This window comes from uncultured Roseibium sp. (assembly GCF_947496995.1).
Taxonomy (GTDB): domain Bacteria; phylum Pseudomonadota; class Alphaproteobacteria; order Rhizobiales; family Stappiaceae; genus Roseibium.
Genome location: NZ_CANMFD010000002.1, coordinates 114,867 through 172,317, shown reverse-complemented (window position 1 = coordinate 172,317; position 57,451 = coordinate 114,867). Strand labels below are relative to the sequence as shown.

Sequence of the window (57,451 nt, the reverse complement as noted above, 5' to 3'; positions counted from 1 at the left end):
GCGATCTGATGCGCACTTATGCCTCCGGATACTGGCAGACGCTGATCAAGATGCGTTTGCCGATGGCCATGCCCTTCATTTTCAACGCTCTGAAGATCAACTCCACCCTTGCCATGATCGGCGCGATCGTGGCCGAATTCTTCGGCACACCGACCGTCGGCATGGGCTTTCGCATATCCACGGAGGTCGGCCGCATGAATGTCGACATGGTCTGGGCGGAAATTGCCGTCGCCGCTCTGGCCGGATCGCTCTTCTACGGCCTCATCGCACTCATTGAACGCGCCGTGACCTTCTGGCACCCGTCGGTCAGAGGATAGCTCTCCACGCTTGCCATGACCGAGCCCTATCGAGTACCCGTGTAGCGCCAGCAAAAACATCCAAGGCCTGCCCATGACCCCCAGTCGCGACATTTCCCGCCTCATCGAGATCATGGCGGCGCTCAGGACGCCCGTGAGCGGCTGCCCCTGGGATCTGGAGCAAACCTTTGCGACGATTGCGCCCTATACGCTTGAAGAAGCCTACGAAGTGGCCGACGCCATCGCCAAGAACGATCTTCTGGAACTGCGCGAGGAACTCGGCGACCTGCTGCTCCAGGTGGTCTATCACGCCCGCATGGCGCAGGAAGAAGAGCAATTCGATTTCGGCGATGTGGTTGAGGCTATTACGAAAAAGATGATCCGGCGGCATCCGCATGTTTTCGGCGATGAAAACGGCGACAAGCCGGAACTGGTCAAGGGGATCTGGGAGCGGATCAAGGCGGAAGAGCGCGCTGAAAAAAGGTCCGAACGGGAATCGCTGGGGCTGGCCGAACCGGAAAAAGGCTTTCTCGACGACGTGCCAAGCGCCTTCCCCGCCCTTCAGGAGGCAGACAAGCTGCAGAGGCGCGCCTCAAGGGTCGGCTTCGACTGGAACGACGCTCGCCTGGTTCTCGAAAAGATCCGCGAGGAAACTCACGAGCTTGACGAAGAGCTTGCCAAGAGCGACCCGGACAAGGACCGCATCACCGACGAACTCGGCGACACATTCTTTGCTCTCGCCAATCTTGCCCGGCATCTCGACATCGACCCGGAAGAGGCCCTGCGCCGGACAAACCGCAAGTTCCGCAAGCGCTTCGCCGCCATCGAAGACCACGCCGCGAAATCGGACACGACACTGGAGGCGATGACGCTCGACGAGATGGAGGCCGCCTGGCAGGCTGCCAAGGGGAAATAGGATTCCGGATAAAGTCTCTGATTTTTCCGGAATCCCGCCCTTATACCAACCGCAGTTGATATTAGTGGAACGAAGGATGCCTAATCAACGATATAGGCACCGAACGTATCGCGGAACGGCCCACGCTGCTTGTCGGTGACACGCACCTCGACTGTGACGAAATCCTCGGCATCGGTACGTTCCAGCACCTCCGCCATCTGGTAGAGCTTCGCCAGCAACGCCCCTTCGGCGACCGGGATTTTCAGCGACAGCATATCATCATGCTGCGCCATGAAGGCATCGATCCGGGTCAGGAGACTGTCAACGCCTTCTCCGGTCAGGGCAGACAGGGCGATCGGTCCTTCCTCGCCTGCATCCTCCAGCAATTTCTGCCGGTATGCGGGATCGAGACAGTCGATCTTGTTCCAGACCTCGACGACCGGTGCCCCGGTAATGGCGTCCACTCCCAGATCGCGCAGCGTCTTCTTGACGTCTTCTGCCTGTGCATCCGTGTCGGCGTGAGAGATGTCACGCACGTGCAGGATCAGATCTGCTTCCAGCACTTCTTCCAGCGTCGCCCGGAACGCTGCGACCAGATGGGTCGGCAGATCGGAGATGAACCCGACGGTATCCGAAACGATCACTTCCCTGCCATGTGGCAGAGAAACCTTGCGCAATGTCGGATCGAGCGTCGCAAACAACAGATCCTTGGCAAAGACATCGGCTTCCGTCAGCCGGTTGAAAAGCGTCGATTTGCCGGCGTTGGTATAGCCGACAAGCGCCACCACCGGCTGGGGTATCTTCTTGCGTTTCTTGCGGTGAAGATCACGGGTGCGGCGCACGCTCTGCAATTGTTTCTGCAGGGCAATGATGCGGTCCTGGATCTGCCGGCGGTCGGCCTCGATCTGGGTTTCACCGGGGCCACCCATGAAGCCGGCACCGCCGCGCTGGCGTTCCAGGTGGGTCCAGGATCGGACGAGACGGCTCTTTTGCCAGCTCAGATGAGCCAGATCGACCTGCAGACGGCCTTCCTTGGTACGCGCGCGGTCACCGAAAATTTCCAGAATGAGACCCGTGCGGTCGATCACCTTGGTTTTCAGGCGGCGTTCAAGGTTACGCTGCTGAACCGGCGAAAGAGGATGATCGATAACGACCAGATCCAGATCCTCGCTGGCAACAATGCCGGCGAATTCTGCAACCTTGCCTTCTCCGAACAAGGTCGCCGGTTTGGGATTGCTGATCCGCACGATGCCCGAGTGGACGATATTGAGATTGATGGCCGCGCTGAGGCCGATGGCTTCCTCGAGGCGCGCCTCGGGGCTCCTGTTGGACCGCAGATCATGCTGACTGCCTTCGCCGCGCAATTGCAGCACGGGCTCCAGTATCATGGCACGAAAAGGCTGAGGAAGCCGGTCTACTCCGGTTTCCTTAAGCCTTAGCGAGGTCTGTCCTGGTTCTTCGGAACCATTTGATTTTGAAAAATCGTCTGCGCGAGACTTGGGTTTCAATCAGCTTGCCTTTTCCGCGTTTTCCTCAGCCTGATCGAACAGTTGAACAGGTCCGTTTGGCATAATTGTGGAAATCGCGTGTTTATAAACAAGCTGAGAATGTCCGTCACGCCGGAGCAGGACACAAAAGTTATCAAACCAGGTCACGACACCCTGCAACTTGACGCCGTTGATGAGAAAAATCGTCAGGGGAGTTTTTTGTTTGCGAACGTGATTGAGGAAAGTGTCTTGAAGATTTTGTGCGCGCTCAGCCATCAGTCTTTTTATCCTGTTTCTCCCGGATGCGGCCGAGCATCCGGCGTTTACGCGGCTTACCGTCGAAAACCCTTCAAATTCAAACACTAAGGTTTAACGTGCCGCTCGCTTTTTGCATTGCCCACCAGATAGAACTGTCTGCCCCAGCTCTATATTGTAACTAAATTCTGCCCAACAAGCCCAGTCGAATCATACCATCTGGAAATCAGTAGCAGTATGGAACAGTTCGCGCAATCGGGTTGCAACCGTACCTGGATGGCCATTTCCGATCACCTTGTCGTCCACTCGCACGACCGGCATGACGATGCTCGTCGCCGCCGTAACGAATGCTTCCTTCGCATCAAATGCTTCTTCAAGGCTAAATGGCCTTTCTTCGAAAGTCAGCCCCTCCCGGCGAATAAGCTCAAGAACAACTGCACGGGTAATGCCCTTGAGGATCCCGCTCTCGGCCGGTCGCGTGACGAGCGTCCCCTCCTTCGTGACGATCCACGCATTCGTGGACCCGCCTTCGGTGACAAAGCCGGTTGTGTCCACATACCAGGCTTCCTTGCCGCCATGCTCCTTGGCATTCTGCTTCGCGAGCACGTTGGGCAGTAGCGCCACCGTCTTGATGTCGACCCTGGGCCAGCGGTTCTCGGGATAGCTGACCACCGCGATGCCTTCAGCCGCCTGGGCGCTCGCCGCTTCCAGATTGGTGGAGCGGGCGGTAACGACGATGGAAGGTGCCACGTCATCAGGCGGGAAAAAGTGATCGCGCCTGGAAACGCCCCGGGTGACCTGGATATAGACCAGCCCGTTGCGCACCATGTTGCGCCGTGCAACCTGGCGCACCACGAATTCAACCGCAGCCCTTGTCATCGGCCACCCGATGCGCAATTCGCTCAGGGATCTGTCGAGACGGTCCAGATGCCGCGGCATATCGACGATCTGGCCATGCCAGACCTCGCAGACCTCGTAAACGCCATCGGCGAACTGATAGCCCCGGTCTTCCACGTGCACTGCGGCATCCGCATGACGGACGTACTGACCGTTGACATAGGCAATCCGGCTCATGTTTCCTCCAAGGAAGGGCGGTTCTCTGCGAACCGATTGGTTTCTCGTGAAATTTGACCACAAGATGCGTCAAACGCAAGGTCAGAAAGTGAGCGAAACGCCTTAAAAGAAATCCAGGCTGACCCGGAACATCTGTTCGACCTGACGCACCCTGCTCGCAACCGCAAAAATAACGATCCGGTCCTGAGCCTGGATCTGAAGATCTCCGTTCGGCGTCAGAACTTCGCCGCCGCGGAAAACCGCCCCCACACGGATGCCGGAGGGCAGATCGATCTCCCGCAAGGGTTTTCCGACAAGCGGAGACGTATCCAGTGCCTCGGCCTCGACGATTTCCGCCGCGCCGTTCTGCAGGGAATGCACGCCCCTGATGCGGCCACGCCGCACATGCTGCAGAATGCGCGAAATCGTCACTGCACGGGGATTGATGAATGCATCGATACCCAGAGCATTGGCGAAAGCCGGATAGCTCGGGTTGTTCAAAAGGGACAAAGAGCGTTTGCAGCCGAGCTTTTTCGCCATCACAGACGAAAGAATGTTCACCTCGTCGTCGTTGGTCAAAGCCACCATCGTGTCGGCGTCGCCTGCGTCGGCCTCGTTGAGGATGGTCTGGTCCAGGGCGCTGCCATGCAGGATCACGGAGCGTTTGAGCTCGTCCGCCACTTCCATGGCCCGCTCGCGCGATGCCTCGATCAGCTTGATTTTCGTTCCCGACTGCCTCTGCTCCAGAGCTTTTGCGACATAAAGACCGATATTGCCGCCGCCGGCGATCACCACCTTGGCCGCTTCCGGCTCCTCATGGCCGAAAATGCTCAGCGTGCGGCGCACCTGGTCGCGCCGCGCAACCACATAGGCCAGATCGCCGGTCAGAATGGAATCGCTGCTCTTGGGTACGAAAAGCCGGTTGTTCCGGTAAATGCCGACGACAACGGCACCCAGATCCGGAAACAGTTCCGTCAACTGGCGCAACGGCGTGTCGACGACCGGGCAGTCTTCCTCGCAGATGATGCCGACAACCACCACATGATCGTCCGCAAAGCGGACGGTCTCGACCGCTCCCGGCAATGCCAGGCGGCGCAGCACCATTTCACCAACTTCAATTTCCGGCGAAATGATCACGTCGATCGGCATGTGATCGCGGGAAAAGAGGTTGCGCCACCGGCCCTGCAGATAGGATTGCGCACGGATACGGGCGACCTTGGTCGGCACGTTGAAGAGCGAATGCGCCACCTGACAGGCCACCATGTTGACTTCGTCGTACAATGTGACCGCAACGATCATGTCGGCTTCTTCAGCGCCGGCCTGGGCCAGAATATCCGGATGCGCCCCGTGCCCGACAAACCCGCGTACGTCGAGTTGGTCGCCGATCGCATTGATCAGTTGCGGAGAGGAATCGATCACCGACACATCGTTCTGCTCCGCGGCGAGGCGTTCGGCAATGCCGTAGCCCACCTGTCCGGCGCCGCAAATAACGATTTTCATGGGAGGGACCCTTTCCCGCTCTGCCGTCTATTCCTGAGGCTTCACGCCCCTCAGGTCATGCCCAGGGTTTTCAGTTTGCGGTGAAGCGCAGACCGTTCCATACCGACAAATTCAGCCGTCCGCGAGATGTTCCCGTCAAATCTTTTGATCTGAGCCTGCAGATATTCGCGTTCGAATATCTCGCGCGCCTCCCGCAAGGGGACGGACATCAGGTGCTCGCCGGTTCCCGAGGTCGGCAGATTCGGCAGGGTTTCGCCGATTTCGGCAGGCAGCAGGTCTGCCGTGATCGTACTGTCCGGATCGCCCCGGCTGAGGATCAGCAGGCGTTCGACGTTGTTGCGCAGCTGGCGCACATTTCCCGGCCAGTCGTGCGTCTGCAGAACCGCCATGGCATCGTCGCCGATCGGTCGGAGCGGAATGCCGGAAGCCGCCGAGATCTGTTCCATGAAGTGGTGGACGAGAACGGGAATATCCTCGCGCCGTTCCGCCAGGCCCGGTACGCGCAGGGGCACCACACTGAGACGGTGATAGAGATCCTGCCGGAAAAGTCCGGACCCGATGTGTTCTTCCAGGTTCTTCGACGTGGAAGACAGGATACGGATATCGACCTGAACCTTCTGCGTGCCGCCGACACGGGAAAAACTCTGCTCGACCAGCACCCTGAGGATCTTTCCCTGGGTCTCTGCCGGCATGTCGGCAACCTCGTCAAGATAGAGCGTGCCGCCATGAGCTTCCTCAAGTGCGCCGATCTTGCGCAGGCTGCCGGTTTCGTCCTCGATGCCGAACAGCTCTTCCTCCATGCGCGCCGGCGTGATGGTCGCTGCGTTGAGGACGACGAACGGGCTTTTCGCCCGCGGCGAAAGATCGTGGATCATCCGGGCCGCCCGCTCCTTGCCGGCCCCGGACGGGCCGATGATCAGGATGCGGCTGTTGGTGGCGGAGATCTTCTGGATTGTCTGTCGCAGGTTATGTGCGGCCGAAGAATTACCGACAATATCGCTGGTTTCACCGCTGCGCTGTTTCAGGTCGCGGATTTCGCGCTTCAGGCTCGAAGCTTCCAGGGCACGCTCGACAATATGCACAAGCCGATCTGCCTTGAACGGCTTTTCAATATAATCGTAGGCGCCTCGCTTGATCGCCGAAACGGCCGTCTCGATGTTGCCGTGGCCGGAAATGATCACCACCGGCAGGTCGGGATCGGATTCCTTCAGGACATCCAGAAGCGCCAGCCCGTCGAGCCGGCTGCCCTGCAGCCAGATATCCAGAATGACGAGGGAGGGCCTGCGTTCTTTCACAGCGGCCAGCGCGCGGTCGGAATCCGCTGCCGTCCGCGTTCCGTAGCCGTCATCGTCAAGGATACCGGCAATCATTTCCCGGATATCGGTTTCGTCGTCTACGACAAGAATATCATGCGCCATGGGCAGTCACTGCTTGATCTCTGTCCTCGGTCTCCGGTTCGCTTTCGGCATGTGCTGCCAATGTCAGGCGAACGAGAGTTCCCGTATCTTCAGGGTTGGATTTGGGAGCGTCGAGCAATTCGATACCGCCCCCATGGTCTTCAAGGATTTTCCTTACGATGGCAAGGCCGAGGCCCGTACCCTTTTCCCGCGTGGTCATGTAAGGCTCCAGCAGGCGGTTTCTGTTTTCTTCCGGCAAGCCGATGCCGTTGTCCGTCACGTCGATCACGATCCGTCCACCGTCTTCCGCGCGCAGCGACACCGTGACCCGCCCGTCCGGCAGATCCTCGCCCGTCCTGGCGCTGACCGCCTCGGTCGCGTTCTTCACCACGTTCGTAAGCGCCTGTCCCACGAGACGGGCATCGAAGACCGCCTCAACCGGTTTATCCGGCACGTCTGCTTTCACACTGATTTCCGGATTTGCCACCGACTGCATGAAGGCGGCGTCACGCACCGCCTCGCGAAGATCGCCCTTCGACTTGGTGGGCTTGCGCATGCGGGCGAAGGAGGAAAACTCATCGACCATCTGGCCGATGTCGCCAACTTGTCTGACAATTGTGTCGATACACTGATCGAAGACCTCCCGGTCTTCTTCAATGCGTTTTCCATAGCGCCTGCGGATACGTTCGGCGGACAGCTGGATCGGCGTCAGCGGGTTCTTGATTTCATGCGCGATCCTGCGGGCAACATCCGCCCAGGCGGAATTGCGCTGTGCTGAGACAAGATCGGTAATGTCGTCCAGCGTCACCACGAAGCCGTGTTCGCGGCGTGTCGACTGTTCGCTGGTGATACGCACGTTGATCGTGCGCAGCCGCCCGCCGCGGCCGATCTCGACCTGCGTTTCGGGAAGCCTGTCCCCCGGGCTTTGAAGCGCTTCCGAAATACAGTTCTTCAGCTCCGGCACAACCTCGATGAGAGACTTGTTGAGGATCTGCACTTCGTCCAGCATGAGAAGTTCCAGCGCGGATCTGTTGATCAGCATGATGGACGCCTCGTCATCGACACCGATCACGCCGGTCGAGACCCCCGACAACACGGCCTCGTTGAAGCGGCGGCGGCGGTCGATCTGTTCGTTGGCGGCAAGCAGTGCGTCGCGCTGACCGAGAAGCTGCCCGGTCATCTTGTTGAAGGTGGCCCCGAGGTTTGCAAGGTCGCCGGCGGATTTCTCGGTCCCGACCTTGACGGCAAGATTGCCCTTTGAAACCTCGTCAGCCGCGGAGATCAGGGCGCGGATCGGAGACACCAGCTGGTTCGCGAACCCGAAGCCGATCCAGATGGCCGACAGCAGCAACACGAGCGCCACCCCGAGATAGACAAGCGCAAAGGCGACCTGCACGCCGAAGCGGCTGCTCTCCATTTGCTGGTACTGGGACGCTCCGTCCTCGGCCAGACGAAGATATTCGACGACGCGCGGATCGATGGCCCGCACCGCATAAAGATAAAAATTGTCGTAGGCGGACAGCTTCATCACGCCGCCGACGATGTTGGAACTCCCCGGCGCGATCAGGATGGGATCGCCGGATTTGGCCTTGAAGAAACTGTCGGCGGGCGGCAGAGGAATATCCGCGTTGGGATCAAGGATAATCCGCGTCACCACATCCCCGTTTTCATTCAACATGAAAGCGCCGAGAATGCCGCGCAGCGAAACCTGAGTGGAAAAGAACTGGTCGAAACGCGAGGGCTCAAAGTCATAGACCGCCTTGGCCCGGTCTATGTCGTTGGTCATGGCGATCAGATCGCCGCGCAGCACTCTGGCGTGTTCCTGGAGATAAGCCTGTGCCACGGTCAGGGCGTTATCGATGATCTGCCGCGTGCGGTCCTCGAACCATCGGTCAAGACCGCGATCGAGCGTTATGGCAGCCAGTATCGCCATCAGAACGGCAGGAACGGCCGCGACCACGCTGAACAGGGCAACCACCCGCACGTGAAGCCTTGCAGCAGCCCGCCCCCGCCGCCGGGCCTGCCAGAGCTTCAGGATCTCGAAGGCGATGACACCAAGCAGAACGGCGGCCAGCGCGCCGTTGATCGTCATCGCCGTCTTGATGACGTCCTGGGTGGGATCGATCGACGTGAGGCCCATCAGAATGGCGAAAGTCACACCGATCGATATCAGTGCAACAACCATTATCGCCAGACCGGCGCGTCGCCAGATCCTGCCGGCAGCGCTCGACTGCGCAACGGATTTCTGTGCCGCTTCTAGTATCATTGAACCTCGAACAGATGCCGTCGGAAACGCGCGGCACAGGCTTCTAGACTGCTTGCGGCAAACTTATCACACAATGTTGCGAAATTGCGACAGGGTTGGTTGAAGGAAGAAAAAATGCGGTGGACGAACCGGCGCATGGAGCGTCAAAAGGCACACCGCTGTTTTTATCAATGACACCGCACGCAAGTTTTGATCCTGCGCGCGGCTCTTTTTTGACGTTTGCCAGCAGCCGTTCGGCCAAACATGGCTCAAGCGTTCTAACGGGTCGAGCGCATCACCTGGATGTCCAGATCCCGGATCTTCTTGCGCAAGGTGTTGCGGTTCACCCCGAGCAGTTCAGCGGCCTTGATCTGGTTGCCGCGGGTTGCGGCAAGTGCGGCGCTGATCAGGGGATATTCCACTTCGCGCAGAATTCGGTGGTAGAGGCCCGGAGGAGGAAGCGCCTCGCCGAAGGTGTCGAAATATCCGCCAAGGTAACGTTCGACGGAACCGCCAAGATTTACGGTCTCGTTCGACTCCTCTTCCATGGAGGAGACGGATGGCTGGCTCAGCTCGTGCTCAAGCAGGTTTTCGCTGATCACATCCTGCGGATAGAGCGCTGCAAGCCGCCGGACAAGATTTTCCAGCTCACGTACGTTGCCCGGCCAGCGGTATCGGCGCAGCAGATTGAGGGCGCTCTGGTCGATCTGTTTGGCGGGCAGGCCTTCCTTCTCCACGATTGCAAAGAAGTGCCGGACAAGATCGGGGATATCCTCAACCCGCTCGCGCAGCGGCGGCAGGCGTATCGGCACCACGTTCAGGCGGAAATACAGATCCTCGCGGAACAGTCCCTGATTGATCAGATGGCGCAGATCCTTGTTTGTCGCCGCGACAATCCTGACATCGGTCTTGATCGGCGTACGGCCACCGACAGTCGTGTATTCGCCCTGCTGCAGAACCCGCAAAAGCCGGGTCTGGGCTTCCATCGGCATGTCGCCGATCTCGTCCAGGAACAGCGTTCCGCCATCGGCCTGCTCGAAGCGGCCTGAACTGCGGTTCTGTGCACCGGTAAAGGCGCCCTTCTCGTGGCCGAACAATTCAGCCTCGATCAGATCCCTCGGGATCGCCGCCATGTTGATGGCAACGAAGGGTCCGTTGCGCCGCTTGCCGTAGTCATGCAGGGCGCGCGCCACCAGCTCCTTGCCGGTGCCCGACTCGCCGTTGATCATCACCGTAAGGTCGGTCTGCATCAGCCGGGCCAGAACCCGGTAGATTTCCTGCATCGCAGGCGAACGGCCAACCAGGGGCATGCCTTCGCCGGCGTCGTCCAGGTCAACCGCCGGACGCTTCTTCGGCTCTTCAAGCGCTCGTTGAACAATACTCGTCAACTCTTTGAGATCAAAGGGCTTGGGAAGATACTCGTAAGCCCCTTTCTCGGAGGCCTTGATGGCCGTCATGAAGGTGTTCTGCGCACTCATGACCAGAACCGGAAGGTCCGGCCGCATCTTTTTCATACGCGGCAGAACGTCGAAAATATTCTCGTCCGGCATGACGACGTCGGTAATGACCAGATCGCCGTCTCCCGAAGACACCCAACGCCACAATGTCGAGGCATTAGATGTCAATCGGACGGTATAGCCGGCCCGGGAAAGCGCCTGATTGAGTACGGTGCGGATAGCCGCGTCGTCATCTGCAACTAGGATCGTGCCTGTCGGCATGGTCAATCAGTTCCTCTGTTAGGCGTATCGGAATCAGGTATTCCATCGCCTGCAAATGCGGGCATCAGGATCCGGAAAACGGTTTTGTGCCGCTGGCTGTCGCATTCGATCACGCCGCCATGGTCGCCGATGATTTTGGCGACAAGCGCAAGTCCGAGCCCGGATCCGTTGGTTTTCGTAGTGATGAACGGCTCGAAGAGGTGCGGAAGCAGATCTTCCGGCACACCGGGGCCGTTGTCCTGAACACAGAATTCAAGCGGCAGTCCAACCTTCTCCGCCGTGCCCGGAACGGACAGCCGCACACCGGGCCGGAAGGCTGTCGAGATCCGGATCTCGCCGTCCGGGTCGTCGCCGATCGCTTCGCTTGCGTTCTTGATCAGGTTCAGGAACACTTGGATGAGCTGATCCTTGTTGGCAAACACCGGCGGCAGGGAAGGATCGTAGATCTCGTGGATCTTCTTGCCACGGGCAAAGCCGCTGTCGGACAGGCGTTTCACATGATCAAGCACCACGTGAATATTCACCGGTTCCCGCTCGATCGGCCGTTCGTCGGAGAAGACCTCCATCCGGTCGACAAGTTTAACGATCCGGTCCGTTTCATCCATGATAAGGCGTGTCAGAGCCCGGTCTTCACTTGGAACCGATTGCTCGATCAACTGCGCCGCGCCGCGGATGCCTGAAAGCGGGTTCTTGATCTCGTGAGCCAGCATGGCGGCCAGACCCGTAACAGTGCGCGCAGCGCCCCTTGAGGTGAGCTGGCGATCGATCTTTTCCGCCATCGTGCGCTCCTGAAACATCAGGACGACAGCACCGGGACGATCGGCGACGGGAGCGGCGTTTATGTCCACCACCCGCGGCGCACCAATGCGCGGAGTGCCGATATCCACCTTGTACTCGTTGACCGCCGCACCGCGTTCGCGCACCTGATCAATCAGGGTCAGGAGCGGACTGCCGAAGGGAACAAAATCACTGATGGGATGGCGTCTCAGGACAGACACGCTTGAACGCATGAAGATTTCCGCCGCCATGTTGGCCGATTCAATGACACCATCGGGCGCCACGAGAAGCACTGGATGCGGCAGGGCATCCAGGATGGTTGGCCCATCACTGGCGAGTGCGGCCGTCCGGCCTGTCGCAGACACAGTATCCGTCACGCAGCTGTCCGTTTGTTCGAGGAAGAAAACCAGTCGGCCGCTAGGCGTATCACCTGCTCCGGCTGACGGGATGTCATGAGCGTTTTCCGGACCGGTCCCGGACAGGTATCTCCGCCATCCGCCGCGTCCATGTACCAGCCGAGATGCTTGCGCGCGATGCGCAGCCCCTGCCCCTCGCCGTAGTGACTCAGGATGGCGTCGTAATGTTCGCTGACAAGCTCTGCCAATTCACTCCCGACCGGTTCCGGCAGTTGCTCTCCCGTCGCCAGGAAACGGCTGACATGACCGGGTAGCCAGGGCCGCCCGTAGGCACCGCGGCCGATCATCACGCCATCTGCCCGAGAAGCGGAGAGCATCCGCTCCGCGTCCTGAAAACTCTTGCAGTCGCCATTGGCGATCAGGGGCACGGAAATCGCGTCCCGGACTGCTGCGATCGCATTCCAATCCGCGCTTCCCTTGTAGAACTGGCAGCGCGTGCGCCCGTGCACCGTGATCAGTTGAACACCGGCCGCCTCGGCGCGCCGTGCCAGTTCCGGCGCATTGATGGATTGCTCGTCCCACCCGAGCCGCATTTTCAGCGTCACGGGAACATCGACGGCATTCACGGTCGCCTCTATCAGCGAAAGAGCATGATCGAGATCGCGCATCAGCGCGGAACCTGAATAGCCGGAGGTCACTTTCTTGGCGGGGCAGCCCATGTTGATATCGATGATGTCTGCGCCGAGACCGGCAATGACCTTCGCCGCCTCCCCCATCCAGTGCGCCTCACGGCCCGCAAGTTGCACAACGTGCAGCCCCTTCCCCTGCGACTCGGCACGCATCTGGGTTTCCGCGTCGCCTCTCAGAAAGGATTCGCTGGCGACCATTTCGCTGACCACCATGCCGGCACCATATCTTGCAGCCAGTCTGCGGAAAGGCAGGTCGGTGACACCGGACATTGGCGCAAGCACGGCCCTGCCCGGTATTACATGACGTCCAATCGAAATCGTTTTCATCAGTGGCGACACAAGGCTCTCTTTTTCTGCTCATTGCCTGTGCATTTTATGAATTGCCTATATTGTAGACAATTTCTGCAGCGCAACAAGTCAAAATTTGCAGTCGATACAAGTTCTTCGTTAAAGACGGTGCGTTGGTTTCGGAATGCCCCCTGCAAGGAGACCTTAAATGGCCAAAACGGCGGCAGCCCTCGTTGTTGCTGCTGGGCGTGGGTCACGCCTGGCGGATCCAAGAACTTCAGTGCCCAAGCAATACCGGCTTCTTGCCGGGCAACCGGTGGTGACCCATACACTGAACGCCTTGGGGAATCATCCCCGGATTTCACATATGGTGACCGTGATACATCCGGACGATACCGGCCTTTATGACGATGCCGTTTCGGCAGCTTCCAAAAACTGGTCGCACAAACTGAAGCAGGCTGTTTTCGGGGGCGACACCCGGCAAGTGTCCGTGCATGCAGGTCTCAAGGCTCTTGCGGATACCCATTGCGACTATGTCCTGATCCACGACGCCGCACGCCCGTTTCTGACTCATGACGTCATCGACAGACTGCTCGATGAACTCGACGCTGGGGCGGAGGGCGCGCTTGCCGCCACGCCGGTCGTCGATACTCTCAAAAAGCAGAAAGAGGCCGGCCAACCGCTGGAAACAATCGACCGCGAGAACCTCTGGGCAGCGCAGACGCCGCAGGCATTTCCGCTGTCGCGGATTTCCCGGGCTCACGAAAACGCCGCACAATCCACTCGCACGAACTTTCCCGACGACACCAGTCTGGCGGAGTGGGACGGGATGACGGTTGTTCTGAGCGCCGGAGACCCTTCAAATTTCAAGATCACGACCGCAGCCGATCTCAAGCGTGCGGCTCAACAGGCGAGTTTGCTGACCATGCCCGAGACCTCACACGCGGACCGCCCGCTTTCGGAACTGACCGATATACGCAACGGCATCGGTTACGATGTCCATGCTTTCGAAGACGGTGATGCGGTCATTCTCGGCGGCGTAAACATCCCCCATACACAAAAGCTCAAGGGCCATTCCGACGCCGATGTCGTTCTGCACGCCATTACCGATGCGACGCTCGGTGCAATCGGTGACGGGGATATCGGCCAGCATTTCCCGCCTGGAGATTCTCAATGGAAAGGCGCGTCCTCCGACAGGTTCCAGGAAGACGCCATGCGCCGGCTGTCGCAGATGGGTGGCAGGCTGGCCCATATCGACGTGACAATCGTCTGCGAGGAGCCGAAGATCGGGCCGCACCGTGACAGGATCCGCGCGTCGATTGCCGAAATCTGCCGCCTGCCGCTGTCCCGGGTTTCGGTCAAGGCTACAACTTCGGAAAGACTGGGCTTCACCGGCCGCAAGGAAGGTATCGCCGCCCTTGCCAGCGTGACGGTAAGATTGCCTTTTGAAGAAACTGAAGGAACCGCGCCATGACGGACAGGACACCGCTCAGTCTGGATGACCTCACCCCGCTTGCGCAGAGCGTTCTCGATGCCCTGATAGCCGCAGGCAAGATGGTGGCCACCGCGGAATCCTGCACCGGCGGCCTGATTTGCGGGACGCTTACCGAAGTTGCCGGTTCCTCAGCCGCCGTCGATCGGGGTTTCGTCACCTATTCCAATGAGGCCAAGACCGAGATGTTGGGTGTGCCCGCCGACATGATCGAAAAGGTCGGCGCCGTCAGCAAGGAAGTCGCCATCGCCATGGCGGAAGGCGCGCTTGCACGGTCCAACGCGGATGTCGCGGTTTCCGTTACGGGCATCGCCGGCCCGGGTGGCGGCAGTGAGGAAAAGCCGGTCGGCACGGTTCATATCGCTGTCGCGAGCAAGGGAAAACCGACCGGTCATGTTCACTGCTGGTTTGCGGATCGAGGCAGGAAGTCTATCCGACTTGAAACGGTACAGACTGCCTTAACATCTATTCTAAATGCGATTTCCTGAGTAAAATCTCATTAATGGTGCCAAAAGTTGTTTCTGGATTCCCCTCAAGACGGGCGTATAGTTGCATCATCTTGACCGTCGGAAATCCCGAAAGCAGCAATACATGAAGAGAATATCAGCGACACTTTTCGCAGTCGTATCGTTCGGCAGCACCGTGTTTGCAGGAACTGTTGCGCAACCGGGTGACTTCTATCTTATCTCACGGGACCGCGACGGATTCTTCGTCGGAAGCCACAAGCTGTTTGTGGATCCCTACAAGGGCTTGAACAAGGTTTCATACTGCAACCGCGACTATTTCGTGCGCAGCCATTCCGTCGCCTGGACGGAAGTTGAGAGCCGCCGCGGTCATGTGGTCCGCATCGAGTATAATTTCGGCCGTGGCTGGAGACCCATCTGCGAGGGGCCGGAAGATCAGGTCACCTTGATGGATATCGGGATTGCCATGAGCGCCGACGACGTTCTGGAGACCTCGGAAGAAGGCACCACCGGCCAAAGCCGTCTGTCCTCCATCGGAGCCATGTTCCAGACCGGCAAGTCGGGCCACACAGACAGCAGCTACCACACGCGCTGACCTGCCCTTTCTGCATAAGTCAATTTCCGCTCATCTTTTCAGGTTCCCGAATTTTCGAGAGCGTAAAGTTTTATTAAAAGCTCCATTCCTTGCGAAACAGCTTTTACAAAGACTTGCTGTAGCGGTGAGCCTTCAGGAACTGGGTTTCGATCGAAACGCGCTACGGGATAATTTGATGTCAATCCGAAATACGATGCTTGTCGCAAGCGTGCTTATCATGGCTGCTGCAGATGCCTTTGCGGAAAGCGACCTGCCGAAGGCCGGAGATACCTACATTATTTCCCGCGACGAATACCACGGTTTCCGCGGTTCCCATCGCATCTACGACAGGATGTCAGAAGGACTTGTGGAGGTCGAGTATTGCGGCCGGCCCTACTGGGTCCGCTTCGCAACTGTAGCCTGGACGCAGCTTGAGGTTGAACGGGAAAATGCCGTGCGCGTCGAGTTCAACCGGGGCAAAGGCTGGCAGCCGATTTGCGCGCACCCTGAAAGGCAGGTAACCTTGCTTGACCTTGGAGTTCAGGAAGATCCGCGGATCGTGGTTCAAAATGATGGCGTGCCTGTCCAACGCGTGAGCCGTTTTGCGGCCATACGCGATACGTTCCGGACAACAGTCGATGATGCGGCCAAGTCGTTTCATGGCCGCCAAAAAGACAAGTAAGGCTCAAGTAAGCCTGACATCGTATAATTCTGAAATAGCTGGGGTGAACTGAACACGCTGGATAAGGAATTTCAAAATGAAACGCTTGATAGCGTTGCTGGTCTTCGCGATTGCCACAAGCGGTTGTCTGACCGGGGCGGCGCTTGGCCAAAGTGATTTCTACATCCGATCCCACTATTCCAATGGCGGTTTCACGGGATCCCACGAGATTCTGAGGAAACCGAAAGAAGGTTATTACAAAGCGCGCTACTGCGATCTGACCTTCTGGGTCTCTTCAACCACCGTCGCCTGGACCGAGGAACAGGCCGCAGCAGGTCAAAGCCTGGTGGTGGAAGAGGACAACGGCGCAGTCTCCAGAGCCGGCCGAAAAATAGTCTGCGACAACTACCAGTCTTTCGCCACACTCGAAGATCTCGGGCTGAAGCCCGCGGAAATAGACGAGCTTCGTGGAACAGGCGCGTCCGTAGACATGAAATCGAGCCGTATCCGGACAATCCGTGACGCCTTCAAGCAATTCAAATAGGTGCTGAGCCGGAATGAAGAGCGGGTCTCATTAATGGAAGACCGGCCGTGACCGGACCATCAGGTCCCGTAAACTTCATCCGCCCGCGTTTCGAAGGCGCTGGAAAATTTGCGGAACGCCCTGTCGAACATGACGCCCATCAGGGAGCCGAGCGTCCGGCTGCGGAACTCGTAGGAAATATAGAAGCCGACGTTGCTGGCGCCCTCACCCAGGTCCTCGAAAGTCCAGGTATTTTCCAGATGCTTGAACGGCCCGTCAAGATATTCCACCAGGATAGTGCGCTCATCGGGACGCAATTCCACGCGGCTGGTGAAGGTTTCCTTGAAAAGCTTGTAGGCCACGGTCATGTCGGCGACCAGAACGGTGTTCCCGTTCTCGAGTTCCTTCCGCCCGCGAACCTGCAGATCCTGGCACAACGGCACGAACTGCGGATACTGTTCCACATCCGCGACCAGACGAAACATGTCGTCGGCGTTGTGAGCGACCTTGTGATTGGATGAATAACTGGGCATTCAGTTCGTCTGACCGTGTTGCAATCCGTATCTAGTGATCTCAGCGTCCGAGCCTGGCCATGCGGGCGGCGCGCAGATCCGCGAAATCCTCTCCGGCATGATGCGAGGAACGGGTCAGCGGGCTGGCGGAGACCTTCAGAAAGCCCTTGGCGTAGGCAATGCGCTCATAGCCCTTGAATTCTTCCGGTGTAACGAATGACAGAACCGGATGATGCTTCTTTGACGGCTGAAGATACTGACCGATGGTCAGGAAATCCACGTCTGCGGCGCGCAGATCGTCCATCAGCTGAAGGACTTCGTTACGCTCTTCTCCGAGGCCGACCATGATGCCGGACTTGGTGAACATTTCAGGATCCAGCTCCTTCGCCTTCTGAAGAATGCGGATCGAATGGAAATAGCGCGCGCCGGGACGAACTTTCAGATATTTCGACGGCACTGTTTCAAGATTGTGATTGAAGACATCGGGCTTCGCTTCGACCACGATCTCCAGCGCGCCCTCCTTGCGCAGGAAATCCGGGGTCAGCACTTCAACAGTCGTTGAAGGCGAGGTCTTGCGTATGGCGCCGATCACATCGGCAAAATGCCTGGCGCCGCCGTCGTCAAGGTCGTCCCGGTCCACGGATGTGACGACAACATGTTCCAGTCCCATGGCCGCCACGGCATCCGCAACGCCCTGAGCCTCATTGGTGTCAACGGGACCCGGCATGCCCGTGCGCACATTGCAGAAAGCGCAGGCGCGCGTGCAGGTGTCGCCCAGGATCATGAAACTGGCGTGTTTCTTGGACCAGCATTCGCCGATATTCGGGCAGCCTGCTTCTTCGCACACTGTCACAAGATTGTTTGCGCGAACCACCTCTTGGGTTTCGCGGTAGACCGGCGACGTCGGCGCCTTGACACGGATCCACTTGGGCTTGCGCTGCACCGGATTGTCCGGGCGGTGCGCCTTTTCCGGGTGGCGCGGACGCGCCTCGGACTTTTCCTGCGGGCGATTGAGCGTATCGACGATCGTAACCATGCAACTTACCTGTCGTTATTCCCTTGAAAGGTCAAGTCTCAAACCCAATTGCCAGCTATGTTCCAACTGCAGAACTCACAAGAGTTTCGAGCCGCTGCCTGGCTTTCTCGGACAGCGGTTGGGATTTGCGCGTTGCCTCATTCATCTGAACGGCCACCGTTACGGCCCGCGCGACAGGCACGCCGTCCTGAAACACGCACTGAAAGAGCCGGAACGAGCTGCGCCCGACTTCACTCACCGCCGTGCCGATTTCAACGTCTCCGGGCCAGTTGACCTCGGCCAGGAAATCCATTTCCAGGCGGGCAATCACAAAGGCAGCGCCCTCGTCCGCTAGAGCTTCCCGATAAAGAAGATCGACGCGGCCTGTCTCCAGAAAGGTGGAAAAAACCGCGTTGTTCACATGGCCCTGGCGGTCCGTATCCCGATAGCGAAGCTTGTCGCTCGTCCGGAGCGGAAAGGCTTCTATCCCGGCGTCGTTGGCACCCGCCGTTGTCACTTGAACATCTTCTTCCAGATGAACAGAAACAGGATGGCCCCCAGCACGGAAATGATCAGCCGGTCCAGGATCCCTCCGGTTACGTTCAAATTGAGGATGGAAGCAAGCTCACCCCCGATCAGCGCCCCGACGAGGCCGACAACGAGGCTTCCGAGGAAGCCTCCTCGGCTGTTGAGCACCCTGTGGGCAACTGCGCCTGCGATGAGGCCGATGATAACCGTGATGATCAATCCCATCGCAGCAGTCTCCGTAATCCAATCAGGCCAGCAGCCGCGCAATCAGCACGACGACAATCGCACCGATGGCAGCCACGACGATCTCAGTCACATAGGCGTTTCCGAGGTTCAGATTGATCCCCGCAATCCTGAAGAGGAAACCGCCGACGAATGCACCGATCAAACCAGTAATGAGGTAACGCACCAATCCGCCGCCGCCAACGACGACACTTGCCAGCCAGCCGGCCAGGATGCCGATAACGATCCAGATCAGAATTGATTTTACGTCCATGACTGAAACCTCCCGTTTGCCCGAAACGGACAGCTTCACGTTGCCGTAAATGCTGTCCGAATCTGTAGTTCCCTACCCCAAGTCCGATCCGCGGACATGCCTACATGTTCAGCACACGGCCATAGGCATCGAGTACGGATTCCTTCATCATTTCAGAAAGGGTCGGATGCGGGAACACCGTGTGCATCAGATCCTCTTCCGTCGTCTCCAGGTTCATGGCGACAACGTATCCCTGTATGAGTTCGGTCACTTCCGCGCCGACCATATGCGCCCCGAGCAACTGACCGGTCTTCGCGTCGAAGATTGTCTTGATCAGACCTTCCGGCTCACCCAGGGCAATCGCCTTGCCGTTGCCCATGAACGGAAAACGACCGACCTTGATGTCATATCCGGCTTCTTTCGCCTTCGGTTCCGTGAGGCCGACGGAAGCGACCTGCGGATTGCAATAGGTGCATCCCGGGATCATCGACTTGTCCATCGCGTGCACATCCTTGCCAGCGATCTTCTCGACACAGATCACGCCCTCATGCTCGGCCTTGTGAGCCAGCATCGGGGGCCCTGCCACGTCGCCGATCGCATAGATGCCCGGTACGTTGGTGCGGCCGAAGCCATCGATCACGACGCAGCCCCGATCGGTCTTGACGCCAAGATCCTCCAGACCAAGATTTTCGATGTTTCCGACGACCCCGACCGCGGAAATCAACTTTTCGGCCTTCAGGTCCTGTTTCTTGCCGTCCTTGGTCTCGACCGTGGCAGTCACGCCGCCGGAACCCTTCTTGACGGAGGAAACCTTGGCTTCGAGCAGGAACTTGATGCCCTGCTTTTCCATCATCTTCTTTGCCATAACGGAGATTTCCGGATCTTCGACCGGCATGATGTTCGCCATCATCTCGATGACCGTCACGTCCACACCCATGGTGCGGTAGAAGGAGGCGAACTCGATGCCGATGGCGCCGGAGCCCATGACGATCAGCGACTTCGGCATCGCCGGCGGCACCATGGCCTCGAAATAGGTCCAGATGTCCTTGCCGTCCGGCTCGATACCCGGAATGGCGCGCGGACGCGCACCGGTCGCCACGATGATATGCTTGGCCTTGTAGATGCCCTCCCCCTTGGTGCCTTTCGGTGCCGGGTGCTGAGGTTCCATGGCCTTCTTGGAAGTCTTGGAAACGGTGACTTCACCCGCCTTGGTGACCTTGCCTTCGCCCCACAGGATATCGACCTTGTTCTTCTTCATCAGAAAGCCGATGCCGCCGTTGAGCTGACCGGACACCCCGCGCGAACGCTTGACCACGGCACTCGCATCGAAAGAGATCTTCTCCGCCGACAGGCCGTAATCCTTGGCATTCTGCATGAAGTGGTAGATCTCGGCGGAACGAAGCAGCGCCTTGGTCGGTATGCAGCCCCAGTTGAGACAAATGCCGCCCATGTGCTCGCGTTCGACGATTGCGGTCTTGAAGCCCAGCTGGGCAGACCGTATCGCGGTCACGTAACCGCCCGGACCGGATCCGATGATGATCACATCGTAGTTGGTATCAGCCATGGTGTGTTCCCCGGCGAAAGAAGTCATCGTTGACAACGGCGCGGCAGGGTGCCGCGCCGGAGGGCTGCTTCAGACAAGCATGCTCATCGGATTTTCGATGTAGCCCCTGAACGCGCCAAGCACGGACGCCCCGAGCGCACCGTCCACGCAACGGTGGTCAGTGGAGAGCGTCACGCTCATGACGGTGGCCACGGCCAGTTCGCCGTCCTTGACCACGGCACGCTGTTCCCCTGCACCGATCGCCAGAATGGTGGCATGCGGCGGGTTCACCACGGCTGAGAAGTTCTTCACACCCATCATGCCCATGTTGGAAACAGCCGTCGTGCCGCCCTGGTATTCTTCCGGCTTCAGCTTGCGTTCCTTCGCCCGCTTGCCGAGGTCCTTCATCTCGTTGGAGATGACGGACAGCGACTTTTCTTCCGCGCGCCGGATGATCGGGGTAATGAGACCGCCCGGGATCGACACGGCAACACCGACATCGGCATGCTTGTGCATCACCATGTCGCTATCGGTCCAGGACACGTTTGCATCGGGCACGTCACGAAGCGACAGCGCCAGTGCCTTGATGATCATGTCGTTGACCGAAAGCTTGTAGGCAGGTTTGTCGTCCTTGTCCTTCGAAGCCGAGTCGTTCAGCTGCGCCCGCAGCGCCAGAAGCGCGTCCAGCTCACAATCCACGGTAACGTAGAAATGCGGGATGGTCTGTTTGGACTCCGTCAGACGCTTGGCGATGGTCTTGCGCATGCCGTCATGCTGCACGAGCTCGTAAGAGCCTTCCTCGAAAAGTTTCAGCACTTGATCGGCAGACTGACCTGCCGCCGGAGCCGCGGCCGCCTTGGGAGCTTCGGCCGCCGCCGGAGCCGCCTTGCCGGTACCTGCGGCAAGTGCCGCCTCGATATCGCGCTTGACGATCCGCCCATGCGGGCCGGAACCGGACAAGGCCTTCAGGTCGAGGCCATTCAACTGGGCCAGACGGCGCGCCAGAGGCGAGGAAAAAATCCGCTCTCCGCCCGAGGTCTTCGGTGCCGGAACCGGATCGCTCACAGCCTTGGCACCGACTTCTATCGCCGGCGCGCTGTTGGGAACCGCAGGAACTTTGTCGGCACTTGGTGCAGCGGCAGATGCACCGCCGCCACCGGACGTATCGATCGCGCCGGCATCCTCACCGTCTTCCAGAAGCACGGCGATCAACGCGTTGACCTTCACCCCGGCAGTGCCCTCGGGCACGACGATCTTGCCGACCGTGCCTTCGTCCACCGCTTCGACTTCCATCGTGGCCTTGTCGGTTTCTATCTCGGCGATGACATCGCCGGCGGAAACCTTGTCGCCTTCCTTGACCAGCCACTTGGCCAGGTTGCCCTCCTCCATGGTCGGAGAAAGGGCCGGCATGGTGATATTGATTGGCATGTCCGTCTCCCGCGCCTCAGGCTGTATAGGTTACGGCTTTGACCGCATCGATGACTTCACCGACATTCGGCAGCGCCAGCTTTTCCAGGTTTGCCGCATAAGGCATCGGAACGTCCTTGCCGGTCACGCGAGCAATCGGTGCATCGAGATAATCGAACGCTTTCTCCTGCACCTGGAAGGCGATTTCCGACGAGACCGAACACATCGGGAAAGCCTCTTCCACGGTGACGAGTCGGCCTGTCTTGCGCACCGAAGCCAGAACCGTGTCGATATCCAGCGGACGGATCGTGCGCAGATTGACGACTTCTGCCGAAATCCCCATTCCGGCCAGCTCTTCAGCAGCCTTCATGGCGTAGGTCATGCCTATGCCCCAGGACACCAGCGTGACGTCCGTTCCACCGCGCTCGATCTTCGCCTTGCCGATCGGCAGGACAAAATCGTCCATGTCCGGGATCTCGAAGGAATGCCCGTAGAGGATTTCATTTTCCAGGAAGATGACGGGATTCGGATCGCGAATTGCGGCTTTCAGCAGCCCCTTGGCGTCCGCTGCCGAGTAGGGCTGGACCACCTTGAGGCCTGGCACATGCGCAAACCAGGCGGCATAGTCTTGCGAGTGCTGCGCACCGACGCGGGCAGCCGCACCGTTCGGACCACGGAAGACGATCGGTGCGCCCATCTGGCCACCGGACATATACAGCGTCTTGGCGGCGGAGTTGATGATCTGGTCCATCGCCTGCATGGCAAAGTTGAAGGTCATGAATTCGACGATCGGCCGAAGACCCGCCATCGCCGCACCGACACCAAGACCGGCAAAGCCATGTTCGGTGATCGGTGTATCGATCACGCGCTTGTCGCTGAACTCGGCCAGAAGGCCCTGGGTGATCTTGTAGGCGCCCTGGTATTCGGCGACTTCCTCACCCATCACGAAGACATCCCCGTCCCGGCGCATCTCTTCCGCCATTGCGTCTCGCAAGGCTTCGCGCACGGTGGAGCTCTTCATCGAAGTGCCTGCCGGAACCTCCGGGTCTTCCGCCGTTTCCGGGGCAGGAGCTTGAGGCGTCGGTGCGGAGGCAACCGCCGGAGCACTCGCCGCTTCCTGTTTGGCCGGGGCTGCCTCGGCAGCCGGCGCGGAAGCTGCAGCGTCTATCGCGCTTGCATCTTCACCCTCGGCCAGAAGGATGGCGATCTTCTCGTTGACCTTGACCGCATCGGTGCCTTCGGCAACCAGGATCTTGCCGAGCGTGCCTTCATCGACCGCTTCGACTTCCATGGTGGCCTTGTCGGTTTCAATTTCGGCGATCACATCGCCTGCACTCACGGTATCGCCCTCTGACTTGAGCCATTTGGCGAGTTTACCTTCTTCCATTGTCGGCGAGAGAGCCGGCATCAAAATGTCGATCGGCATGATATACCCCCGCTTTAAATCAAGATATCGGTGTAAAGTTCAGACGCGTCCGGTTCCGGATCTGTCTGCGCGAATTCGGCCGCTTCCGCGACACGCGCCCGGACATCCTTGTCGATGCCCTTCAGATCGTCTTCGGACGCCCAATTCTTCTCGATAAGGCGCTTGCGCACCTGCTCGATCGGGTCATGCTCGGTACGCATCTTCTGAACTTCGTCCTTGGAGCGGTACTTCGCCGGGTCGGACATGGAATGACCGCGATAACGGTAGGTGATCATCTCGAGAATGTAGGGCCCCTTGCCGGAGCGGCACCATTCCAGCGCCTTCGCGCCCGCCGCACTGACGGCACGCACGTCCATGCCGTCAACCTGCTCGCCCGGAATACCGAAGGATTCGCCGCGCTTGGAGAGATCGGTCGTGGCCGAAGCACGGGCAACGCTGGTTCCCATGCCGTATTTGTTGTTCTCGATCACGTAAACGACCGGCAGCTTCCACAGCTCGGCCATGTTGAAGCTCTCGTACACCTGGCCCTGGTTGGAGGCACCGTCGCCGAAGAACGCCATAGCGACATTGCCGTTCTCACGGTACTTGTTGGCGAATCCGAGCCCCGTTCCAAGCGGCACCTGCGCCCCGACGATGCCGTGACCGCCGTAGAAGTGCTTTTCCTTGGAAAACATGTGCATCGAACCGCCCTTGCCTTTCGACAAGCCGCCACGGCGCCCGGTCAGCTCGGCCATGACGCCTTTCGGATCGAGGTCCATTGCCAGCATATGACCATGGTCGCGGTAACCGGTTATCATCTGGTCACCGTCCTTCTTGGCCATCTGCAGGCCAACGACGACGGCTTCCTGACCGATGTACAAATGACAAAATCCGCCGATGAGGCCCATGCCGTACAACTGTCCGGCTTTTTCCTCAAATCGGCGGATCAGAAGCATTTCTCGGTAAGCGTGAAGTTCCTGGTCCTTATCGAACTCGGCGATCGCAGGCTCGGCCTTCTTGGCGGAGCTACGGGTCCGGCTGGTGCTCTTGGAGCTAGCGGAGGTGGTCTTTGATGTTGCGGCCATTACCCTCATCTCGACGTGGCGTTTCCCCTAAGACGTGTAGCAGCAACTTATCCTGTTGCCGCTGTCAATCCAATCCATCTATCTCGCAATGCGAAATCCGGATACATTGTTGTATCCGTTACTGGAATTAATTTTTAACTGGATTTGAGTTAAGGGGAGATTATGAACTGAAATTCAGTTTATCTCGTAACGGTGACCGGGTCTCAGGACGACCAGTTCATTGCTGTGCACCACATTGAGATTGAGCCGGGCGCGTTCGTCCAGCATATCCGGATCGAGGCTCTCCGGACGCAGCAGGCTGACCCGTGCGTGAAGCTCCTGCCGTTCGGCGGCGAGTGCTGCAAGTTCGGTTTCCAGCTCGGAGACCTGCCGCTCGATCATGGCGCGACCGACCAGTCCCAATTCGCCATTCATGGCATGAAAACCGAAATAGCCGAGCGCTGCAATGGCGATTGCAGGCGTAATCAACCGGCGGAATACGGACTTTTTTCTCTGACGCGTGGCTGCTCGGGGCACTCTTGGACCTTAACGCTGAACTCGTGGCCTCTTTATCCGCTTACTATGCGGCCTTAGGTTTAATAGAGTCTTGCGAAAGCCGTTCAAATGCACGCAAATATTGTGACCGGCCTGGAGCACTGCCGTGAATTCGATGAAGTCCCAACGCAAGGAAATGGTGCTTCGGCAGCTTGAAGGCCGCGGCATCCGGGACGGGCGCGTCCTTGCCGCCATGCGCAAGGTTCCCCGGCACCTTTTCGTGCCCGCCGAACAGCAGGCCGCTTCATATAATGACGGCCCCTTGCCGATCGGTTTCGGCCAGACCATTTCCCAACCCTATATCGTTGCGCTGACATGCGAATTGCTGGACCTTTCCGGTGACGGCAAGGTGCTGGAGATCGGCGCGGGCTGCGGCTACGCAGCGGCCGTACTGGCGGAACTTGCCGAGGAGGTCTTCACGATAGAACGCATGCCGGAACTGGCTGAGCTCGCGAAAGAAAATCTCGTAAAAGCGGGCTATCCGGATGTTCGCGTGGTCTGCGCCGACGGCAGCCTGGGGTATCCCGACGAAGCCCCTTTCGATGCTATCGCCGTTGCGGCCGGCGCACCGGCCCCTCCCGACCACCTGAAGCAACAGCTCAAGATCGGCGGCCGGCTGGTTGTTCCGGTCGGCTCGAACAGCCGGTATCAGGAGCTTTTGAAAATAACACGCCTGTCAGACACCGACTACGAGACGATATCCCATGGAGAGGTCGCCTTCGTACCGTTGGTCGGCGCGGGAGGCTGGCCGGACGAAGGATACTGAGCAAAGTGGATTCGCTGTTAAAGTGAAGCCACCGCAATCCCTCCCCTAGGCCGCCGCCAGCCGCGCCAGCTTGGTCAGAACCGTCGCGGTTCCCTTCAGCCGGTCGTCCGTCTTCTCCCAATCCCTTGTCAGCACCACCTTCTGGTCCGGCCGGATCTTGGCGAGAATGCCCTGTTCGGCAATATAGGAGACCAGCCCGGCCGGATTGGCGAATTCGCTGTTGCGGAAGGTGATGACGATGCCTTTCGGCCCGGCGTCGACCTTTTCAACGTTCGATTTGCGGCAAAGCCCCTTGATATAGACAATCTTGAGAAGATGCTGGACCTCGTCCGGCAGCGGGCCGAACCGGTCGATCAGCTCCGCACCGAAGGAATCGATTTCTTCCGCTTCCGTTACATCCCCCAGGCGCCTGTAGAGCTGCAGGCGCAGCTGCAGATCGGCGACATAACTCTCCGGAATCAGGACAGGCGTGCCGATATTGATCTGCGGAGACCATTGCTCCTCACCGGCTTCGACACCGCCATCCTTCAGTTGGGCAACCGCTTCCTCCAGCATCTGCTGGTAAAGCTCGAAGCCGACTTCCTTGACATGGCCGGACTGCTCCTCGCCGAGCAGGTTCCCTGCCCCGCGGATGTCGAGGTCATGACTGGCGAGCTGGAAGCCCGCGCCAAGCGTTTCAAGCGACTGCAGCACCTTCAGCCTGCGCTCCGCCGTCGCCGTCAGCGTCTTGTTCGCCGGAACGGTAAACAGCGCATAGGCTCTGGTTTTGGACCGCCCGACCCGTCCGCGCAACTGATAGAGCTGCGACAGGCCGAACATGTCGGCCCGATGGACAATCAGCGTGTTCGCCGTGGGAATATCCAGACCGGACTCGACGATCGTGGTCGAGAGCAGAACATTGTACTTGCCTTCGTAGAAGGCATTCATCACGTCCTCAAGTTCCGTTGGCGGCATCTGGCCATGGGCGACCGCAACCTTGAGCTCCGGAACGTTTTCATTGAGGAATTCCAGCCGCTCCGCCAGATCGGCCAGCCGTGGACAGACATAAAAACTCTGGCCGCCCCGATAGTGCTCCCGCAGCAGGGCTTCGCGCACCACCAGCGGGTCGAAGGGCGAAACGAAGGTGCGCACGGCAAGCCGGTCCACCGGCGGCGTCGCGATCAGCGACAGTTCACGCACGCCTGTCAGCGCCAGCTGCAGGGTCCGCGGAATGGGCGTTGCAGACAGGGTCAACACATGGACGTCCGACTTCAGCTCCTTCAGCCGTTCCTTGTGCTTGACGCCGAAGTGCTGCTCCTCGTCGATGATCAGCAGGCTGAGATCGCGAAACTGGATCGATTTGCCGAGCAGAGCATGGGTACCGATCACGATATCGACGGAACCGTCCGCAAGACCTTTTTTGGTCTCAGTGAGCTGCTTTGCCGGGACGAGACGCGAGGCATGGGCGACGTTGATCGGCAGGCCGTGAAAACGTTCGGAAAACGTCTTGAAGTGCTGGCGCGCCAGGAGCGTCGTCGGCACGACCACCGCCACCTGCCGGCCGGACATCGCCGTGAGAAACGATGCGCGCAGCGCAACTTCGGTCTTGCCGAATCCCACATCGCCGCAGACCAGCCGATCCATCGGCCGGCCGGAGGCAAGGTCGTCGAAAACCGCGTCGATAGCGGAAAGCTGGTCGTCCGTTTCCTCATAAGGAAAGCGCGTTGAAAATTCGTCGTAGACCCCTTCCGGTGTCTCCACCACAGGCGCAGTTTTCAGCGCACGCGCGGCAGCAGTCTTGATAAGTCCGTCGGCGATTTCCAGAATGCGTTTCTTGAGTTTCGCCTTGCGCGCCTGCCAGGCGCCGCCGCCCAGCTTGTCGAGCTGGGCTTCCTGGTCTTCCGACCCGTAACGGGACAGAAGCTCGATATTTTCAACCGGCAGATACAGCTTGTCGCCGCCCGCGTACTGAAGTTCCAGACAGTCATGCGGTGCACCCACTGCCTCAATGGTCTTCAGCCCGATGAAACGGCCGATGCCGTGTTCGAGATGGACGACCAGGTCCCCTTCCGAAAGCCCCGTCGCCTCGGTGATGACATTGGCGCCCTTGGCTTTCCGGCGCGATTTGCGCACCAGCCGGTCACCCAGAATGTCTTGTTCACCGATGAAGGCGATGTCCTTGAGCTCGAACCCGTGTTCGATCCCCAGAATGCACAGGCCCGAGGTGTTTTTCGGAAGGGCTTCGACTTGCGTGAGGGTATCGACTTGCCTCACCGATCCAAGACCGTGATCGTCGAGGATCTGCCCAAGCCGGTCCCGGGAGCCTTCCGACCAGCAGGCAATGACGGTTTTCTTGCCTGTCTTCTGCAAGTCGCGCACATGAACGGTCAGCGCATCGAAGATGTTGATATCGCCGGCAGCACGCTCGGCGGCAAAACTGCGCCCCTGGCGGCCACCGAGTTCGATAACAGTCTTCCCGCTTCCTGGAGGCGGCGTGAACGGATCGAGGGAGGCACTGGCCCGGTCTGCAATTGCCGCCGTCCATTCCTTCTCGGTGATATAGAGACTGTCGGGCGCAACCGGCATGTAAGGCACGGTACCGGCGGCAGATCCCATTTCGCGGGCGTCCTGCCGGGCCTTGTAATATTCGTTGACCTGTTCGAAGCGTTCGTGCGCCGCGTCCGATGCATTGGCGTCGAGCACCAGGGGCGCATCGCCGATATAGTCGAACAGCGTTTCCAGCCTGTCGTGAAAAAGCGGCAGCCAGTGCTCCATCCCGGCATACCGGCGGCCTTCGCTGATTGACTGGTAGAGCACGTCTTCCCGGCTCGCTGCGCCGAAATTCGCCAGATAGGAGCGGCGGAAGCGGGAAATCGCCTCTTCCGACAAGACCACTTCGCTCATCGGCACCAGATCGAGCCGCTTCAACTGCCGGGACGTTCTCTGGGTTTCGGCATTGAAGGACCTGATCGACTCAAGCGTATCGCCGAAGAAATCCAGGCGAACCGGTTCTTCGGCTCCCGGCGCGAACAGGTCGACGATACCGCCGCGCACGGCATATTCGCCGGTCTCGCGCACCGTCGGCGTGCGTGAAAAGCCGTTCATCTCCAGCCAACTGGAAATGGCTGTCATGTCGATCTGGTTACCCGGAGCCATGGAGAAGGTCTGTTCGGCCATGAAGGACCGCTCGGGCATCCGCTGAGTGGCAGCATTCAACGTGGTCAGAAGGATCGTCTTTTTGCCGCCATCGATACCACGGGCAAGTTGCCCCAAAGCCAGAAGCCGTCGCGCACTGATGGCCGAATTGGGCGAGACCCGATCATAAGGCAGGCAGTCCCAGGCCGGAAGCTGCAGGATTTCGGCATCGGGATCGAAAAAACTCAGCGCTTCGCTGACCATCGCCATGCGGGTGGCGTCGCGGGCGACAAACACGAGCGCCAGCCCCTTGGCCCCGCTTTCAGCCAGAAGTCGCGCCAGTGCATAGCTTTCAGCCCCATCGGGCACGCCGGCCAGCGTGACGTTGGCCTGGTCTTTGAGCAGGCTGTCAAACACGGATGTCTGTCCTTGTTGGTATTATGTGACGTTTCCGGCAGCGCCGGAGATCTTGTGATAGGCAATGATCCGTCGGTAAAGCGGTCCGTCCCACTCCCCGGGCAAAGGCGTACGGCCGGTCATCCAGGCATAAAGATCCTGATCGTTGGCGGTCAGAAGATGCTCCAATTCGCGGATCTCGTCTTCCGTCAGCCTGTCGATCTCGGCATTGGCAAAGCCGCCGAGCAGAAGATCCATCTCCTTCATGCCCCGGTGCCAGCACCTGAACAGGATCTTCTTGAGCCTCGGGTCTCGTACCTGGGAGGACGTATCGGTGTTGCTGCCGGAGGGCTCGGACATGAAAAACCTAACTGGAACTGATGGGCGGCACTCAAAAGACAGTCTTCTTCTCGACAGGAGAGCCGGCCCGGGAGCGATCTTGCCGGATATATAACGCCAGTGTTCCGGCTTGTCAGCGTCCGAGTTCACAGAATGTTCCGATTGTTGCGCACCAAGGCGGCTTCATGGCAGAACTGTCCCCCGGCCATGTTTGCCGATCCTGCCTGCCTACATCCAGAGGTTTGACGCTGAACATGCGCCCGCCGGTCCTTGATCCCCTGTTTGCTCCCGTCTCGACGATTCCCGGGATCGGACCGAAAATCGCCAAACTGGTATCCGGACTGGTCGGAAGTCAGCCGGAGCGGGATGCGACCGTCGCCGATCTCCTGTTTCACTTGCCCCACAGCCTGATCGACCGGCGCCACACGCCCGGCATCGCCTATTCGGAAAACGGTGACATCGTCACTCTGGACGTCACCATCGGCCGGCACATGGCCCCGCCCCGCAATTCCCGGGCGCCTTACCGGATTTCCGCACACGACGAGACGGGTCAGATCACCTTCGTGTTTTTCCACTCGCGCCTGGACTGGCTGCAGAAAACCTTTCCCGAAGGCGAAAGACGGATCGTTTCCGGCAAGGTCGAATGGTTCAACGAGCGCCCGCAGATGGTTCATCCGGATTATTCGCTGAAGCCGGACGAAGCCGAGCAGATGCCGACGATCGAGCCGGTCTACCCGCTGACGGCGGGCCTGGCCGCCAAGACGATGCAAAAAGCCGTGAAAGCCGCGCTGGACAAGGTGCCCCAGCTTCCGGAGTGGATGAACGAGGCTTATCTGCACAAGACAGGGTGGCCGGATTTCGCAGACGCCCTGCGGACCGTCCACCTGCCCAAGGAGCGCAGCGACATCGAGCCTGCCTCCCCTTATGTGCAACGTCTTGCCTATGACGAACTGCTGGCGAGCCAGCTCGCCCTCGCGATGGTTCGGGCGCATATGCGCACGCTCGGCGGAATTGCCCGTTCACCAAGCGGGGCCATGCAGCAGGCGGTGATCGATGCCCTGCCGTTCCAGCTCACCGGCAGCCAGCAAACCGCTATCCGGGAAATCAACGAGGATCTCGCCACGCCGGTGCGCATGTTGCGACTGCTGCAGGGGGATGTCGGCTCCGGCAAGACCGTTGTCGCCCTCGCTGCCCTTGCACAGGTCATTGAAACAGGAGCCCAGGGCGCGCTGATGGCGCCGACTGAAATTCTCGCCCGCCAGCATTTCGCTTCCATGGCGCCGCTCTGCGAAAAAGCCGGCATTCGCCTCGCCCTGATGACTGGCAAGGACAGCCAGAAGGACAGGCGCCTTCGGCAGGCGCAGCTGGACGCCGGCGAGATCGACCTTGTGGTCGGCACCCATGCCCTGTTTCAGGGCCCCGTGACCTTCCGCAACCTCGGCCTGGTCGTCGTCGATGAGCAACACCGCTTCGGCGTCCACCAGCGTCTCGCGCTTTCCTCCAAGGGTCAGGGTGTCGACGTTCTCGTCATGACCGCCACCCCGATCCCGCGCACCCTGGTGCTGACCTGTTTCGGCGACATGGATGTCTCGAAACTGACCGACAAGCCCGCGGGCCGCAAACCCGTTGCGACCGTATCCGTGTCGCTGGACCGGCTGGACGAAATCATCACGCGGGTCGGTGCGGCCACCGCCGAGGGGCAAAAGATCTATTGGGTGTGCCCGCTCGTTGAGGAATCGGAAAAGATCGACCTGGCAGCCGTCGAAGAGCGCCACCGGGTTCTGGAACATATCCTGAGACAGCGGGTTGCCCTGGTTCACGGCCGGATGAGCGCGGACGAAAAGGACGCCGCCATGTCGGACTTCAAATCCGGCGCGTGCAAAATTCTCGTCGCGACCACGGTGATTGAAGTCGGGGTCGATGTGCCGGATGCAACCATTATCGTGATCGAACATGCGGAACGTTTTGGACTTGCCCAGCTTCACCAGTTGAGAGGCCGCGTCGGTCGCGGCGACAAACCGTCCTCCTGCGTGCTGCTTTACAAAGGCCCACTCGGCGAAACTGCGGGCGCGCGTCTCAACATCATGCGCCAGACAAACGATGGTTTCCTGATTGCAGAAGAAGACCTGAAGTTGCGCGGTGGCGGTGAAATCCTCGGCACGCGGCAATCGGGAACGCCCGGCTTCAGGATAGCCCGGGCGGAGGATCATGCCGACCTGATGGAAGTCGCCCGCGACGATGCCCGTCTGATCCTGGAAACCGATCCGGATCTCAATTCGGACCGAGGCAAGGCCCTTCGCTGCCTGCTCTATCTCTTTGGACGCGACGCCGCCATCCGCCTGTTGCGAGCCGGCTGATCAGGCGTCCTCGGACGTTCTCATCTTTTTCAGTTTCGAAGGATCGGCGATCGCGTCTTCGAGAATATCCGGGTATTTCGGACTGACGAGACCCGCCGAAATCACCAGCTTGGCGGCATCCTCGACGCTCATGTCGAGTTCGACAACATCTTCCTTGGGAACGAACAGCAGGAACCCGGAGGTCGGGTTCGGAGTGGTCGGCAGGAAAACCGAGACCGTATCCGCGGAATCTTTCAGGCGCCTTTCGACTTCTCCCTTGGTATCGGTGGAAATGAACACGATCGCCCATAGCCCTCGCCGGGGATACTCTATCAGCGCAGCCTTCGTAAAACTGCTACCCCTCTGATCAAGTACCGTCTCAAAGATCTGCTTCAAGCCGCTGTATATGTTACGAACAAGCGGCATGCGCCCGACGATGTTCTCACCGACCGAAATCAGGCTGCGGCCGAGAAAATTGGCTGCAAGAAAGCCGACGATGGTCAGAACGAAGAACGCGACGATCAATCCGAAGCCCGGAATGGGAAACGGCAGGTAGGTATCGGGATTGTAGATCTTCGGCACGAAGGGCTTCACCCAGCCGTCAACCCATTTGATGATCGTCCACGTCAGCCAAAGTGTAATTCCGATTGGGCCGGTGATCACCAGGCCGGTCAGGAAATAGTTGCGCAAACGCGTGGCCGCCCCGGGGCGATGGCCTTTTATCTGCGGTTCGTCTGATTTATGTTTGTTTCGGTTCATGGGTGAAACCCGCTCGAAGCCCTTTTGACGTTTGTCTTTTCACCAGACCGCACTTAGATAAGCATCTTAAGCCCGGCGCGGTATCCTTCGCATGATTTATTTTTCAGCGATTTAAGCGAAATTTGCCGGAATCGGAGGCAGACTTGCGGCGCACCACATTCAAAATCCTCGGAACCGGATTTGCGGGGATTGGAATTGCCGGTGCGTTTTTGCCGATCCTGCCGAGTACCATCTTTTTCATCCTGGCGGCAGCCTGTTTCGCACGCTCCTCACCTGAACTCGAAAAAAGACTGCTGAACCATCCTGTCTTCGGCCCGCCGGTGATCGCCTGGCGGGAGCATGGCGCGATCCCGGTCAAGATCAAGATGGTCGCGTTTGCCGGCATGGTCTTCGGCTATGCGGTGTTCTATCTGACCGTCAACCCCGGCCTGTGGCTGGCCTTGCTCGTCGCCGTCTTCATGACTGGATCGGCAATTTACGTTCTCAGCCGCCCGTCCGGGCCGGACAACGACGGATCTAATTGTCCGGAATGAGCCGTTTTCCGAGCGGGACCGCAGCTTCCTCGGCATATCCAAGCTGTTCGTAAAACCGCTTCACACCTTCGTTCCCCCGACGCACGAACAGGTTCACCTTGGGACAGCCGAGTCCGAGGAGAAAGTCTTCGCAGTGGGCCATGAGCATCTGCCCGAGGCCTCCGGTCTGATGTGCCGGATCAATGCTGAGATAATAGATCGAGCCGCGATGACCGTCATAACTGACCATTACCGATCCAATGACCTTCCCGTTCAGCAAGAGCACCGGAAAAGCGCCGTTGCGGTCCGTAAGCTTGCGGTCAATATCTTTGTCTGGGTCGTTCCAGGGCCGGGTCAGACCGCATTTCTCCCACAAGGCAATCACCTCTCCCCGAAACCGCTCCTCGAACGGGACGATCCTGGGACCTTCACCGTTTCCCACCGTTTATTCCACCGTGACCGACTTTGCCAGATTGCGCGGTTGATCGACGTCGGTCCCCATGAAGACGGCCGTATGATAGGCGATCATCTGCACGGGAAGCGCATAGATGATCGGCGCGACGATGTCGGACATCTCCGGCATGATAACGACATTCTGTGCCGCATTGCCGCTCTCCGACGCTCCGAGGGCATCCGTTATGAGAACGATCCGGCCACCGCGAGCCGCAACTTCCTGCATGTTGGAGACAGTTTTTTCGAAGATGGCGTCATGCGGTGCGATGACAAAAACCGGCATGTTTTCATCGATCAATGCAATCGGCCCGTGCTTGAGTTCACCAGCCGCATAGCCTTCCGCGTGAATGTAGGAAAGCTCCTTGAGCTTCAGGGCGCCTTCCAGCGCAAGGGGGTAGCTGGTCGACCGACCGAGGTAGAGCGCGTCGGAGGCTTTTGACAGGGGCAGCGCCAGCTTCTCGATGTCACTCTCTGCGGCAAGCGCCTTCAGGGCAAGGCTTGGCACTTCGGTGAGCTCGGCCACCAGTTCCCGTTCCCTTTCGGCCGAAAGCACACCGCGTTCCCGGCCCGCCTGCAGCGCGAGGGCGGCCAGAACGGCAAGCTGGCAGGTAAACGCCTTCGTAGAGGCGACGCCGATTTCCGGACCGGCGATCGTCGGAAAGACCATGTCGGATTCGCGCGCGATGGTGCTTTCCGGCACGTTGACGATCGCACCGATAGCCGCTCCGTTTTCCTTGCAATAGCGCAGCGACGCCAGCGTGTCGGCGGTTTCTCCGGACTGGGAAATGAACAGCGCCGTGTCCCTGCCGCTGACCGGCGTTTCGCGGTAGCGGAACTCGCTGGCGATATCGATCTCAACCGGAAGACGGGCGTATTTTTCGAACCAGTATTTTGAAACCAGCCCCGCCAGATAGGCCGTTCCGCATGCAGTGACGATCAGGCGTGACAGGTTCTTGAAGTTCAGTTGCTCCGCACCGGCCACCCTGGCCTGGTTCGTGCTGTAGTCGAAATAGCGCGACAGCGTGTGTCCGAGAACTTCCGGCTGTTCGTGGATTTCCTTGGCCATGAAGTGCTTGTAGTTGCCCTTGTCCATCAGGCTGGAGGTGACCGCCGACTTTGCTTCCGGACGCTCGACCGGCTGGTTGTTCTGATCGAATATCCTGACGCCGGACCGGGTAATCACCGCCCAGTCGCCCTCTTCCAGATAGGTGATGCGATCCGTGAAGGGAGACAGGGCAATCGCGTCCGATCCGAGGAACATTTCACCGTCGCCGTGGCCGATCGCAAGCGGGGACCCCTTGCGGGCGCCGATCAGAAGATCGTCCTCACCGGCAAAGAGCAATGCCAGCGCGAAAGCACCCTTCAGGCGCGGCAGAACCGCGGCGACCGCATCCTGGGCGGACAGGCCGTTCAACATCGCCAGATTGATCAGATGGGCCACGACTTCCGTGTCTGTGTCCGTATCCAGCACGGCCCCGGCTGCAACGATCTCCTCGCGAAGCTCAAGGAAGTTTTCAATGATCCCGTTGTGAACGACGGCCACAGAACCGGCCTGATGCGGATGCGCGTTGCAAACGGTTGGAGCACCATGGGTTGCCCATCGCGTATGGCCAATGCCGGAGTGCCCTTTCAGGGGTGTTTTTTCCAGCACCGCCTCAAGGTTTCGAAGTTTGCCCTCCGCACGGCGCCTGACGAGCGCCCCGTCGACGAGGGTCGCAACCCCAGCGGAATCATATCCCCGGTACTCAAGCCGTTTGAGGGAATCCACGATCCGCGGAGCGGCCTCGACCTTGCCTAGAACACCAATAATTCCACACATGCAGAAAACCTTTTCAAGAACAACCAATCGGCCGCAATGGCTTAGACGACAGCCCGGCGGATACTGAAATCAAACCCTGTTTCAGAACGTGACAGAGGACGGGGCTCCTCGAACCGTTTTCACGATTTTCCGTCTTTTTCCGCCTTGAGCCGCTTGCGCAGATCCTTGGCCTTGCCTTCCCGGACAACCTGTCGCGAGCGCCCGAACGCGAGGGCGTCTTGCGCCACGTCGTCGGTAATGACACTTCCGGCTGCCACGAACACGCCATCGCCAAGATTGACCGGGGCAACCAGCGTCGAGTTGGAGCCGACGAAACTGCCCTCACCGATCTCAGTTTTGTGCTTCAGGAACCCATCGTAATTGCAGGTGATCGTACCTGCGCCGATATTCGATTTGGCCCCGATACTGGCATCACCAATATAGCTGAGGTGATTGGCCTTGGCGCCTGCCCCGAATGTCGCGTTCTTGACTTCGACGAAATTCCCGACGCGAGTATCGGCCCCAAGAACTGCCCCGGGACGCAGACGGGCATAGGGTCCAACGATGCTTCCGGACCCGACAACCGCCCCTTCCAGGTGGCTGAAGGCGCGAATACGCGCCCCGCTTGCCACTTTCACACCGGCACCGAAAACGACATTCTGTTCAACGATCACATCCGCTTCCAGATGCGTATCGTGGGAGAAAAACACGGTCTGCGGCGCCAGGAGCGTGCAGCCGTTGTCCATCGCTGCCCGGCGCATCCTGTCCTGAAAATCAGCTTCGCAGGAAGCAAGCTGCGCCCGTGTGTTGATGCCCTGCGTTTCGGTCTGCGAGCCGATGACCGACACCACATTCAGCCCGCGCCCGTTCGCGATTTCGACGGCATCGGTGAGGTAGTATTCACCCTTGGCGTTATCGTTGCCGATCGCTTCCAGCAGGGAGAGCGCCTGCGACCCAGAAAATCCCATGATGCCGGAATTGCAGAATGTGATCCTGCGCTCTTCCTCCGTGGCATCCTTTTCCTCACGGATGGCCACGAGACAACCGTTTTCTGTCAACAGCCGTCCGTATCCGAACGGATTGCCGGTCTCGAACCCGAGAACCGCGAGATCGGCGCCGTCCGCCAGCGCCTGGCGAACCTTCGCAACCGTTTCAGGCGTCACCAGTGGCGTGTCACCGAAAAGCACGAGAACATCGTCGGCGTCGACTTCAAGCGACGGCTTCGCCGCAAGCACCGCATGTGCGGTGCCGAGCCGCTCATGTTGAACGTGGCAGCGTGCATCGGGGGCCTGTTTGGAAATGAAATCTTCCAATGCTGACGTTTCCGGCCCGATGACAACGCAAATGCGTTCCGAGCCTGCCGTCTTGAGCGCATTGAGAACGTGCCCAACCATCGGCAAGCCGGCGATTTCATGCATGACCTTCGGGAGATCGGACTTCATCCGCGTCCCCAAACCGGCGGCAAGAATGATCGAAAGGCAAGAACGGGCTGTCATGAAAGGTCCAGTGTCATAAATGCAGGCGCAGCAGGATCGATTTGCGCTCTATATGCCCCGATCCACAGAACATTGAAAGATCTGTCTGCCCGCGTACGCTGGTTTGCTTTTCGTTAACCATAATTAACGATTGTTACGCTAACCTTGCTCAGATTCGCCAACAGGATTCGGGAAACAGGCGTCTTGTACGAACCGCTGCCCAAATTGACGCTCCGGGAGATGATCCGGGAAACGATCACGCCTTCGCGTATCGGCCTTTTGTCATGGGCATTTGCGGCAGTAGTCATGGGAACCGTCGGTCTCGCCTCTTTCCAGTTCGGCGGCCAGGCAATGCTGTCGTCGTCCAAAAGAATGTTGACGGGCACCTTCACGCTGCCCCCTGGAGGAGATGTTTCGACGACAGCCTCGATCAGGTCCGTCGGTCCGTCGACGCCGGTAGAAATCATGCGGTTGCCGGGAAACCAGCCTTATGGCGATGCTTCTGGACTGACCCGCAGCCAGATTGAGGTGCTGCAGCGCGAAATCGTCGGCCTGCGCCGCCGCCTGAGCGCCCTGACGGAACAGAATCTGGCCTATTCCACCAGAATTGCCGCACTCGAACAGGAAGCAGCCCAGACCAGAGGTTCCGGGTCAGCGCTTTCCGATGCCGGCAACGACAAGCCCCCGGCCCAGCCCCGTCCGGGCGTGATCCTTACCAAAACTGCCCCGGACACAGGCCCTCTTCAAAGCGTTTCACGCCCGACAATCCCGGCGCCGATTCCAAAAACGGCGGCATCCCGGCGGGAGACCGCCGTTGAGACCGGATCCGTGCAGGCAGCGCCCGCAGAGCTGCAGACCTTGCGGACATCACCGGAGGCCATGCCGCGCCGGATCAGCATCTACCGCGCCCCGGAGCCGGCGGTACCTTTGCCCGGCATCGATATCGACACTCAAGAGCCTGTGCGGATAGTCACGTTGCCCGACGCGGGCGGCAATCCGCAGACAACCGGCTCCATCCCTCCGCAGGATGTGATGCCGCCTCCGGAAGCTTTCAACGCAACGCCCACAAGCCCTCAGCCTGCAGTCATTGCCCCGACCTACCCGGTGGACAAGTCAAAGAGCAGAGGAGGAAGCCAGGTCAAGCGCAGCGATTTTGGCGCGGTGATTGGTCATTTCGAAACAGAGGCGGCCGCAGCCGCGGCCTGGGCGAGATTCAAGGATCAGAACCGAGACCAGGTGCACAACATGCACCCTCTGCTCAGCAGACAATCGGACGGAAAAGGCGGAATTGCTCTCATCGTCGGTCCTTTCGCAAATGCTGCCGATGCTGCTGTCGCGTGCGTGCGTATGCTCGAAGTCACAGCCTTGTGCCGTCCGGCTCTATTCGCGGGTGAGACCCTTGTGACGGCAGCGGAATTCCCCAACACGGCATTCTGATCGCTTAAAGGCACGCAAGGCAGCCTGGTTCAGCCGGACCCAACCACTGAAAGATTATCCAAGCGTCTGCAGCGCGGGAAACGTCTCCAGCAGCCAGTACGACAGGACCGCGATCTGTCCGGTCAGGAACATAATCCCGGTCAGCACCAGGACTGCCCCCATCGCCTTTTCTACCGTTCCCATATGTCTGCGAAACCGCTTCATGAATTTCAGAAACGGGCCGGCAAAAAGCGCAGCCACCAGAAAGGGAATGCCGAGCCCGAGCGCATAGGCGCTCAAAAGCAGGGCTCCCTGCGAGACCGTTTCCTCGCTGCCCGCGACAAACAGGATTGCCGCCAGGACTGGACCGATGCACGGTGTCCAGCCAAATCCGAATGCCAGCCCGATGACATAGGCGCCCAGGGGACCGGCAGGCTTCCTGTCGACATGGATCCGCGCCTCCCGGTACAGGAATCCAATCCTGAAGACCCCCAGGAAATGCAGCCCCATGATGATGATCGCGGCCCCGGCGATATAGCCCAGATAATCCAGATAGGCGCGAATGACCTGACCGAACAAGCTGGCGGTCGCGCCTAGAAGCACGAACACCGTGGAGAATCCGAGCACGAAGACGAGCGCACTGAAAAAAGCTCGGCGCGAAGCGTTCCCGACCTCTTCATCCTCGCCCGTCAGCTCATCCAGCGACACCCCGGCCAGAAACCCCAGATAGGGAGGCACGAGAGGCAATACGCAGGGCGAGACAAAGGACAGGAGACCGGCAAAGGCAGCGCCGATGATTGTAACATCCTGGATCATGTGGAGGTCCGGCAGGTTCGAGATTTCATTAGGGGGAAAACAGCTTGCTCACGTTCCCGCTCGTTCAGGCACACTGGTCTAGTCCGAATTGCCTGAAGAGCAAAGACAATTGCCGCTCACCTTTTGGAGAGTGCCGACAGACTGGCATGTCGATGCTTGACCGGGCAGGAAGCCCGCTCAGCGCACGCTTCCTAACTGGGTTTCGCCATTTCCCATGCCATTTCATCTTGATTTATGAGTTTACGCCCTAGTCCTCCGCCGGCAGCAGGCCCTGATCCCTGTAAAACTTCAGTGCACCGGGATGAAGCGGAGCGGGCATGTCGTGAGAAACCATCTCCGCGACTTCAAGCCGGCTCAGGGCCGGATGCAGGCGTTTGAAACTGTCAAAATACTCAAAGACCGCCTTGACCACCGTATAGACCACGTCGTCAGGCATCCTTGCCGAGGTGATGAAAGTGGCGACCACTCCCAGAGATTCGACCGGTCCGGTAAGCCCGTAGAGTTCGGTGGGAATGATCGCGCCGGAGTAGTAGGGGAACTCGCGCACTAGGCTATCGATGACATCGTGGTCCAGGCCAAGTACCTGGATATCGCATTGTTCCTGGGTTTCCTCGATCAGGCTGGCAGGATGTCCGATCAACTCGAAATAGGCATCGATCTTTCCTGAGCAAAGAGCCTCCGCGAGTTCCGACGTCCTGAGGTTCGAAAGATTTCGCTGATCTTCCTGCGTCCAGCCCAGACCGCTGATAAGCGCGTTCCAGGACGCCGCGGATCCGGATCCCTGGCTGCCGATATTTATCTTTGCCGATTTCAGGTCGTCGAACTTCAGGAATCCGGCCCCTTCCCGGACAACGACAGTCGCCACTTCCGAATGAAGGGAGAAAACGGATCGAAGATCCTCAAACGGCTCCGCACCCAAAAAGACAGACGTTCCGAAATAGGCATGGTGTTGCCAGTCAGACTGGACGTACCCGAAGTCCAGTTCTCCTGACCGGATCAGCCTGATATTCGAAATCGATCCGAGTGTTGTTTCCACCGAGCAACGCACACCGTGTTCGGCTCGGCTCAGATTGACAATTTTGCAGGTCGCTCCGCCGGTCGGGAAATACACCCCCGTCACACCGGCCGTGCCAATCGTGATGAAATGCTGGTCCTGTGCAAGCGATGGCCCAACAAAAACTGGGAAGAAAACTAGGCATAACAACAGGTTATAAACCGCTTCAGCCAGCGAAAATCCGGCTCGGTTCAACGAAGATTTCCAATTCAATGGGACGTAATCGCGCTTCAGGCTCCTGGACAAGACTAAACTCTACCCTTTTCGGTCCGGATTGGAGCAATTCCCCTTACAAGGGATAACAAACCGGATTGGGTAAGACCAGCGATCCTTGCGTTCTGATTTTAATTTCGCCAACAAAAAAAGGCGCTGACGCGCCCGCACTCTCAAATGCCTTAAATCGGAATATGTTCCGGCCCCTCTGCCATAGCCGGTCATATCCGCATAGGTTCAGTTGTTGCGGCCTCCCAGAATGACCTCGAAAAGTTTGCCCTTCATCTCTTCTTCGTCATCCCCATCACGCAGGCCCTGGCGCCACTGATCCAGGATCAGACGCAAGCCCAGGGTTTCACGGCTGTGTGGAAGATTGCCGAGGAAAGCCGAGAAGAAGGAATCGAGATGCTCCCGGTCGATCAATCCCTGATCGATCAACCCGTGAATAAGCGTCATCGTCGCCGCGATATGACCCTTGACGAAATCGAACTCGATCGAGTTCGTTTCTGTGTCCGCTGTCGTAATCTGCATGTAACCTCTCTTGCACGCGATAACTTTACCTCAGCGAGCATATCCACGCCACCTGACAGTTTTTGCAGGAGAATGATCGTTATTTGCCTAAATTTGAATATTCTTGATCAACACTTGTGAAAATATCAGCACATTCACTCGTAATGATTACCATTAGGTATTCTATTAAACGTACATATACCGGAATAAATTGAGATTTCTCTGTCGGGCAACATGAAAACCCGGTCTAAAAACTGAGGTCTATCTGTTCTTTTCCAACCTGTTGAAAAAATTCAGTTTGCCTCTTGCAATGTCCCCTTTGTCAGCCTAAACACACGCCACCAACGCGGTCGCGCTGCAAACAAAGCGCCGGGGCCCGCACCGGAAATTTGGTGAGAGCCGATAGCTCAGCTGGTAGAGCAACTGACTTTTAATCAGTAGGTCCAGGGTTCGAACCCCTGTCGGCTCACCATTATTTCCCGGACTTGGCCTGAAACTTCCAGAACCTCGAAATCCACGCCGACGCAGCGCGCACAACTTAAGCGCTCTTGCGGCAGAACGCAGTCCGCCTGCTCCCGTCTGTCAAGATCAGTTCGTGTCAGCCCAGCCCGAAAGGCACGGATACGCTGTTTCCGCGCAGGCAGCTCCCCCTGCCCGCGCGCTGTCTCGATTATGGAAGTCACCAGGATCTACGTCGCCGTGTAACCGGTCCGAGAATAAAAACTCCGGCCTATCAGGTGGCCGGAGCCTCCTGTTTCTTCACCGGTTGTCCGCCCAGCCAGCCCTTGACCGTTTCACGAATTGTCTGCAGGCTGACATAGAGGATCGGGATCAAGAGAATGCCGATCGACGTGGCGAACAGCATGCCGCCGAAGACCGCAAAGCCGATGGCCTTCTGGCTGGCCGCGCCGGCGCTTGAGGCGGTCATGAGTGGCACGACCCCAAGCAGGAACGATAGCGCGGTCATCATGACGGCCCGGAAACGCAGATGTGCCGCTTCCACACCGGCCTCGAGGATCGACTTGCCGCCGTCCCTTTGTTCCATCGCGAACTCGACGATCAGAATGGCGTTTTTCGCGCCCATTCCGATCAGCATGATCATACCGATCTGTGTATAGAGATTGACGTCGCCTCCCGTCACGAACACCGCCACGAGCGCGCCGAGCAATGCAAAGGAAACCGACATCAGGATCGCAACCGGCATCGTCCAGCTTTCATACTGCGCCACCAGAAACAGATAGGTGAACAGGATAGAGAGCATCAGAATGAACATCACGATCTGCCCGGAGCCGAGCTGCTGGGCAGCCGTTCCCGTCCATTCATAGGAATATCCGGATGGAAGCGCCTGATTTGCAGCGGCATCGACTTCGTTGATCACCACGCCGGTGGAAGCTCCAGGCCCCGGATCCGCCATCACTGCGGCCGCGCGGAACATGTTGTAGCGGGTCAGGATCTGCGGTCCGAGGATTGTCTCGGTGGTCACGATACTTCGCATCGGCACCATCGTTCCGTCCGTTGCCCGCACATACAGGCGATCGATGTCCTCAACCCTGTCGCGGTATTCCCCCTCCGCCTGGATCATCACCCGGTAGACCCGGCCGAAAATGTTGAAATCGTTGATGTAATAAGAGCCGAGATAGGCCTGCAGCGTTACGAAGACATCCGCGATATCGATGCTGAGTGTCTTTGCCTTCTGCCGGTCCAGATCGACGAAGATCTGCGGCACGTTGGCCCGGAACGTTGAATAGGCCCGCGCGATCTCGGGGCTCTGGTTGGCCGAATAGACCATCGACCCGACGGCCGAGGCGAGGTCCTGCGGCGTGCCGCCTCCGGTCTGCTGCAGCATCATCTGGACGCCGCCGGTTGTGCCAAGTCCCGGAATGGGCGGCGGATTGAAGGCAATGATGCTTGCCCCCGGAATGGTCGAGAACTGCGCCCAGAACTTAGCAAGAATGGCGTTGATGCGCAGGTCCGGCTCCTGCCGCTGATCCCAGCCGGTCATCGTGGCGATCACCAGCGCAACGTTCGAGGACGATGCCCCATTGAGGATCGAGTAACCGTTGACGACGACCACATTGGCGACACCGGCCGTGTTCTCGACCAGATCGATAATGCGGTCCGTGACCTGTTCGGTCCGCCCCAGAGAAGCGCCGTCCGGCAACTGGACATCGACCATGAGATAACCCTGGTCTTCCGACGGCAGGAAACCTTGCGGCAGCGAGCTCCCCAGTGTGACGATCAGCGCCACGACCCCGGCCACGACCAAGAGACTGATGAAGGCAACCCTCACCAATCGCCGGATGATGGCGGTATACCCGTTTCGTACCGAGGTGATGCCCCTGTCGAAGACCCCCATGATGCCACGCGGCGGACCGGAGCGAGCCTTCAGGATCAGGCCGCACAGCGCCGGAGAGAGCGTCAGCGCATTGATGGAGGAAATCACCACGGAGACCGAAATGGTCACGGCGAACTGCGAGTACAGCCGGCCGGTAATACCCGGCATGAAGATTGTCGGGACAAAAACGGCGAGAAGCACCAGGGTCGTCGCGATCACCGGACTGGTGATCTGCCCCATTGCCTTGGCCGTTGCTTCCCTCGGTGGAAGCCCCTCGTCGGCAATGATCCGTTCCACGTTTTCGACGACCACGATCGCATCGTCCACCACGATCCCGATCGCCAGCACCAGCGCGAACAGCGAAATCGTGTTCAGCGACATGTCAAACGCCAGCAGGACGGCAAACGTCCCGATCAACGAAACGGGAATTGCAACCGCCGGGATAATAGTCGCACGCCAGTTGCCGAGGAAAACGAACACCACCGTGACGACCAGCATGAAGGTCAGAAACAGGGTGGTAATCACATCGTCAAGCGATTGCTGCACGAAGTCCGTGGTGTTGAAAGGTACGGCGTATTCCATGTCCGACGGAAAATTCTTCGACAGGTTTTCCATCTGCGCCAGAACGGCCGTTGAAACCTGAAGGGCGTTTGCACCCGGCGCCTGATAGACGGCGAGAACGGTCGCCGGTTTGCCGTTGAATTCACCCGACGCGCTGTAGCTCTGGGCACCGAGTTCCACACGGGCGATATCGCCAATGGTGACAACAGCGCCATCATTGCCGGTCCGCAGGATGATCTGTTCGAATTCCTCGACAGTCGAAAGCCGCCCTTCCGCGGTAACCGTATACTGGAACTGCTGACCGTCAGGCACAGGTGGCGCGCCGATCTGACCGGCCGCGACCTGAATGTTCTGGTCCTGGACCGCTGCGATGAAATCGCTCGGCGTCATGCCGAGACTGGTCAGCTTGTCGGGATCAAGCCAGATGCGCATGCCATAGGCGAAATCCGTCATCACATCCGCACGGCCAACGCCGGGAACACGGGCAAGAGTGTCCTTCAGGTTGATGGATGCGTAATTCGACAGAAAAACCGGATCGAAGGTCCCGTTGGGCGAATAGAGCGTCACCACCAGAAGCATGTTGGTGCTGGACTTCTGAACCGTCACTCCCTGCGCCGTCACATCGCTCGGCAACTGGCTGGTAGCCTGACTGACCCGGTTCTGCACATTGACCGTTGCGATATCGGGATCGGTGCCGACCGCGAAGGTGACGTCGAGCGAATAGGTGCCGCTGGCAGAGCTCGTCGACTGCATGTAGATCATGTCGTCGACGCCGTTCACCTGTCCCTCGATCGGCGCGGCAACAGTGTCTTCCAGGACTTCGGCGCTCGCACCGGTATAGGTCGCGGTCACGTTGACGACCGGCGGCGTAATGTCGGGAAACTGTTCAACCGGAAGCGACAGATATCCCAGCACGCCGGCAATCGTGATCACAATGGAAATGACCAGCGCGAATTTCGGCCGGTAGATAAAAAAGCTTGAAAACATCTAGCTTTTCTCCGCCGGTTTGGACGCAAGAACAGGGTCGACAACGACGCCCGGCCGCACTTTCTGCAGGCCTTCGACGATCACTTCATCCCCTTCTTTCAAACCCTTCGTCACGACAAAATTCGTGTCGATCTGCTGGGCCAGGTCGACATACTTCTGTTCGACTTTCTTGTCGGACGTGATTGCCAGTGCGAATGCGCCCTGCTGGTCGCGCTGAATGGCGGATTGAGGTACGACCAGAGCGGTTTCCGTATCAGGCGCTTCAAGGATCACCGTGACATAGGTACCTGCAAGCAGGCGCCTGTCCTTGTTTTCGAACTGCCCCCGGAACGAAATCGTGCCCGTGGTCGCATCCACCTCGTTGTTGATGAAGACGATCTTGCCTTTTTCTCCGTAGGTGGCGCCGTTCGGCAGGACAAGACTGATTGCCGGGGATTTTTCCGGAGAAATATCCGCCGGGTTGATCCCATGCGTTTTGACGGCGTTGAGGTACTCGGCTTCACTGACCGAAAAATTCACGTAGACCGGTGCGAGACTGACCAGCGTGGCAAGCGACTCCGTGCTTGGCCCGACCACTTCTCCGACACTGTAGGTGGTTTTTCCAAGCTGGCCGGCGAACGGCGCGGAAATATCGGTGTAGCCGAGGTCCAGCTCTGCCTGTTGCAATTCGGACTGGGCCGCGTCGACCGACGCATCGGACTGCTGCATCTGCGCCAGGGTCGCTTCATAGGCCGCTTCGGAAATATGGCCTTTTTCGAGAAGGTCCTTGTCGCGTTTTTCGTTGGCGGATTTGAGGGCCGCATCCGCCTTGGCACTTGCCAGATCCGCCTTTGCCTTCATCATGGCGGCTTCATACTGCGCCTTTTCAATGGTGAAGAGCAGTTCGTCCTTCTTCACCATGGATCCGTCGGCAACCGCTTTTTTCTCCAGAAAGCCGCTGACCCGGGCAACCAGGTTCACCTGATCCACTGCCGCGATCTGACCGACGAACTTTGCACTCTGTCTTATTTGCTGGTTGACGACCTTGGCCACCGTGACAGCCGGAGGCGGCGCGGCCGGCGCTGCTGCCTTCTTCGAGTCGTCGGAACATCCTGCAAGCAGAGCGGAAGCAAGTGCCGCAAATGCAAAGGAACGCGTGGAAATAGGAAAGTTCAAAAACGGCATTCGTTAAACTCCGCAGTCCGAACCTTGTGGCTCAGGCAATCGCATCGGGACGTACGACGGAGTTCACTATAAGAGGGCAGATTGATTCAACAAGACAATTTTGCCGTTCAAGTGCCCCCGGCCCCCGAAAAATTCCCTTGCGTTTTCAATCCAATTTGCCAGCAAAGCCTGGAACGGGTGTGCATCCGGACGTGACCGGCCGTTCTCACACGGATGGGGAAAGAATCAGTGTCAGGCCGAAGAGCTTGCTCGCCGGAATTATCCGTGCTTCTTCAAGGCCGGCACAGGAGATTTCGAGAGCAGCAATTTGTGGCAGGTCACCATCCAGGGCGCCAGCCGCATCTTCTCCCAGAAGACCACGATAGGCTCGGGGAGTCAGAACCGAGATTTTTCCGCGTGGCGTGACAAGTTCAAGACCCAGGCTCGTGGCCCGCATTTCCCGTTGGCCGGTAAAGCCGCCCAGAAATTCGTGATGATCGGAAGGATCTTCCGCCACGAGGTAAACCGCCTCGACGGATTGGGCGCCGTTATCGTGGCTCAGGAACGCGGGTTTCCAGAAATTCTCCGGAAATCTGTTGTGACAGGTAAAATATCCAATCCCCGGCGCAAGGGGATCGCGCAGGAAAGTTAGATCGAATCCAACCCGGGCGGTGGACCCGTCGGCAAGATTCGCGGTCCTCTCAAAAGAGAACGGCTCAAAAACTTCAAGCCCGGCTTTGACGAAGTCGTCGCGGTCCTGACCCGGATCCCGGCTTTCAAGAACCAGCATGCTGGCCCCTTCCCGCTTGACGAGAAAATCCCGGTTGAACGCTCCGAAAGAAAACGCCTGGCCTTCCGCTTCCTGAATCAGCTCCTGGTCGGCAACGCTCAGAACCTCGATGAAGAACCCGTCCAGCTGGATAAGACGATTGGCGGTTCCCCAGGCATGCCGGTTCACAGGTGTCATGGTGAAACCGAGCGCCGTCCAGGTCTGAAAGGCGGCGTCGAGATCCTTTACCGCGACGACCAGATGATCAAGCCCGCGCACCATGCGCTCTCCCCTGCCCTGTTGGCGAATTCCCGTCAGACCAGACGGCTCTGATGAACGGCGGCGGCGATGAAGGAAGCAAACAGTGGATGCGGTTCAAACGGCCGGGATTTCAGTTCCGGATGGTATTGAACCCCGATGAACCACGGATGATCCTCGATTTCGACCGTTTCCGGCAACACACCGTCCGGAGACGTTCCGGCAAAGATGAGCCCGCAGTTCTCCAGCTTTTCCCGGTAGCCTATATTGACTTCGTAGCGGTGACGGTGACGTTCCGAAATGCTTGTCTCGCCGTATATCTCGGCGATTTTCGAACCGGCCATGAGGGTCGCGGGGTAGGCGCCGAGACGCATCGTGCCACCGAGATCGCCTTCCGAATCCCGCACTTCCTTGTAGTTGCCCTTTGTCCACTCGGTCATCAGGCCGACCACCGGCTCCTTCGCGGGACCGAATTCGGTGGAATTGGCATCCTTGATGCCGGCAAGGCTGCGCGCCGCTTCCAGCACCGCCATCTGCATGCCGAAGCAGATTCCGAAATAGGGAATATCGCGGGTACGGGCATAATGCGCCGCGGCGATCTTGCCTTCCGCGCCACGCTCGCCGAAACCGCCGGGAACAAGAATTCCGTGAACCCCTTCAAGATACGGGCCCGGATCCTGCTTCTCGAACGTTTCCGATTCGATCCACTCGATATCGACCTTGACCCTGTTCGCGATACCGCCGTGCACCAGGGCTTCGATCAGGGATTTGTAGGCGTCCTTGAGAACCGTGTATTTGCCGACAATCGCGATCTTGACTTCGCCTTCCGGATTGGCAACCGCCTCGGAAATGCCTTCCCAGCGATCCAGAACGGGCGCCGGCGCGCCTGTCAGCCCGAACGCGGCCAGCACTTCGTCGTCGAGGCCTTCCTTGTGATAGGCGATCGGCACATCGTAAATGGATTTCACGTCGTAGGCCGGAATCACGGCGCTTTCGCGCACGTTGCAGAACAGCGACAGCTTGCGCTTTTCAGTCTCAGGAATCGGCCGGTCGCAGCGGATCATGAGAATATCGGGCTGGATGCCGATGGACCGCAACTCCTTGACGGAGTGCTGGGTCGGTTTGGTCTTCATTTCCCCGGCACTGGGAATATAGGGCATCAGCGTCAGATGGACGTAGACTACATCGCCGCGCGGCAGATCGTTGCCAAGCTGCCGGATCGCCTCGAAGAACGGCAGGCCTTCGATGTCGCCCACGGTTCCGCCGATTTCGACAAGGACGAAGTCATAGTCCTCGTTGCCGGTCAGGACGAAATTCTTGATTGCATCGGTTACATGGGGAATGACCTGAACGGTCCCACCGAGATAGTCCCCGCGCCGTTCCTTGGCGATGATGTCCTGATAGATTCTGCCAGTGGTAATGTTGTCCTGCTGGTTCGCAGGACGGCCGGTGAAGCGTTCGTAGTGGCCGAGATCAAGGTCGGTTTCCGCACCGTCGTCGGTCACGAAGCATTCGCCGTGCTGATACGGGCTCATGGTGCCCGGATCGATGTTGAGATAAGGGTCGAGCTTACGCAGCCGGACCTTGTATCCGCGCGCCTGGAGCAATGCGCCAAGTGCTGCGGAAGCAAGACCTTTTCCAAGCGAGGAAACCACGCCGCCAGTGATGAAAATATATCGCGCCATGGACCAATACCATATTCGTGCCGAGGGCACTTTGGCCACTCGGGAGTTACGTTCTTAACACATAAAAATGCCCTGCGTGTTCAACCGCAGGGCATATGTCAGGCGAAAGGGCCGATGAGCCGCGGCAGCAAGACTATTGCGCTGCCGGGACCTGCGGGCCGGAAGGCTGGCTCTGCTGTTTCAGAGAATCGAGAATACCGCCGGCGCCGTCTGTATCGGTACCACCGTCGGTGGGGGCCGGTACTCCGGTCGTTGCAGCCGGTGTGGCATCCAGAATGGACGCCGGGCTTTCCTGATTCTTGGCAATCAGGCTGAGGGCCATGGACGTCACGAAGAACACGGCAGCCAGGACCGCCGTGGCCCGGGTGAGAATGTTCGCCGTGCCGCGGCTCGACATGAGACCACCACCTCCACCGCCGATGCCAAGCGCACCGCCTTCGGAACGCTGGAGGAGGACAACAAGCACCAGGGCCAACACGACCATAAGGTGGATAACGATGACTACGGTTTCCATCGAACGCCATTCTGTATTGAATTCAAGATTTGCGGCCTTCTACACCAGACACCCGCAGCTTTCCACCCTTCAAATGCGCCTTCGTCGCAGAAGCTTCAAGAACCGCCCTTCAGGAATAGGCAGAAAGGATTCCCAGAAAGGCGTCAGCGGTGAGGCTTGCGCCCCCCACAAGTGCTCCGTTGACATTGGCAACTGCCATGAGTTCCCCGGCATTGGCCGCCTTGACCGAACCGCCATACAGAAGCCGCATCGCTTCACCGGCTTCCGCGAATCTGGCCACGAGATTGTCCCGCATGGCCTTGTGCATATCCTCCACATCGCCCGCGGTCGGCGTCAGGCCGGTTCCGATGGCCCAGACAGGTTCATAGGCCACGACGGTGTTTTCAGCTGTCGCACCGTCGGGAACCGAGCCGTTCAGCTGACGCTCGACGACACCGACAGCCTCCCCGGCCTTGCGCTCCGCCTCGGTTTCCCCGACGCAGATGATTGCAGTCAGGCCCGCCCGCCATGCGGCCTGAGCCTTGGCGTTGACATCGGCATCTTTTTCACCGTGATCGGCGCGTCGCTCCGAATGGCCGACGATTACAGCCGTTGCGCCGGCATCCTTCAGCATCTCGGCTGAGATATCACCGGTGTGCGCTCCGGATTGCCCGGCATGACAATCCTGGCCGCCAAGAGCTATCGCTCCGCCGCTCGAGCTTTCCGCAAGAACGGCGATCAGTGTCGCGGGCGGGCAGATCATCGTGTCAACGGCTTCGGCCAGATCGTCCGTCAGCCCGGCTCTCATCTTGTAGAATTCCGCCAGGCTCGATTTCAGGCCGTTCATCTTCCAGTTTCCGGCCACCAGCGGTTTGATCTTCACACTCATATTCCACATCCTCCGAAGGCCTGTTGCATGTTTGCCGACTTTAGAGCAGAAGCGCCGGATCGATGCAATCTGCCTGTCGCGGTGAATTCACCTTCAGGTCCTTGCGATTACGCTCAAAGTTTGTGTCCGGGCCGCCTTGCGGCTAGGGCGTCACCTCATTATGATCCGCCCGCTCCGGCCTCGGCCGTAGCAAAACGCAGACCGGGCGTCCGGCTGATGGAAAAACAAGATTTACGGGAGACGTCATGCTTGACGCGCTGCGCAGGGGCGCTGGCACCTGGTTTGCCAAACTTTTTATCGCTCTGCTTATTTTCAGCTTCGCCGTCTGGGGAATCAGCGGTTTTCTGGGGAACGTGAACCAGGACACCGTGGCCAGGGTCGGCGACGCGGATATCTCCCTTTTCGATTTCGACCGGACCTACCGTCAGGACCTCAACAGGCTCGGCCAGCAGTTCGGCCGGCCGCTGACGCCCGTCGAAGGCGCTTCCCTGGGCGTGCCGCAGCAGTCTCTCGGCAAGTTGATCGCCGAAGCCGCCATGAACGACACGGCCCGCAACCTGAAACTCGGCGTCTCCGACGAGCGGCTCGCCAGTATCATACAGTCCGATCCGGCCTTCCAGGGCCCCGGAGGCCGTTACGACCGCAGCCGCCTGCAGCAGGTGCTTCAGGCCAACGGCTACCGTGAGGACGAATACGTGCTCCAACGCCGGGCCATCGCCGAACGAAGCCAGCTTGCAGAGGGTCTGGCCGGTGGCATGAAGGCTCCGCTCACCTATCTGGAAGTTCTCGATGCCTATCAGCGCGAAACCCGCGATGCCGAATACCTCATCGTCACCGGGGATTACATTGGCGAGATCGCGGATCCGGCCGAGAGTGATCTGAGCACCTATTTCGAAGAGAACAAGGATGCGTTCCGCGCTCCGGAATTCCGCGAGATCAAATTCGTCGCCCTGACGCCGGAGACGGTTGCCCGCCCTGACGATATCCGGGACGAGGATGCACGCACCGAATACGAATTGCGGAGCGAGGACTTTTCTCAACCGGAACGCCGCAAGGTGCGCCAGATGACGTTCCCTTCGCAGGAAGCGGCTGAGGAAGCCGCCACGGAGCTGGAAAACGGCAAGACTTTTGACGAGTTGATGAGTGATCGCAACCTCAGCGACAACGATGTTTCCCTGGGTGTGATGTCAAAGACCGATTTTCTCGATGAGACTCTTGGGAACGCTGCGTTTTCACTTGAAGAAGGCGCAACCAGCGCTCCTGTGGAAGGTCGGTTCTCTACCGTGATACTGAACGTGGAAGAAGTCCTGCCGGAAAGCACGCAGCCTTTTGAAGAGGTCAAGGCAGGGATCGTTCAGGATCTTGCCAGGGAACAGGCGGAACGGGAAATTCTCGATCTGCTCGACGAGGTGGAAGATGCCCGTGCCGGTGGCGCGCTTCTGGACGAAATCGGCGAACGCTTTTCGCTGAACGTCGAGACACCCGAAGCTTTCGACGCTTCCGGCAAGTCCATGAATGGCGGAGATGTCGATTTGCCGGAGGCCGAGGGCCTGATTGCCGGAGCTTTCGATAGCGATGTCGGCATTGAAAACGATGTCGTTCCGCTCGGTGACAGGGGCTTCCTCTGGTACGAGGTTTCCAAGGTAACCCCGTCGCGTGACCGGACCCTGGACGAAGTCAGGCAAGATGTGATTGCCGCATGGAAGACGGATGAGCTTGCCAAGCGGCTTTCAGATACCGCTGCAGACCTGCATGCGAAAGCGGAAAGCGGAACGCCGCTTCAGGCTCTTGCCGAAGAAACCGGACTGGAAGTCAAGACTGCGACAGGCCTGACGCGCAACGCCCCCTCAGGAGATCTGGGCCGGGACGCGGTTTCCGCTGTCTTCGGCGGCCCTGTCGGGACGAGCGCGACCACGGCCTCGGCCGATGGCGCCGGACAGCTTGTGCTCAAGGTCACCGGCAAGACGGCTGCCGAATTCAATGCCTCGTCACCCGAAGTGACGGCCCTGGGCCAGCAGATGTCCCAGCAGATACAGGATTCCGTCCTTGGCCAGTTCATAACCGATCGGGAAAACAAGGCTGGTGTCGAGATCAACAATGCGGCGATTTCCCAGGTCATCGGGTTGAACCAGAACTGATTTCACGACAAGCGGATTGATGACATGACCACGTTCAAAGACTTCCTTGCCAAGGTCGCCGATGGCCATGCATTGAACCGGCAGGAAGCCCGGGAAGCCTTTGAAGTCATCCTGTCGGGTGCTGCCACACCTTCACAGCTGGGCGGCTTCCTGATGGCCCTGCGGGTCCGTGGTGAGAGCATCGCCGAGGTTACCGGTGCGGTCGCCACCATGCGCGCGAAGATGCTACCGGTATCGGCGCCTGCCGACGCAATCGATATCGTCGGGACCGGTGGCGACAATTCCGGCACCTACAACATCTCGACCTGCACGGCGATCGTTGTTGCCGCATGCGGCGTACCGGTCGCCAAGCACGGCAACCGCTCGCTGTCCTCGAAGTCGGGCGCCGCGGAAGCCCTTGCCGAACTGGGTGTCAATATCGACATCCCGCCGGAAAAGATTTCCGAATGCATCCACAAGGCTGGTATCGGCTTCATGTTCGCACCGCTCCATCACGCGGCGATGAAGCACGTCGGCCCTACACGGGTGGAACTTGGCACCCGGACGATTTTCAACCTGCTCGGACCGCTTTCCAATCCCGCCAGTGTCAAACGCCAGATGGTCGGTGTTTTCGACCGTAAATGGGTGGAACCGATCGCCCGGTCCCTTCTGGATCTCGGCTCCGAAAAAGCATGGGTCGTTCACGGCTCCGACGGAATGGATGAAATCACCACCACAGGCCCGACGTTCGTGAGCGCACTGGAAGACGGCGCGATCAGATCCTTCGAGATTTCCCCGGAACAGGCCGGTCTGCCACTTGCCAGGCTGGAAGACCTGAAAGGCGGACTTCCGGCGGCAAACGCCAAGGCATTGCGGGGCGTGCTGGCCGGATCCAAGAACGCCTACCGGGACATCGTTCTTTTCAACGCCGCTGCCTCGCTGATGGTGGCCGACAAGGCGGACGACCTGAAGGAGGGTGTCGACATGGCGGCCGCCGCAATAGACAATGGCTCGGCAGCCGACACACTGGAAAGACTGGTCGCAGTCTCGAACGGATAGGCAAATGTCTGACATCCTGCAGAAAATCGAAGCCTACAAGCGCGAGGAAATCGCTGCCGCCAAGTCACGGGTCCCCCTGGAAGACCTCAAGGCGCAGATCACCGGCCTGCCTTCGACGCGCGGTTTTGCCAGGGCAATCGAGGCAAAGCATGCCGAGGGCGGTTTCGCGCTGATCGCCGAAATCAAGAAGGCCAGCCCCTCCAAGGGCCTGATCCGGGAAGACTTCGACCCGCCTTTGCTTGCCAAAGCCTATGAGGCAGGCGGTGCCGCCTGTCTGTCGGTCCTGACGGACACGCCGTCCTTCCAGGGAAAACCGGAATTCCTGGCAGCTGCCCGCGACGCGGTCTCCCTGCCTGCGCTGCGCAAGGATTTTCTCTATGACGTCTACCAGGTCTACGAGGCGCGTGCCTGGGGCGCGGACTGCATCCTGATCATTCTTGCAGCTGTTGACGATTCGACTGCCAGCGCTCTGGAAGAGACCGCTTTCGACCTTGGAATGGACGTTCTGCTGGAGGTTCATGACGCTGAAGAACTGGAGCGCGCGCTGAGGCTCTCCTCCCGACTCATGGGGATCAATAATCGCAATCTGAAGACCTTCGAAACCAGATTGGAAACAAGCGAGGAACTTGCGCCCCAGGTTCCTGCCGACAGGATAGTGATCGGCGAATCCGGTCTCTTCACACCGGCCGACCTTGAGCGCATGAACAAGGTCGGGATCTCCACGTTCCTGATCGGCGAAAGCCTGATGCGGCAGGACGATGTGGCCGCGGCAACAACGGCCTTGCTGGCGCGTCCCCTGCTTTCCAGGACGGGCTAGACGCAAATGGCCGGTCAGGATCCGACACTCACGCATCTGGACGAAACCGGTGCAGCCAACATGGTCGACGTCTCGGAAAAGAACGTCACGCACCGCATCGCCGTTGCCCGGGGCTCGGTCACCATGCGCCGCGAGACCCTGGACCTGATACGCAGCGGTAATGCCAAAAAGGGCGACGTGATCGGAACCGCCCGCATCGCCGGCATACTGGCCGCAAAGAAAACCCACGAACTGATCCCTCTCTGTCACCCTCTGATGCTGTCGAAAGTCACAGTCGATTTTGAAATCGACGAGACCCTGCCCGGACTGGTCGTGACCGCGACCACAAAGGTCAGCGGACAGACGGGTGTCGAGATGGAAGCCCTCACCGCCTGTTCCCTCGCCTGCCTGACCATCTACGACATGGCGAAGGCCGTCGATCGCGGCATGGTGATCGGCGATATCCGGCTGGTGGAAAAGGCCGGCGGCAAAAGCGGGCACTGGACCCTCGACAAAGACGGCACTGAAGGCGGCACCTGATGAGCCTGATGCCGGTCGCCGAAGCGCTTGAAAGACTTCTGGCTGGGGTGTCTCCACTGGGCCCGGAGACTGTGTCTCTGGAACAGGCGAACAACCGCTTTCTGGCCGACGCGCTCAGATCGAAGCGCACCCAGCCCCCTTTCGCCGCCTCGGCCATGGACGGCTATGCGATCCGCCATCAAGATCTTGGCGGCGACCGGACGCAATTGCAGGTCATAGGAGAAGCCCCGGCGGGCCATGGTTTTGCTGGCAGTGTCGAACCGGGCCAGGCAGTCCGCATTTTCACCGGAGCGCCGGTACCCACTGGTGCGGACACAATCCTCATTCAGGAAGATGCAGAGCGCTCCGGCAATATGATCACCGTTCTGGAGGCGCCGCAGAAGGGCGCCTTTGTCCGCTCTGCCGGTCTGGACTTTTCAAGCGGCGATGTCCTGCTCGCACCACCTCTCAAGCTGGCTTACAGGCATCTGGCCCTTGCCGCAGCCATGAACCATGCCGAGCTGCCGGTGATCCGCAAGCCGAAGGTGGCCATTCTTGCGACCGGAGACGAACTGGTCCCACCCGGCACGGAACCCGGTCCCGATCAGATCATCGCCTCGAACCATATCGGGATTGCAGCGCTGGTCGCCGATTGCGGCGGACAACCGCTTTATCTCGGCATATCGCCCGACGATCCGGTCGAGCTTGCCACGCATATTCGCACAGCCATCACCGAAGAAGCCGATATTCTCGTAACGCTTGGCGGTGCGTCCGTCGGCGATCATGACATCGTTCAGGAGGTTCTCGGGAAGGAAGGCATGGATCTTTCCTTCTGGCGTATCGCCATGCGCCCGGGCAAACCATTGATGGCAGGTCACCTCGGCAAGACCAGGGTTCTCGGCCTTCCCGGGAATCCGGTTTCGAGCCTGGTCTGTGGCCTGCTGTTCCTGAAACCGCTCCTGCAGGCAATGCTGGGGCAGTCGCCGGACAATGCCGCTCCGAAACAGGCTGTGCTGGGTGGGGATCTGCCGGAAAACGACCGCCGGCAGGATTACGTGCGTGCCGGACTTTCGCAAGACGCGGACGACCACCTGGTCGCGACACCTTTTACGCGGCAGGACAGTTCCATGCTCGGCCTGCTGGCGAAATCCGGCGCGCTTATCATCCGCCCGCCTCATGCACCTGCTCAGAAAGCCGGCACACCGGTACCGGTACTGATTCTCTGATCAGAAAAACATGAAAAAACCCGGCCACGAAGCGGCCGGGTTCAAGTCTGGAAGAAAAGACCGGCCCGTCAGCCGGCGGCTGCAACAGCCCGTTTTGCCATCACAGTCACCAGATTCGCCCGGTAATGAGCCGACCCGTGAACGTCATGCAGCATCCCGCCGGAATCAACGTGGATGCCGGCGACGGCGTCAGGCGACCAGTTGCTCGCCAGGGCTTCCTCCATGCCGTCAACCCGGAAGACACCGTAGTGCCCAGCCCCGGTCACCGCCACGCGCACGGAACCGTCGCTGTGCCGGGCCACGAACACGCCTGCCATTGCATACCGGGACGCGGGATTGGGGTATTTGGCGTAGGCCGATTTCTCGGCTGCCGGGAAGGAAACGGAAATCACGATTTCGTCGTCATCAAGTGCCGTGTCGAACATCCCGATGAAGAAGTCTTCCGCGGAAAATGTCCGTTTGCTGGTTGTGACAGTTGCGCCCAGACCGACAAGAGCAGCGGGATAATCGGCAGCCGGGTCGTTGTTGGCGATGGAGCCGCCGATTGTTCCCATGTGGCGGACAGCCGGATCCCCGATACCTCCAGCAAGGGTGGCAAGTCCCGGAAGCCTGGATTTGACCAGATCAGAGGCCGCAACTTCGGCATGCGGTGTCGCGGCACCGATAACGATCTGGCCCCCCTCTTCCCGAATGCCTTTCATTTCCGGAATCTTCGTGACGTCCACAAGGTCTGACGGAGCCGCCAGGCGCTGTTTCATGGTAGGGAGCAACGTCTGCCCTCCGCCCAGAAATTTTCCGTCCTCTGCGTCGGCAATCATTCGGACTGCGTCGGCAACCGATCCGGCACGGTGATAAGTCGTTTCATACATAATATGTCTCCCATATGGATGGGTTCAGGTTTGATATAATTGCTCGCGAAACCACAGGTGACTGGCTGTCGTCCCTTGAAAGGGGCGTTAAGAACCGCTCATCAAGCGGACCCGCAATCGCCTTGTGATCCCCGTTGGCCCGCCTCATTTATTCGGCTGCCTGCTTCATGGTGGAATTATACAAGGCCCAGACTTTTTCGGGCTTTGCCGGCATTGACAGGTCATTGTTGCCAATTGCGTCCGTGATCGCGTTGATGATGGCCGGTGGTGACCCGATCGCCCCGGCTTCGCCGCAGCCCTTGATGCCGAGCGGATTGCCCGGGCACAGGGTTTCATGGGTGGACAGGTTGAAGCTGGGAACGTCATCGGCACGTGGCATGGCATAGTCCATGTAGGTCGCGGTCAGAAGCTGACCGTTTTCTCCATAGGTCACGCTTTCCAGCAGCGCCTGTCCGATCCCCTGGGTCAATCCCCCGTGTACCTGACCTTCCACGATCATCGGATTGATGATCTTGCCGAAGTCGTCCGCAGCGACGAAATTGACAATTTCCGTCTTGCCGGTTTCCGGATCGATCTCGACTTCACAGACATAGGTTCCCGCAGGGAAAGTGAAG

General features: G+C 59.1%; 52 protein-coding genes and 1 tRNA gene (2 of these 53 only partly in view). 17 read left to right on the top strand and 36 right to left on the bottom strand.

The genetic code is table 11. The features are described 5' to 3' along the window. Positions 1-317, top strand: the 3' portion of a protein-coding gene (locus tag Q1B40_RS09455; RefSeq protein WP_299812985.1) for an ABC transporter permease. It extends 829 nt beyond the left edge of the window; 317 of the gene's 1,146 nt are visible here — the last part of the coding sequence; its start codon lies off the left edge, out of view; it ends in the stop codon at positions 315-317. Positions 318-390: 73 nt separating this feature from the next. Further along, positions 391-1,212, top strand: coding sequence for a nucleoside triphosphate pyrophosphohydrolase (gene mazG / locus Q1B40_RS09450; protein WP_299812982.1), 822 nt, complete (start codon positions 391-393; stop codon positions 1,210-1,212). An 80-nt stretch (positions 1,213-1,292) separates the two neighbouring features. On the opposite strand, the gene hflX is transcribed toward mazG, so the two are convergent. From hflX to dusB, 9 genes are all read right to left on the bottom strand, one after another. Continuing rightward, a complete protein-coding gene (gene hflX, locus Q1B40_RS09445; RefSeq protein WP_299812979.1) occupies positions 1,293-2,579 on the bottom strand; it encodes a GTPase HflX in 1,287 nt (428 codons plus the stop codon). Positions 2,580-2,699: 120 nt separating this feature from the next. Beyond that, positions 2,700-2,957 carry an RNA chaperone Hfq gene (gene hfq / locus Q1B40_RS09440; protein WP_173006241.1) on the bottom strand — a complete coding sequence of 86 codons (258 nt, stop codon included), beginning with the start codon at positions 2,955-2,957 and terminating at the stop codon, positions 2,700-2,702. 186 nt (positions 2,958-3,143) lie between these two features. Then, on the bottom strand, positions 3,144-4,007 hold the full coding sequence (locus Q1B40_RS09435; protein ID WP_299812976.1) for a D-amino-acid transaminase: 864 nt from the start codon (positions 4,005-4,007) through the stop codon (positions 3,144-3,146). Between the two features lie 102 nt (positions 4,008-4,109). Then, the gene (gene trkA / locus Q1B40_RS09430) at positions 4,110-5,486 is read right to left on the bottom strand and encodes a Trk system potassium transporter TrkA (protein WP_299812973.1); all 1,377 of its coding nucleotides are present in this window, start codon (positions 5,484-5,486) and stop codon (positions 4,110-4,112) included. A gap of 50 nt (positions 5,487-5,536) precedes the next feature. Continuing rightward, a complete protein-coding gene (locus Q1B40_RS09425) occupies positions 5,537-6,904 on the bottom strand; it encodes a sigma-54 dependent transcriptional regulator (protein WP_299812970.1) in 1,368 nt (455 codons plus the stop codon). Then, positions 6,894-9,149: a PAS domain-containing sensor histidine kinase gene (locus Q1B40_RS09420; protein ID WP_299812966.1), complete on the bottom strand. Its 2,256-nt coding sequence runs from the start codon at positions 9,147-9,149 to the stop codon at positions 6,894-6,896. Before Q1B40_RS09420 ends, Q1B40_RS09425 begins: the two co-directional genes overlap by 11 nt. 257 nt (positions 9,150-9,406) lie before the next feature. After that, the gene (gene ntrC, locus Q1B40_RS09415; protein ID WP_299814858.1) at positions 9,407-10,846 is read right to left on the bottom strand and encodes a nitrogen regulation protein NR(I); all 1,440 of its coding nucleotides are present in this window, start codon (positions 10,844-10,846) and stop codon (positions 9,407-9,409) included. 2 nt (positions 10,847-10,848) lie between these two features. After that, positions 10,849-12,000, bottom strand: a complete 1,152-nt coding sequence (locus Q1B40_RS09410; protein WP_299812963.1) for a nitrogen regulation protein NR(II) — start codon at positions 11,998-12,000, stop codon at positions 10,849-10,851. Next, positions 11,997-12,995, bottom strand: a complete 999-nt coding sequence (dusB, locus tag Q1B40_RS09405; protein ID WP_299814855.1) for a tRNA dihydrouridine synthase DusB — start codon at positions 12,993-12,995, stop codon at positions 11,997-11,999. The genes Q1B40_RS09410 and dusB overlap by 4 nt, the downstream gene beginning before the upstream one ends. A 169-nt stretch (positions 12,996-13,164) precedes the next feature. Between dusB and Q1B40_RS09400 the strand changes: the two genes are divergently transcribed. The 5 genes from Q1B40_RS09400 (at position 13,165) to Q1B40_RS09380 (ending at position 16,691) form a co-directional block, all read left to right on the top strand. Next, positions 13,165-14,430: a bifunctional 2-C-methyl-D-erythritol 4-phosphate cytidylyltransferase/2-C-methyl-D-erythritol 2,4-cyclodiphosphate synthase gene (locus tag Q1B40_RS09400; protein ID WP_299812961.1), complete on the top strand. Its 1,266-nt coding sequence runs from the start codon at positions 13,165-13,167 to the stop codon at positions 14,428-14,430. After that, complete coding sequence (locus Q1B40_RS09395) at positions 14,427-14,936, top strand: CinA family protein (protein ID WP_299812957.1); 510 nt, start codon at positions 14,427-14,429, stop codon at positions 14,934-14,936. The genes Q1B40_RS09400 and Q1B40_RS09395 overlap by 4 nt, the downstream gene beginning before the upstream one ends. A 103-nt stretch (positions 14,937-15,039) precedes the next feature. Further along, the gene (locus Q1B40_RS09390; RefSeq protein WP_299812954.1) at positions 15,040-15,507 is read left to right on the top strand and encodes a hypothetical protein; all 468 of its coding nucleotides are present in this window, start codon (positions 15,040-15,042) and stop codon (positions 15,505-15,507) included. Between the two features lie 124 nt (positions 15,508-15,631). Next, positions 15,632-16,168, top strand: coding sequence for a hypothetical protein (locus tag Q1B40_RS09385; RefSeq protein WP_299812951.1), 537 nt, complete (start codon positions 15,632-15,634; stop codon positions 16,166-16,168). A gap of 76 nt (positions 16,169-16,244) precedes the next feature. Then, positions 16,245-16,691, top strand: coding sequence for a hypothetical protein (locus tag Q1B40_RS09380; RefSeq protein ID WP_299812948.1), 447 nt, complete (start codon positions 16,245-16,247; stop codon positions 16,689-16,691). A 59-nt stretch (positions 16,692-16,750) separates the two neighbouring features. On the opposite strand, the gene Q1B40_RS09375 is transcribed toward Q1B40_RS09380, so the two are convergent. The 10 genes from Q1B40_RS09375 to Q1B40_RS09330 form a co-directional block, all read right to left on the bottom strand. Then, positions 16,751-17,203, bottom strand: a complete 453-nt coding sequence (locus Q1B40_RS09375) for a type II toxin-antitoxin system RatA family toxin (RefSeq protein WP_299812945.1) — start codon at positions 17,201-17,203, stop codon at positions 16,751-16,753. Between the two features lie 40 nt (positions 17,204-17,243). After that, positions 17,244-18,218: a lipoyl synthase gene (gene lipA / locus Q1B40_RS09370; RefSeq protein WP_299812942.1), complete on the bottom strand. Its 975-nt coding sequence runs from the start codon at positions 18,216-18,218 to the stop codon at positions 17,244-17,246. A gap of 55 nt (positions 18,219-18,273) precedes the next feature. Beyond that, entirely contained in the window at positions 18,274-18,714 is a 441-nt protein-coding gene (locus Q1B40_RS09365) for a thioesterase family protein (protein ID WP_299812939.1), read from the bottom strand. Then, on the bottom strand, positions 18,711-18,950 hold the full coding sequence (locus Q1B40_RS09360) for a GlsB/YeaQ/YmgE family stress response membrane protein (protein WP_299812936.1): 240 nt from the start codon (positions 18,948-18,950) through the stop codon (positions 18,711-18,713). The genes Q1B40_RS09365 and Q1B40_RS09360 overlap by 4 nt, the downstream gene beginning before the upstream one ends. Before the next feature lie 22 nt (positions 18,951-18,972). Further along, positions 18,973-19,221, bottom strand: coding sequence for a GlsB/YeaQ/YmgE family stress response membrane protein (locus tag Q1B40_RS09355; protein WP_299812933.1), 249 nt, complete (start codon positions 19,219-19,221; stop codon positions 18,973-18,975). Positions 19,222-19,321: 100 nt separating this feature from the next. Next, positions 19,322-20,764 carry a dihydrolipoyl dehydrogenase gene (gene lpdA, locus Q1B40_RS09350; protein WP_299812930.1) on the bottom strand — a complete coding sequence of 481 codons (1,443 nt, stop codon included), beginning with the start codon at positions 20,762-20,764 and terminating at the stop codon, positions 19,322-19,324. Positions 20,765-20,833: 69 nt separating this feature from the next. Further along, the gene (locus Q1B40_RS09345) at positions 20,834-22,171 is read right to left on the bottom strand and encodes a pyruvate dehydrogenase complex dihydrolipoamide acetyltransferase (RefSeq protein WP_299812927.1); all 1,338 of its coding nucleotides are present in this window, start codon (positions 22,169-22,171) and stop codon (positions 20,834-20,836) included. A gap of 16 nt (positions 22,172-22,187) precedes the next feature. After that, entirely contained in the window at positions 22,188-23,576 is a 1,389-nt protein-coding gene (locus Q1B40_RS09340) for a pyruvate dehydrogenase complex E1 component subunit beta (RefSeq protein ID WP_299812924.1), read from the bottom strand. Between the two features lie 14 nt (positions 23,577-23,590). Continuing rightward, positions 23,591-24,640, bottom strand: a complete 1,050-nt coding sequence (gene pdhA / locus Q1B40_RS09335) for a pyruvate dehydrogenase (acetyl-transferring) E1 component subunit alpha (RefSeq protein ID WP_299812921.1) — start codon at positions 24,638-24,640, stop codon at positions 23,591-23,593. Positions 24,641-24,814: 174 nt separating this feature from the next. Continuing rightward, positions 24,815-25,108, bottom strand: coding sequence for a septum formation initiator family protein (locus tag Q1B40_RS09330; protein ID WP_299812917.1), 294 nt, complete (start codon positions 25,106-25,108; stop codon positions 24,815-24,817). A gap of 181 nt (positions 25,109-25,289) precedes the next feature. On the opposite strand from Q1B40_RS09330, the gene Q1B40_RS09325 reads away from it, so the two are divergent. Continuing rightward, entirely contained in the window at positions 25,290-25,940 is a 651-nt protein-coding gene (locus tag Q1B40_RS09325; RefSeq protein ID WP_299814852.1) for a protein-L-isoaspartate(D-aspartate) O-methyltransferase, read from the top strand. A gap of 45 nt (positions 25,941-25,985) precedes the next feature. Here the strand turns inward: Q1B40_RS09325 and mfd are convergent, their stop codons facing one another. Together mfd and Q1B40_RS09315 are read right to left on the bottom strand one after the other, a co-directional pair. Then, positions 25,986-29,471: a transcription-repair coupling factor gene (gene mfd / locus Q1B40_RS09320; protein WP_299812914.1), complete on the bottom strand. Its 3,486-nt coding sequence runs from the start codon at positions 29,469-29,471 to the stop codon at positions 25,986-25,988. A gap of 21 nt (positions 29,472-29,492) precedes the next feature. Continuing rightward, positions 29,493-29,810, bottom strand: a complete 318-nt coding sequence (locus tag Q1B40_RS09315) for a succinate dehydrogenase assembly factor 2 (RefSeq protein ID WP_299812911.1) — start codon at positions 29,808-29,810, stop codon at positions 29,493-29,495. Between the two features lie 233 nt (positions 29,811-30,043). Between Q1B40_RS09315 and recG the strand changes: the two genes are divergently transcribed. Next, entirely contained in the window at positions 30,044-32,146 is a 2,103-nt protein-coding gene (recG, locus tag Q1B40_RS09310; protein WP_299814849.1) for an ATP-dependent DNA helicase RecG, read from the top strand. Here the strand turns inward: recG and Q1B40_RS09305 are convergent, their stop codons facing one another. After that, a complete protein-coding gene (locus Q1B40_RS09305) occupies positions 32,147-32,884 on the bottom strand; it encodes a DUF502 domain-containing protein (RefSeq protein ID WP_299812908.1) in 738 nt (245 codons plus the stop codon). It abuts the gene before it with no gap. 143 nt (positions 32,885-33,027) lie between these two features. Here Q1B40_RS09305 and Q1B40_RS09300 point away from each other — a divergent pair, with 143 nt between their 5' ends. Beyond that, positions 33,028-33,417 (top strand): YbaN family protein, encoded by a 390-nt coding sequence (locus Q1B40_RS09300; protein WP_299812905.1) that lies wholly within the window; start codon positions 33,028-33,030, stop codon positions 33,415-33,417. Here the strand turns inward: Q1B40_RS09300 and Q1B40_RS09295 are convergent. The 3 genes from Q1B40_RS09295 to glmU all read right to left on the bottom strand — a co-directional run bounded on the left by Q1B40_RS09295 (position 33,401) and on the right by glmU (position 37,143). Further along, the gene (locus tag Q1B40_RS09295; RefSeq protein WP_299812902.1) at positions 33,401-33,838 is read right to left on the bottom strand and encodes a GNAT family acetyltransferase; all 438 of its coding nucleotides are present in this window, start codon (positions 33,836-33,838) and stop codon (positions 33,401-33,403) included. The genes Q1B40_RS09300 and Q1B40_RS09295 overlap by 17 nt on opposite strands. Before the next feature lie 3 nt (positions 33,839-33,841). After that, positions 33,842-35,668 carry a glutamine--fructose-6-phosphate transaminase (isomerizing) gene (gene glmS / locus Q1B40_RS09290; RefSeq protein ID WP_299812899.1) on the bottom strand — a complete coding sequence of 609 codons (1,827 nt, stop codon included), beginning with the start codon at positions 35,666-35,668 and terminating at the stop codon, positions 33,842-33,844. Between the two features lie 119 nt (positions 35,669-35,787). Beyond that, positions 35,788-37,143, bottom strand: a complete 1,356-nt coding sequence (gene glmU / locus Q1B40_RS09285) for a bifunctional UDP-N-acetylglucosamine diphosphorylase/glucosamine-1-phosphate N-acetyltransferase GlmU (protein WP_299812896.1) — start codon at positions 37,141-37,143, stop codon at positions 35,788-35,790. Between the two features lie 183 nt (positions 37,144-37,326). On the opposite strand from glmU, the gene Q1B40_RS09280 reads away from it, so the two are divergent. After that, entirely contained in the window at positions 37,327-38,559 is a 1,233-nt protein-coding gene (locus Q1B40_RS09280) for an SPOR domain-containing protein (protein ID WP_299812893.1), read from the top strand. A 54-nt stretch (positions 38,560-38,613) separates the two neighbouring features. On the opposite strand, the gene Q1B40_RS09275 is transcribed toward Q1B40_RS09280, so the two are convergent. From Q1B40_RS09275 to Q1B40_RS09265, 3 genes are all read right to left on the bottom strand, one after another. After that, complete coding sequence (locus tag Q1B40_RS09275; RefSeq protein WP_299812890.1) at positions 38,614-39,354, bottom strand: cytochrome c biogenesis CcdA family protein; 741 nt, start codon at positions 39,352-39,354, stop codon at positions 38,614-38,616. A 247-nt stretch (positions 39,355-39,601) separates the two neighbouring features. Next, positions 39,602-40,558 carry a TAXI family TRAP transporter solute-binding subunit gene (locus Q1B40_RS09270; RefSeq protein ID WP_299814845.1) on the bottom strand — a complete coding sequence of 319 codons (957 nt, stop codon included), beginning with the start codon at positions 40,556-40,558 and terminating at the stop codon, positions 39,602-39,604. 300 nt (positions 40,559-40,858) lie between these two features. Next, complete coding sequence (locus tag Q1B40_RS09265) at positions 40,859-41,152, bottom strand: hypothetical protein (RefSeq protein WP_299812887.1); 294 nt, start codon at positions 41,150-41,152, stop codon at positions 40,859-40,861. A 375-nt stretch (positions 41,153-41,527) separates the two neighbouring features. On the opposite strand from Q1B40_RS09265, the gene Q1B40_RS09260 reads away from it, so the two are divergent. Continuing rightward, positions 41,528-41,603, top strand: a tRNA-Lys gene (locus tag Q1B40_RS09260). Positions 41,604-41,864: 261 nt separating this feature from the next. Here Q1B40_RS09260 and Q1B40_RS09255 read toward each other — a convergent pair. The 6 genes from Q1B40_RS09255 to tpiA all read right to left on the bottom strand — a co-directional run bounded on the left by Q1B40_RS09255 (position 41,865) and on the right by tpiA (position 50,251). Beyond that, positions 41,865-45,014, bottom strand: a complete 3,150-nt coding sequence (locus Q1B40_RS09255; protein WP_299812884.1) for an efflux RND transporter permease subunit — start codon at positions 45,012-45,014, stop codon at positions 41,865-41,867. After that, complete coding sequence (locus Q1B40_RS09250; RefSeq protein ID WP_299812881.1) at positions 45,015-46,178, bottom strand: efflux RND transporter periplasmic adaptor subunit; 1,164 nt, start codon at positions 46,176-46,178, stop codon at positions 45,015-45,017. Positions 46,179-46,383: 205 nt separating this feature from the next. Next, positions 46,384-47,208 (bottom strand): VOC family protein, encoded by an 825-nt coding sequence (locus Q1B40_RS09245; protein ID WP_299812878.1) that lies wholly within the window; start codon positions 47,206-47,208, stop codon positions 46,384-46,386. Positions 47,209-47,240: 32 nt separating this feature from the next. Beyond that, the gene (locus tag Q1B40_RS09240; RefSeq protein WP_299812875.1) at positions 47,241-48,869 is read right to left on the bottom strand and encodes a CTP synthase; all 1,629 of its coding nucleotides are present in this window, start codon (positions 48,867-48,869) and stop codon (positions 47,241-47,243) included. A 133-nt stretch (positions 48,870-49,002) separates the two neighbouring features. Continuing rightward, on the bottom strand, positions 49,003-49,383 hold the full coding sequence (gene secG, locus Q1B40_RS09235) for a preprotein translocase subunit SecG (protein WP_299812872.1): 381 nt from the start codon (positions 49,381-49,383) through the stop codon (positions 49,003-49,005). A gap of 109 nt (positions 49,384-49,492) precedes the next feature. Then, entirely contained in the window at positions 49,493-50,251 is a 759-nt protein-coding gene (gene tpiA / locus Q1B40_RS09230; protein ID WP_299812868.1) for a triose-phosphate isomerase, read from the bottom strand. 245 nt (positions 50,252-50,496) lie between these two features. Between tpiA and Q1B40_RS09225 the strand changes: the two genes are divergently transcribed. Genes Q1B40_RS09225 through glp form a run of 5 tightly spaced genes read left to right on the top strand, consistent with a single transcriptional unit; the run spans position 50,497 to position 55,968 of the window. Then, complete coding sequence (locus Q1B40_RS09225; RefSeq protein ID WP_299812865.1) at positions 50,497-52,389, top strand: peptidylprolyl isomerase; 1,893 nt, start codon at positions 50,497-50,499, stop codon at positions 52,387-52,389. A 24-nt stretch (positions 52,390-52,413) separates the two neighbouring features. Then, a complete protein-coding gene (trpD, locus tag Q1B40_RS09220) occupies positions 52,414-53,427 on the top strand; it encodes an anthranilate phosphoribosyltransferase (protein ID WP_299812862.1) in 1,014 nt (337 codons plus the stop codon). Positions 53,428-53,431: 4 nt separating this feature from the next. Then, positions 53,432-54,244 carry an indole-3-glycerol phosphate synthase TrpC gene (trpC, locus tag Q1B40_RS09215; protein WP_299812859.1) on the top strand — a complete coding sequence of 271 codons (813 nt, stop codon included), beginning with the start codon at positions 53,432-53,434 and terminating at the stop codon, positions 54,242-54,244. 6 nt (positions 54,245-54,250) lie between these two features. Further along, the gene (moaC, locus tag Q1B40_RS09210; RefSeq protein ID WP_299812856.1) at positions 54,251-54,763 is read left to right on the top strand and encodes a cyclic pyranopterin monophosphate synthase MoaC; all 513 of its coding nucleotides are present in this window, start codon (positions 54,251-54,253) and stop codon (positions 54,761-54,763) included. Continuing rightward, complete coding sequence (glp, locus tag Q1B40_RS09205; RefSeq protein ID WP_299812853.1) at positions 54,763-55,968, top strand: gephyrin-like molybdotransferase Glp; 1,206 nt, start codon at positions 54,763-54,765, stop codon at positions 55,966-55,968. Before moaC ends, glp begins: the two co-directional genes overlap by 1 nt. A 68-nt stretch (positions 55,969-56,036) precedes the next feature. Here glp and Q1B40_RS09200 read toward each other — a convergent pair whose 3' ends face one another. Together Q1B40_RS09200 and Q1B40_RS09195 are read right to left on the bottom strand one after the other, a co-directional pair. Beyond that, positions 56,037-56,837, bottom strand: a complete 801-nt coding sequence (locus tag Q1B40_RS09200; RefSeq protein ID WP_299812850.1) for a xanthine dehydrogenase family protein subunit M — start codon at positions 56,835-56,837, stop codon at positions 56,037-56,039. A gap of 148 nt (positions 56,838-56,985) precedes the next feature. Then, positions 56,986-57,451: the final stretch of a xanthine dehydrogenase family protein molybdopterin-binding subunit gene (locus Q1B40_RS09195; RefSeq protein WP_299812847.1), read on the bottom strand. 1,895 nt of this gene lie beyond the right edge of the window; only the last 466 of its 2,361 coding nucleotides appear in the window; its start codon lies beyond the right edge, outside the window; its stop codon occupies positions 56,986-56,988.

What these genes read in the sequence shown, in the direction of transcription:
- Q1B40_RS09425 (WP_299812970.1), bottom strand. Translation starts at nt 6,904, where the DNA reads ATGGCGCATGATATTCTTGTCGTAGACGACGAAACCGATATCCGGGAA.
- Q1B40_RS09225 (WP_299812865.1), top strand. Translation starts at nt 50,497, where the DNA reads ATGCTTGACGCGCTGCGCAGGGGCGCTGGCACCTGGTTTGCCAAACTT.
- glp (WP_299812853.1), top strand. Translation starts at nt 54,763, where the DNA reads ATGAGCCTGATGCCGGTCGCCGAAGCGCTTGAAAGACTTCTGGCTGGG.
- secG (WP_299812872.1), bottom strand. Translation starts at nt 49,383, where the DNA reads ATGGAAACCGTAGTCATCGTTATCCACCTTATGGTCGTGTTGGCCCTG.
- Q1B40_RS09245 (WP_299812878.1), bottom strand. Translation starts at nt 47,208, where the DNA reads ATGGTGCGCGGGCTTGATCATCTGGTCGTCGCGGTAAAGGATCTCGAC.
- recG (WP_299814849.1), top strand. Translation starts at nt 30,044, where the DNA reads ATGCGCCCGCCGGTCCTTGATCCCCTGTTTGCTCCCGTCTCGACGATT.
- Q1B40_RS09435 (WP_299812976.1), bottom strand. Translation starts at nt 4,007, where the DNA reads ATGAGCCGGATTGCCTATGTCAACGGTCAGTACGTCCGTCATGCGGAT.
- Q1B40_RS09325 (WP_299814852.1), top strand. Translation starts at nt 25,290, where the DNA reads ATGAAGTCCCAACGCAAGGAAATGGTGCTTCGGCAGCTTGAAGGCCGC.
- Q1B40_RS09395 (WP_299812957.1), top strand. Translation starts at nt 14,427, where the DNA reads ATGACGGACAGGACACCGCTCAGTCTGGATGACCTCACCCCGCTTGCG.
- Q1B40_RS09250 (WP_299812881.1), bottom strand. Translation starts at nt 46,178, where the DNA reads ATGCCGTTTTTGAACTTTCCTATTTCCACGCGTTCCTTTGCATTTGCG.
- hflX (WP_299812979.1), bottom strand. Translation starts at nt 2,579, where the DNA reads ATGATACTGGAGCCCGTGCTGCAATTGCGCGGCGAAGGCAGTCAGCAT.
- trpC (WP_299812859.1), top strand. Translation starts at nt 53,432, where the DNA reads ATGTCTGACATCCTGCAGAAAATCGAAGCCTACAAGCGCGAGGAAATC.
- Q1B40_RS09420 (WP_299812966.1), bottom strand. Translation starts at nt 9,149, where the DNA reads ATGATACTAGAAGCGGCACAGAAATCCGTTGCGCAGTCGAGCGCTGCC.
- dusB (WP_299814855.1), bottom strand. Translation starts at nt 12,995, where the DNA reads ATGAAAACGATTTCGATTGGACGTCATGTAATACCGGGCAGGGCCGTG.
- ntrC (WP_299814858.1), bottom strand. Translation starts at nt 10,846, where the DNA reads ATGCCGACAGGCACGATCCTAGTTGCAGATGACGACGCGGCTATCCGC.
- glmS (WP_299812899.1), bottom strand. Translation starts at nt 35,668, where the DNA reads ATGTGTGGAATTATTGGTGTTCTAGGCAAGGTCGAGGCCGCTCCGCGG.
- lpdA (WP_299812930.1), bottom strand. Translation starts at nt 20,764, where the DNA reads ATGGCTGATACCAACTACGATGTGATCATCATCGGATCCGGTCCGGGC.
- Q1B40_RS09345 (WP_299812927.1), bottom strand. Translation starts at nt 22,171, where the DNA reads ATGCCAATCAATATCACCATGCCGGCCCTTTCTCCGACCATGGAGGAG.
- Q1B40_RS09340 (WP_299812924.1), bottom strand. Translation starts at nt 23,576, where the DNA reads ATGCCGATCGACATTTTGATGCCGGCTCTCTCGCCGACAATGGAAGAA.
- trpD (WP_299812862.1), top strand. Translation starts at nt 52,414, where the DNA reads ATGACCACGTTCAAAGACTTCCTTGCCAAGGTCGCCGATGGCCATGCA.
- pdhA (WP_299812921.1), bottom strand. Translation starts at nt 24,640, where the DNA reads ATGGCCGCAACATCAAAGACCACCTCCGCTAGCTCCAAGAGCACCAGC.
- Q1B40_RS09240 (WP_299812875.1), bottom strand. Translation starts at nt 48,869, where the DNA reads ATGGCGCGATATATTTTCATCACTGGCGGCGTGGTTTCCTCGCTTGGA.
- Q1B40_RS09265 (WP_299812887.1), bottom strand. Translation starts at nt 41,152, where the DNA reads ATGCAGATTACGACAGCGGACACAGAAACGAACTCGATCGAGTTCGAT.
- mazG (WP_299812982.1), top strand. Translation starts at nt 391, where the DNA reads ATGACCCCCAGTCGCGACATTTCCCGCCTCATCGAGATCATGGCGGCG.
- Q1B40_RS09200 (WP_299812850.1), bottom strand. Translation starts at nt 56,837, where the DNA reads ATGTATGAAACGACTTATCACCGTGCCGGATCGGTTGCCGACGCAGTC.
- Q1B40_RS09305 (WP_299812908.1), bottom strand. Translation starts at nt 32,884, where the DNA reads ATGAACCGAAACAAACATAAATCAGACGAACCGCAGATAAAAGGCCAT.
- trkA (WP_299812973.1), bottom strand. Translation starts at nt 5,486, where the DNA reads ATGAAAATCGTTATTTGCGGCGCCGGACAGGTGGGCTACGGCATTGCC.
- Q1B40_RS09275 (WP_299812890.1), bottom strand. Translation starts at nt 39,354, where the DNA reads ATGATCCAGGATGTTACAATCATCGGCGCTGCCTTTGCCGGTCTCCTG.
- moaC (WP_299812856.1), top strand. Translation starts at nt 54,251, where the DNA reads ATGGCCGGTCAGGATCCGACACTCACGCATCTGGACGAAACCGGTGCA.
- Q1B40_RS09380 (WP_299812948.1), top strand. Translation starts at nt 16,245, where the DNA reads ATGAAACGCTTGATAGCGTTGCTGGTCTTCGCGATTGCCACAAGCGGT.
- Q1B40_RS09255 (WP_299812884.1), bottom strand. Translation starts at nt 45,014, where the DNA reads ATGTTTTCAAGCTTTTTTATCTACCGGCCGAAATTCGCGCTGGTCATT.
- Q1B40_RS09390 (WP_299812954.1), top strand. Translation starts at nt 15,040, where the DNA reads ATGAAGAGAATATCAGCGACACTTTTCGCAGTCGTATCGTTCGGCAGC.
- lipA (WP_299812942.1), bottom strand. Translation starts at nt 18,218, where the DNA reads ATGGTTACGATCGTCGATACGCTCAATCGCCCGCAGGAAAAGTCCGAG.
- tpiA (WP_299812868.1), bottom strand. Translation starts at nt 50,251, where the DNA reads ATGAGTGTGAAGATCAAACCGCTGGTGGCCGGAAACTGGAAGATGAAC.
- glmU (WP_299812896.1), bottom strand. Translation starts at nt 37,143, where the DNA reads ATGACAGCCCGTTCTTGCCTTTCGATCATTCTTGCCGCCGGTTTGGGG.
- Q1B40_RS09355 (WP_299812933.1), bottom strand. Translation starts at nt 19,221, where the DNA reads ATGGACGTAAAATCAATTCTGATCTGGATCGTTATCGGCATCCTGGCC.
- Q1B40_RS09315 (WP_299812911.1), bottom strand. Translation starts at nt 29,810, where the DNA reads ATGTCCGAGCCCTCCGGCAGCAACACCGATACGTCCTCCCAGGTACGA.
- Q1B40_RS09360 (WP_299812936.1), bottom strand. Translation starts at nt 18,950, where the DNA reads ATGGGATTGATCATCACGGTTATCATCGGCCTCATCGCAGGCGCAGTT.
- Q1B40_RS09400 (WP_299812961.1), top strand. Translation starts at nt 13,165, where the DNA reads ATGGCCAAAACGGCGGCAGCCCTCGTTGTTGCTGCTGGGCGTGGGTCA.
- Q1B40_RS09375 (WP_299812945.1), bottom strand. Translation starts at nt 17,203, where the DNA reads ATGCCCAGTTATTCATCCAATCACAAGGTCGCTCACAACGCCGACGAC.